73 protein-coding genes and 1 other RNA gene are annotated in these 53,183 nt (G+C 50.3%); 6 read left to right on the top strand and 68 right to left on the bottom strand.

The genetic code is table 11. From position 1 onward, the window contains the following. Positions 1-405 precede the first annotated feature (405 nt). The 3 genes from ABC395_RS26735 (at position 406) to ABC395_RS26725 (ending at position 1,980) form a co-directional block, all read left to right on the top strand. The gene (locus ABC395_RS26735; RefSeq protein ID WP_413006882.1) at positions 406-858 is read left to right on the top strand and encodes a hypothetical protein; all 453 of its coding nucleotides are present in this window, start codon (positions 406-408) and stop codon (positions 856-858) included. Between the two features lie 462 nt (positions 859-1,320). After that, positions 1,321-1,584 carry a hypothetical protein gene (locus ABC395_RS26730; RefSeq protein WP_413006881.1) on the top strand — a complete coding sequence of 88 codons (264 nt, stop codon included), beginning with the start codon at positions 1,321-1,323 and terminating at the stop codon, positions 1,582-1,584. A gap of 66 nt (positions 1,585-1,650) precedes the next feature. Then, complete coding sequence (locus ABC395_RS26725) at positions 1,651-1,980, top strand: hypothetical protein (RefSeq protein WP_413006880.1); 330 nt, start codon at positions 1,651-1,653, stop codon at positions 1,978-1,980. A gap of 43 nt (positions 1,981-2,023) precedes the next feature. On the opposite strand, the gene ABC395_RS26720 is transcribed toward ABC395_RS26725, so the two are convergent. The 7 genes from ABC395_RS26720 to ABC395_RS26690 all read right to left on the bottom strand — a co-directional run bounded on the left by ABC395_RS26720 (position 2,024) and on the right by ABC395_RS26690 (position 4,466). Continuing rightward, positions 2,024-2,155, bottom strand: a complete 132-nt coding sequence (locus ABC395_RS26720; RefSeq protein WP_413006879.1) for a hypothetical protein — start codon at positions 2,153-2,155, stop codon at positions 2,024-2,026. Then, positions 2,152-2,544, bottom strand: a complete 393-nt coding sequence (locus tag ABC395_RS26715) for a hypothetical protein (protein WP_413006878.1) — start codon at positions 2,542-2,544, stop codon at positions 2,152-2,154. Before ABC395_RS26715 ends, ABC395_RS26720 begins: the two co-directional genes overlap by 4 nt. Next, entirely contained in the window at positions 2,532-2,906 is a 375-nt protein-coding gene (locus tag ABC395_RS26710; RefSeq protein WP_413006877.1) for a helix-turn-helix domain-containing protein, read from the bottom strand. The genes ABC395_RS26715 and ABC395_RS26710 overlap by 13 nt, the downstream gene beginning before the upstream one ends. Next, on the bottom strand, positions 2,893-3,465 hold the full coding sequence (locus ABC395_RS26705; RefSeq protein ID WP_413006876.1) for an AAA family ATPase: 573 nt from the start codon (positions 3,463-3,465) through the stop codon (positions 2,893-2,895). Before ABC395_RS26705 ends, ABC395_RS26710 begins: the two co-directional genes overlap by 14 nt. 300 nt (positions 3,466-3,765) lie before the next feature. Beyond that, positions 3,766-3,948, bottom strand: a complete 183-nt coding sequence (locus ABC395_RS26700) for a hypothetical protein (RefSeq protein WP_413006875.1) — start codon at positions 3,946-3,948, stop codon at positions 3,766-3,768. Positions 3,949-4,007: 59 nt separating this feature from the next. Next, positions 4,008-4,169, bottom strand: a complete 162-nt coding sequence (locus ABC395_RS26695) for a hypothetical protein (protein WP_413006874.1) — start codon at positions 4,167-4,169, stop codon at positions 4,008-4,010. An 87-nt stretch (positions 4,170-4,256) separates the two neighbouring features. After that, a complete protein-coding gene (locus tag ABC395_RS26690) occupies positions 4,257-4,466 on the bottom strand; it encodes a hypothetical protein (RefSeq protein ID WP_413006873.1) in 210 nt (69 codons plus the stop codon). A gap of 177 nt (positions 4,467-4,643) precedes the next feature. Between ABC395_RS26690 and ABC395_RS26685 the strand changes: the two genes are divergently transcribed. Further along, complete coding sequence (locus ABC395_RS26685; RefSeq protein ID WP_413006872.1) at positions 4,644-5,402, top strand: hypothetical protein; 759 nt, start codon at positions 4,644-4,646, stop codon at positions 5,400-5,402. A gap of 318 nt (positions 5,403-5,720) precedes the next feature. On the opposite strand, the gene ABC395_RS26680 is transcribed toward ABC395_RS26685, so the two are convergent. The 4 genes from ABC395_RS26680 to ABC395_RS26665 form a co-directional block, all read right to left on the bottom strand. After that, positions 5,721-5,960, bottom strand: coding sequence for a hypothetical protein (locus ABC395_RS26680; protein ID WP_413006871.1), 240 nt, complete (start codon positions 5,958-5,960; stop codon positions 5,721-5,723). A 191-nt stretch (positions 5,961-6,151) separates the two neighbouring features. Continuing rightward, positions 6,152-6,217, bottom strand: an RNA gene (locus ABC395_RS26675) — hammerhead ribozyme type II. Further along, a complete protein-coding gene (locus tag ABC395_RS26670; RefSeq protein ID WP_413006870.1) occupies positions 6,217-6,870 on the bottom strand; it encodes a hypothetical protein in 654 nt (217 codons plus the stop codon). The genes ABC395_RS26675 and ABC395_RS26670 overlap by 1 nt, the downstream gene beginning before the upstream one ends. Before the next feature lie 411 nt (positions 6,871-7,281). Then, a complete protein-coding gene (locus tag ABC395_RS26665) occupies positions 7,282-8,163 on the bottom strand; it encodes a S1 domain-containing protein (RefSeq protein WP_413006869.1) in 882 nt (293 codons plus the stop codon). Positions 8,164-8,345: 182 nt separating this feature from the next. Between ABC395_RS26665 and ABC395_RS26660 the strand changes: the two genes are divergently transcribed. Continuing rightward, positions 8,346-8,678: a helix-turn-helix domain-containing protein gene (locus tag ABC395_RS26660; RefSeq protein WP_413006868.1), complete on the top strand. Its 333-nt coding sequence runs from the start codon at positions 8,346-8,348 to the stop codon at positions 8,676-8,678. Between the two features lie 34 nt (positions 8,679-8,712). Here the strand turns inward: ABC395_RS26660 and ABC395_RS26655 are convergent, their stop codons facing one another. From ABC395_RS26655 to nrdI, 9 genes are all read right to left on the bottom strand, one after another. Then, positions 8,713-9,123, bottom strand: a complete 411-nt coding sequence (locus tag ABC395_RS26655; RefSeq protein WP_413006904.1) for a 3D domain-containing protein — start codon at positions 9,121-9,123, stop codon at positions 8,713-8,715. Between the two features lie 58 nt (positions 9,124-9,181). Then, positions 9,182-11,269, bottom strand: coding sequence for a hypothetical protein (locus ABC395_RS26650; RefSeq protein WP_413006867.1), 2,088 nt, complete (start codon positions 11,267-11,269; stop codon positions 9,182-9,184). 33 nt (positions 11,270-11,302) lie between these two features. Beyond that, complete coding sequence (gene thyX / locus ABC395_RS26645) at positions 11,303-12,100, bottom strand: FAD-dependent thymidylate synthase (RefSeq protein ID WP_413006866.1); 798 nt, start codon at positions 12,098-12,100, stop codon at positions 11,303-11,305. Next, positions 12,090-12,716 (bottom strand): hypothetical protein, encoded by a 627-nt coding sequence (locus ABC395_RS26640; RefSeq protein WP_413006865.1) that lies wholly within the window; start codon positions 12,714-12,716, stop codon positions 12,090-12,092. Before ABC395_RS26640 ends, thyX begins: the two co-directional genes overlap by 11 nt. Positions 12,717-12,911: 195 nt before the next feature. Continuing rightward, positions 12,912-13,448: a dUTP diphosphatase gene (locus tag ABC395_RS26635; protein ID WP_413006864.1), complete on the bottom strand. Its 537-nt coding sequence runs from the start codon at positions 13,446-13,448 to the stop codon at positions 12,912-12,914. Beyond that, positions 13,445-13,618 (bottom strand): hypothetical protein, encoded by a 174-nt coding sequence (locus tag ABC395_RS26630; RefSeq protein WP_413006863.1) that lies wholly within the window; start codon positions 13,616-13,618, stop codon positions 13,445-13,447. The genes ABC395_RS26635 and ABC395_RS26630 overlap by 4 nt, the downstream gene beginning before the upstream one ends. A 117-nt stretch (positions 13,619-13,735) precedes the next feature. Then, positions 13,736-14,707 (bottom strand): class 1b ribonucleoside-diphosphate reductase subunit beta, encoded by a 972-nt coding sequence (gene nrdF, locus ABC395_RS26625; RefSeq protein WP_413006862.1) that lies wholly within the window; start codon positions 14,705-14,707, stop codon positions 13,736-13,738. A 29-nt stretch (positions 14,708-14,736) separates the two neighbouring features. Continuing rightward, positions 14,737-16,785 carry a class 1b ribonucleoside-diphosphate reductase subunit alpha gene (nrdE, locus tag ABC395_RS26620; RefSeq protein WP_413006903.1) on the bottom strand — a complete coding sequence of 683 codons (2,049 nt, stop codon included), beginning with the start codon at positions 16,783-16,785 and terminating at the stop codon, positions 14,737-14,739. A gap of 10 nt (positions 16,786-16,795) precedes the next feature. Then, positions 16,796-17,164, bottom strand: coding sequence for a class Ib ribonucleoside-diphosphate reductase assembly flavoprotein NrdI (gene nrdI, locus ABC395_RS26615; protein WP_413006861.1), 369 nt, complete (start codon positions 17,162-17,164; stop codon positions 16,796-16,798). 217 nt (positions 17,165-17,381) lie between these two features. Between nrdI and ABC395_RS26610 the strand changes: the two genes are divergently transcribed. Next, on the top strand, positions 17,382-18,089 hold the full coding sequence (locus ABC395_RS26610) for a hypothetical protein (protein ID WP_413006860.1): 708 nt from the start codon (positions 17,382-17,384) through the stop codon (positions 18,087-18,089). A gap of 58 nt (positions 18,090-18,147) precedes the next feature. Here ABC395_RS26610 and ABC395_RS26605 read toward each other — a convergent pair whose 3' ends face one another. From ABC395_RS26605 to ABC395_RS26370, 48 genes are all read right to left on the bottom strand, one after another. Further along, positions 18,148-18,315: a hypothetical protein gene (locus ABC395_RS26605; protein WP_413006859.1), complete on the bottom strand. Its 168-nt coding sequence runs from the start codon at positions 18,313-18,315 to the stop codon at positions 18,148-18,150. 35 nt (positions 18,316-18,350) lie between these two features. Continuing rightward, complete coding sequence (locus ABC395_RS26600) at positions 18,351-18,563, bottom strand: hypothetical protein (RefSeq protein WP_413006858.1); 213 nt, start codon at positions 18,561-18,563, stop codon at positions 18,351-18,353. Between the two features lie 28 nt (positions 18,564-18,591). Further along, the gene (locus ABC395_RS26595; RefSeq protein ID WP_413006857.1) at positions 18,592-18,747 is read right to left on the bottom strand and encodes a hypothetical protein; all 156 of its coding nucleotides are present in this window, start codon (positions 18,745-18,747) and stop codon (positions 18,592-18,594) included. A gap of 593 nt (positions 18,748-19,340) precedes the next feature. Continuing rightward, a complete protein-coding gene (locus ABC395_RS26590) occupies positions 19,341-19,508 on the bottom strand; it encodes a hypothetical protein (protein ID WP_413006856.1) in 168 nt (55 codons plus the stop codon). 16 nt (positions 19,509-19,524) lie between these two features. Next, complete coding sequence (locus ABC395_RS26585; RefSeq protein ID WP_413006855.1) at positions 19,525-19,830, bottom strand: hypothetical protein; 306 nt, start codon at positions 19,828-19,830, stop codon at positions 19,525-19,527. A gap of 223 nt (positions 19,831-20,053) precedes the next feature. Continuing rightward, on the bottom strand, positions 20,054-20,413 hold the full coding sequence (locus ABC395_RS26580) for a hypothetical protein (RefSeq protein ID WP_413006854.1): 360 nt from the start codon (positions 20,411-20,413) through the stop codon (positions 20,054-20,056). A gap of 237 nt (positions 20,414-20,650) precedes the next feature. Then, positions 20,651-20,953, bottom strand: coding sequence for a hypothetical protein (locus ABC395_RS26575; RefSeq protein WP_413006853.1), 303 nt, complete (start codon positions 20,951-20,953; stop codon positions 20,651-20,653). Between the two features lie 251 nt (positions 20,954-21,204). After that, positions 21,205-21,423: a hypothetical protein gene (locus tag ABC395_RS26570; RefSeq protein ID WP_413006852.1), complete on the bottom strand. Its 219-nt coding sequence runs from the start codon at positions 21,421-21,423 to the stop codon at positions 21,205-21,207. Positions 21,424-21,436: 13 nt separating this feature from the next. Next, positions 21,437-22,465: a ParM/StbA family protein gene (locus tag ABC395_RS26565; RefSeq protein WP_413006851.1), complete on the bottom strand. Its 1,029-nt coding sequence runs from the start codon at positions 22,463-22,465 to the stop codon at positions 21,437-21,439. 215 nt (positions 22,466-22,680) lie between these two features. Further along, positions 22,681-23,202: a crossover junction endodeoxyribonuclease RuvC gene (locus ABC395_RS26560; RefSeq protein ID WP_413006850.1), complete on the bottom strand. Its 522-nt coding sequence runs from the start codon at positions 23,200-23,202 to the stop codon at positions 22,681-22,683. Further along, entirely contained in the window at positions 23,199-23,426 is a 228-nt protein-coding gene (locus tag ABC395_RS26555; RefSeq protein WP_413006849.1) for a hypothetical protein, read from the bottom strand. The genes ABC395_RS26560 and ABC395_RS26555 overlap by 4 nt, the downstream gene beginning before the upstream one ends. After that, positions 23,426-24,349 (bottom strand): PD-(D/E)XK nuclease family protein, encoded by a 924-nt coding sequence (locus ABC395_RS26550; RefSeq protein WP_413006848.1) that lies wholly within the window; start codon positions 24,347-24,349, stop codon positions 23,426-23,428. The genes ABC395_RS26555 and ABC395_RS26550 overlap by 1 nt, the downstream gene beginning before the upstream one ends. Continuing rightward, positions 24,349-24,702 (bottom strand): BC1872 family protein, encoded by a 354-nt coding sequence (locus ABC395_RS26545; protein ID WP_413006902.1) that lies wholly within the window; start codon positions 24,700-24,702, stop codon positions 24,349-24,351. The genes ABC395_RS26550 and ABC395_RS26545 overlap by 1 nt, the downstream gene beginning before the upstream one ends. A 32-nt stretch (positions 24,703-24,734) precedes the next feature. Then, the gene (locus ABC395_RS26540) at positions 24,735-24,947 is read right to left on the bottom strand and encodes a hypothetical protein (RefSeq protein ID WP_413006847.1); all 213 of its coding nucleotides are present in this window, start codon (positions 24,945-24,947) and stop codon (positions 24,735-24,737) included. A gap of 329 nt (positions 24,948-25,276) precedes the next feature. Beyond that, complete coding sequence (locus tag ABC395_RS26535; protein WP_413006846.1) at positions 25,277-25,756, bottom strand: hypothetical protein; 480 nt, start codon at positions 25,754-25,756, stop codon at positions 25,277-25,279. Then, positions 25,753-26,106 carry a BC1872 family protein gene (locus tag ABC395_RS26530; RefSeq protein WP_413006845.1) on the bottom strand — a complete coding sequence of 118 codons (354 nt, stop codon included), beginning with the start codon at positions 26,104-26,106 and terminating at the stop codon, positions 25,753-25,755. Before ABC395_RS26530 ends, ABC395_RS26535 begins: the two co-directional genes overlap by 4 nt. Further along, positions 26,107-26,628, bottom strand: coding sequence for an SLOG family protein (locus ABC395_RS26525; RefSeq protein ID WP_413006844.1), 522 nt, complete (start codon positions 26,626-26,628; stop codon positions 26,107-26,109). It abuts the gene before it with no gap. Continuing rightward, complete coding sequence (locus ABC395_RS26520; RefSeq protein WP_413006843.1) at positions 26,629-28,983, bottom strand: DNA polymerase; 2,355 nt, start codon at positions 28,981-28,983, stop codon at positions 26,629-26,631. 117 nt (positions 28,984-29,100) lie between these two features. After that, a complete protein-coding gene (locus ABC395_RS26515) occupies positions 29,101-29,820 on the bottom strand; it encodes a hypothetical protein (protein WP_413006842.1) in 720 nt (239 codons plus the stop codon). A gap of 43 nt (positions 29,821-29,863) precedes the next feature. Beyond that, positions 29,864-30,532, bottom strand: a complete 669-nt coding sequence (locus ABC395_RS26510) for an RNA polymerase sigma factor (RefSeq protein WP_413006841.1) — start codon at positions 30,530-30,532, stop codon at positions 29,864-29,866. Positions 30,533-30,677: 145 nt separating this feature from the next. Next, on the bottom strand, positions 30,678-31,643 hold the full coding sequence (locus ABC395_RS26505; RefSeq protein ID WP_413006840.1) for a toprim domain-containing protein: 966 nt from the start codon (positions 31,641-31,643) through the stop codon (positions 30,678-30,680). 104 nt (positions 31,644-31,747) lie between these two features. Further along, complete coding sequence (locus ABC395_RS26500) at positions 31,748-33,004, bottom strand: DnaB-like helicase C-terminal domain-containing protein (RefSeq protein ID WP_413006839.1); 1,257 nt, start codon at positions 33,002-33,004, stop codon at positions 31,748-31,750. Continuing rightward, positions 33,001-33,774, bottom strand: coding sequence for a P-loop NTPase family protein (locus ABC395_RS26495; RefSeq protein WP_413006838.1), 774 nt, complete (start codon positions 33,772-33,774; stop codon positions 33,001-33,003). The genes ABC395_RS26500 and ABC395_RS26495 overlap by 4 nt, the downstream gene beginning before the upstream one ends. Continuing rightward, entirely contained in the window at positions 33,771-34,577 is an 807-nt protein-coding gene (locus tag ABC395_RS26490) for a helix-turn-helix domain-containing protein (RefSeq protein ID WP_413006837.1), read from the bottom strand. The genes ABC395_RS26495 and ABC395_RS26490 overlap by 4 nt, the downstream gene beginning before the upstream one ends. Positions 34,578-34,749: 172 nt before the next feature. Further along, the gene (locus tag ABC395_RS26485; protein WP_413006836.1) at positions 34,750-35,832 is read right to left on the bottom strand and encodes a hypothetical protein; all 1,083 of its coding nucleotides are present in this window, start codon (positions 35,830-35,832) and stop codon (positions 34,750-34,752) included. A 162-nt stretch (positions 35,833-35,994) separates the two neighbouring features. Next, a complete protein-coding gene (locus ABC395_RS26480; RefSeq protein WP_413006835.1) occupies positions 35,995-36,249 on the bottom strand; it encodes a phage holin family protein in 255 nt (84 codons plus the stop codon). A gap of 13 nt (positions 36,250-36,262) precedes the next feature. Beyond that, positions 36,263-37,060, bottom strand: coding sequence for a M15 family metallopeptidase (locus ABC395_RS26475; protein ID WP_413006834.1), 798 nt, complete (start codon positions 37,058-37,060; stop codon positions 36,263-36,265). Next, on the bottom strand, positions 37,060-37,305 hold the full coding sequence (locus ABC395_RS26470; protein WP_413006833.1) for a BhlA/UviB family holin-like peptide: 246 nt from the start codon (positions 37,303-37,305) through the stop codon (positions 37,060-37,062). The genes ABC395_RS26475 and ABC395_RS26470 overlap by 1 nt, the downstream gene beginning before the upstream one ends. A 67-nt stretch (positions 37,306-37,372) precedes the next feature. Continuing rightward, positions 37,373-37,582, bottom strand: a complete 210-nt coding sequence (locus ABC395_RS26465) for a hypothetical protein (protein WP_413006832.1) — start codon at positions 37,580-37,582, stop codon at positions 37,373-37,375. A gap of 48 nt (positions 37,583-37,630) precedes the next feature. Beyond that, positions 37,631-38,062, bottom strand: a complete 432-nt coding sequence (locus ABC395_RS26460; RefSeq protein WP_413006831.1) for a hypothetical protein — start codon at positions 38,060-38,062, stop codon at positions 37,631-37,633. 12 nt (positions 38,063-38,074) lie between these two features. Beyond that, a complete protein-coding gene (locus tag ABC395_RS26455; protein ID WP_413006830.1) occupies positions 38,075-40,702 on the bottom strand; it encodes a hypothetical protein in 2,628 nt (875 codons plus the stop codon). A gap of 16 nt (positions 40,703-40,718) precedes the next feature. Next, complete coding sequence (locus ABC395_RS26450; RefSeq protein ID WP_413006829.1) at positions 40,719-41,276, bottom strand: YmfQ family protein; 558 nt, start codon at positions 41,274-41,276, stop codon at positions 40,719-40,721. After that, a complete protein-coding gene (locus ABC395_RS26445; RefSeq protein WP_413006828.1) occupies positions 41,273-42,325 on the bottom strand; it encodes a baseplate J/gp47 family protein in 1,053 nt (350 codons plus the stop codon). Before ABC395_RS26445 ends, ABC395_RS26450 begins: the two co-directional genes overlap by 4 nt. Further along, a complete protein-coding gene (locus ABC395_RS26440) occupies positions 42,325-42,747 on the bottom strand; it encodes a DUF2634 domain-containing protein (RefSeq protein ID WP_413006827.1) in 423 nt (140 codons plus the stop codon). The genes ABC395_RS26445 and ABC395_RS26440 overlap by 1 nt, the downstream gene beginning before the upstream one ends. Further along, positions 42,747-43,091 (bottom strand): DUF2577 domain-containing protein, encoded by a 345-nt coding sequence (locus ABC395_RS26435; RefSeq protein WP_413006826.1) that lies wholly within the window; start codon positions 43,089-43,091, stop codon positions 42,747-42,749. Before ABC395_RS26435 ends, ABC395_RS26440 begins: the two co-directional genes overlap by 1 nt. Position 43,092: 1 nt before the next feature. Further along, entirely contained in the window at positions 43,093-44,208 is a 1,116-nt protein-coding gene (locus ABC395_RS26430) for an XkdQ/YqbQ family protein (RefSeq protein WP_413006825.1), read from the bottom strand. A 62-nt stretch (positions 44,209-44,270) separates the two neighbouring features. Then, positions 44,271-44,927: a LysM peptidoglycan-binding domain-containing protein gene (locus ABC395_RS26425; RefSeq protein WP_413006824.1), complete on the bottom strand. Its 657-nt coding sequence runs from the start codon at positions 44,925-44,927 to the stop codon at positions 44,271-44,273. Positions 44,928-45,039: 112 nt separating this feature from the next. Further along, on the bottom strand, positions 45,040-47,343 hold the full coding sequence (locus tag ABC395_RS26420) for a phage tail tape measure protein (RefSeq protein ID WP_413006823.1): 2,304 nt from the start codon (positions 47,341-47,343) through the stop codon (positions 45,040-45,042). A gap of 4 nt (positions 47,344-47,347) precedes the next feature. Further along, positions 47,348-47,503 (bottom strand): hypothetical protein, encoded by a 156-nt coding sequence (locus ABC395_RS26415; protein WP_413006822.1) that lies wholly within the window; start codon positions 47,501-47,503, stop codon positions 47,348-47,350. 17 nt (positions 47,504-47,520) lie between these two features. Next, positions 47,521-47,916, bottom strand: coding sequence for a phage tail assembly chaperone (locus ABC395_RS26410; protein WP_413006821.1), 396 nt, complete (start codon positions 47,914-47,916; stop codon positions 47,521-47,523). 84 nt (positions 47,917-48,000) lie between these two features. Then, positions 48,001-48,444 carry a phage tail tube protein gene (locus ABC395_RS26405; protein WP_413006820.1) on the bottom strand — a complete coding sequence of 148 codons (444 nt, stop codon included), beginning with the start codon at positions 48,442-48,444 and terminating at the stop codon, positions 48,001-48,003. Between the two features lie 18 nt (positions 48,445-48,462). Next, positions 48,463-49,533 carry a phage tail sheath subtilisin-like domain-containing protein gene (locus ABC395_RS26400; RefSeq protein ID WP_413006819.1) on the bottom strand — a complete coding sequence of 357 codons (1,071 nt, stop codon included), beginning with the start codon at positions 49,531-49,533 and terminating at the stop codon, positions 48,463-48,465. A gap of 32 nt (positions 49,534-49,565) precedes the next feature. Beyond that, positions 49,566-50,012, bottom strand: a complete 447-nt coding sequence (locus ABC395_RS26395; RefSeq protein ID WP_413006818.1) for a hypothetical protein — start codon at positions 50,010-50,012, stop codon at positions 49,566-49,568. A 10-nt stretch (positions 50,013-50,022) separates the two neighbouring features. Beyond that, positions 50,023-50,454, bottom strand: a complete 432-nt coding sequence (locus ABC395_RS26390; RefSeq protein WP_413006817.1) for an HK97 gp10 family phage protein — start codon at positions 50,452-50,454, stop codon at positions 50,023-50,025. A 16-nt stretch (positions 50,455-50,470) separates the two neighbouring features. Then, complete coding sequence (locus tag ABC395_RS26385; RefSeq protein ID WP_413006816.1) at positions 50,471-50,806, bottom strand: hypothetical protein; 336 nt, start codon at positions 50,804-50,806, stop codon at positions 50,471-50,473. Position 50,807: 1 nt separating this feature from the next. Continuing rightward, positions 50,808-51,188, bottom strand: a complete 381-nt coding sequence (locus ABC395_RS26380; protein ID WP_413006815.1) for a hypothetical protein — start codon at positions 51,186-51,188, stop codon at positions 50,808-50,810. Positions 51,189-51,460: 272 nt separating this feature from the next. Then, positions 51,461-52,549 carry an SU10 major capsid protein gene (locus ABC395_RS26375; protein ID WP_413006814.1) on the bottom strand — a complete coding sequence of 363 codons (1,089 nt, stop codon included), beginning with the start codon at positions 52,547-52,549 and terminating at the stop codon, positions 51,461-51,463. A gap of 58 nt (positions 52,550-52,607) precedes the next feature. After that, a partial coding sequence (locus ABC395_RS26370) for a hypothetical protein (RefSeq protein WP_413006813.1) occupies positions 52,608-53,183 on the bottom strand: 576 nt, incomplete at its 5' end.

The following is a 53,183-nucleotide window of genomic DNA, read 5'->3' as shown; positions in this document are numbered from 1 at the left end:
TCTTTATGGTCGCTCATGCCCGCAATTACAGGCTGGGTATCGTATCATTGAGGTATAATTACGTGGGTAGAATGTCGTTTTGTGTCGAAATCGTTTGAAAGGTAAATTTAACCATGCTATAATATAGAAGGTTGACGGCGGATATACTGCGAGTATGTCCCTCGCCGCCGATAGTTTAGGGAAAGGCTATCGGCGGTTTTACTATGCCTATTTACACGTTTTTGAGATCGTGATATGATAAACCGGAATTACATAGCTCGTCGCCTTCTCTTTACTCGAAAGTAGGCGATGTAAGGCCGCACCTGTCGCTAGGTACGGCCTTTTTAGTACATAGAAAATATTTGTAAAAATCGGAATAACGATATATAATTATTTTTGTAAGCGAAATTACTGGAGGGTGACTCTATGACTGTGGATGAGAGAAAATGGAAGGTCGAGCGTGCGTTACATTTACGGCAGCGCGTCGAGTTGGCGAAAGAACACCAGGACGAGGCTTCCGCGTATCACTTCACGACGTTGCTTCGGGAACTGCTGGAGATCGAAAGAGAGCTGAAAGAGGATAGCGCTCGCGAACGAAGGGTACGGCATCAACGGAGAATGATGCTCTTGTACGGGCTTCTTTGCAGCGTGGTGGCTGTCATTTTGATGCGGGTGATTTCCGTTATATACTTTCCAGAGTACGTAAAGGTTACAGGCTGGCTTCTGACGGCTATCAACGTATTTTTTGCGACCTATGGGGCAAAAGGCGCGCATAGGAATTTCCGGCGCGGAAGGAATTGGAGGAATTTGGCGTGGATGAACGTCGGCCTTTTTGTTTTGGGCCTGGCGTTCGCTGTCACAACTTTATCGACCATCTAGGGTAAAACAAAAGGGATCTATCCCCCGGAGAGAGGATAAATCCCTTTTTCGCTCGCCCACGTAAGCGAAACGGAGGACGATTAAACATCCTTATGGCGAGCTACTAAGGCACATAATAGCATACTCCCCGAGAAAATGCAAAATAATCGTTGACAAAATAACGGAAAAACGATATTCTGTTATTTGTAAGCGAAACATTTTCCGGAGGAGGAAAAAAGTTGGTAGAGAAGTATTATGTTATCGGGGTTAAGTACGGCAGGAAGGTTTCCTATGTCGCATCTTACCGGAGCATGATTTTTGAGTACACGGAGGACGTGCTAAATGCAGGTCGCTACTCGAAATCCGCAGCAATCGAGGTTATCCGAAATTACCCCAGAACGTTCAAAGCGTGGTACGTACATGTCGAGAACGGCAAGTTACTACGTCGTTACCCCGTCACCCTATATTAAAGGAGAAATCGATATGAAAAAAGAGTATATTGTGGGCGTCTTTGCATCAGCAGATTCGAAGGTTCGGTATTTCTCGGGGTTTGGAAATCTGGATGAGGCGTTTTATACTACGAATTTTTCGGAGGCAGCTGAATTCCCCTTCGAGCAGGCTGTGGAAATGGTAGCGAAAGGCGAGGGATTTATCAAGGCGTGGGAGGTTACACGCTCTGCTGACGGGCTTACTCCTACGGGCGTCGAAATATCTTTCAATAATGAAAAATTACCAATATTTGATTGAACTTTATTCGTCCCCATGATGTAATGACTAATATAGGAATAATATTACGAGAGGGTTGACTACCTAATGCGAGAATTCAGAGTCATGTCGGGTTCCGGTTCGTTTTTCACTATCCAGGGAAGTACACTTATTGAGGCTATAGAAAAAAACTTCAATCGACTTCATAGAGAGTTCAACTTTGGGAATGCGGCAGGCTATGTATTACGCAGCGTTAAGGCTGAGTATAGAGAACATGCTCTCGGAGGTAAAGGCGGTGTTCTTCTTGAGGTTAGACATACGGGCATGGATTTAGCCCATACTAAAGCTTCTCCGGACGTGAAAACAACAAATATTCTGATTTATGCAGCTCCTGAGGACTTGCCTACGGAACCAGTTTTTACTATCGCAAGTCTATAGAAAACGAAAAAGTCGTCCTAATTGGACGGCTTTTCTTTATGCGCTAGATTACGTTCAAGAATAGCAGAAGAAAAATCATAATGAGCGTGTAGTCGATGGGGAAGTATCCCTTATAGATGTCCGACAATATGCCGAAAGCGACTACTCCGACGAGAATCCACGCAAACGTAATCAAGCCGTCACCTCCCTACGCGCTCTCCGGCCGTTCATACGGTAGGTTACGTCTGCTGTCGTGTTTGTCATATCCGACGCAACTTCGCGCTCCCTGCGCGTCCTGGACTGGTTTTCAGATAGGAACGGGAAAGGCGTGTTCGTAACCTTATCCGGCGCTTTATCGCTCAACTCGTCCCGAAGGATGAAATCTGCTAGAAGCTCCAACTCGTTCGTTCCCGGCTGCCTCCCTGTTTGCTGAAAATACGACTCGGTCAATACCTCCACAGCCGAGATACGAAACTGAACGGGCATGTCCGTCACTGCGGTAAGCTCGCCCACAGCCGCATAAAACGCTGCTCTATAATCCCCCGTTGTAAATCTTCCTGCGTAGATCGATGTCAATTTCCCCACGTCGCTGTTCCCTCTTCTCTCTTTTCGTTGATTGCTGCAATTTTCCGAATAGCAGCGTTTAAATGATTGCTTACTCCCTGCTGGCTCATACCTAGCATGCCAGCGATTTCGCTCTGAGGGAGATCTCGTTCATACGCGTAGTAAATTACCTGTTGCTGGCGCTCGGTGAGACACGCGTCTTTGATAGACTGCTCGAAGTCGACCAGCATAACGACGGCGTCATAATCCCCGCGGGTAATTCGCTCGGATCTCACATGATGGACCTGCTCCAGCAGCTTCCGAACGCCTTCCTCCGAGGATAACGGGTATAACGACTCCAGGCGTTTTCCTCCCTTAGATAGATCGACTTTAACGGCTCCCATCGACGGCACCCCCTTGAGAAACGATATACGCAAGCATCTTTCGGACCTCGTCCTCTAGCTGGGACAGATCGCCGTCGTTAACGATTACGTAGTCGACGTCAAAGCCGTTGTAGTGGCTCTCTGTGTCATGCAGCATGTCTTCCGGACGGAATATATCCCCGGCCGCCTCTGCACGTTTCTGACGGACTTCTACGGGCGCGTGGACGCGTACTATCGCGAATCCTTCCCGCCGCAGCGCATCGTACTCGTTGGGCTGCCGCAAATCAGTGATTACGGGACGGAATGGCTGGCGAGCACAATGCTCTTTGATGGCGATGCCTTCGAAGCACTTACGTACCCAGATGTTCGGATCGCGCTCCCGCATCGTTTGGCCGAACCATTGGTATAGCTCGCGCTGCTTTGCGCCAGTATCGCCGAACAGATCGTGCGCGTAACGTTTAAGCTCGTCGCCGAACGCGAAACGTGTAAACCCCTGTTCAAATACTAGCTGCTCCGCGACGGTGTCCTTCCCGGACCGCATACCGCCGCATAACGCCAATTTAATACCGGGAACGAACATGGTCGACAACCTCCCACTCACGGAGTTTCGTTACATGGCGCTGGAGTTGCGCGTAATTACGGGATTCTAAAGGGGTTAGAACGGCAGTTTTTGCGTCCTCGTACGTAATTTGGAGTTCTGCTGCTGCCTGCGTGAGACGAATTCGCATTTGGGTGAACAGGTCCTCAGCGCGTATGAGCTTGTCTTTATAGAGGTAAACTTGAGGCACGAAAAGCCCCTCCTTCCTAATGATTCATTCGAGGTACAATATAGGAAGGCGACGCCCCGTGTGACGTTTAAACCACAAAAAAAAAGAGCGCCTTAGCGCCCCGGATAAGTAGGTATTCGTTTTGTAATATCCAGCGTGTGCGAACGTTGTCCGTCGTCCGTCCAAACTTCGACGGTAAACATGTCGCCGTCTTTAATGTCGGTCCTTTCAACAATGTTAAGAAGGTCGATAGTGACGATCTCCGCGCCGTTTTCGAGTTTCGTTTTGTATATCATAGTAAATTCGCTCCTCTAGTTTATTTTTCGAAGGAGACGCCTTTCGGCGCCCTACTTATTCAGATGCCGTAGTAATCTTTCAATGCTTTAGTTAGTTGCTTCTTGAAAATCTTTGCTTTAACCAAATCCCCCTTGGACAGTGCTTCATTTAATTGATTTTGCAATCCCGTAGCCGTTATCAATGCTACATCGGAAATCATTTTGCCAACTGCAATCGTCATACCGATCTTTCCTCCGTTGCTATCGTATATTTTTTTTTCGAAGGAGACGCCTTTCGGCGCCCCTCCGTCTTTCTCGCCTTGTCCGTTTTAGAAGCCTAAAATTCGGATCATTGCGAATGTGAACATGGTCCCGAGAATTGCGCCGACTAGGAGCATAAACACCCCATACTCGTCGTCACGCTCTTGCTTCTCTTCGGGCGTTTCTTGGACGATCTCCGGTTCGTCCTGTTCAGCTACCCGTCGGCTGCCGTCGTTCACGAAGGTGAACACCTGCTCGATTTGGTCGTCTTGCTTCATTTACTCGTCCTCCTTGATATTGTTTCGCCTTACAATTAACAGTATAACGATATTCCGATATTAAGTCAACAGTGAAAACAAGCTTTTTTTTTTCGATAAAATTAGTTGACGCAATCGCGACAGCATGGTAATATCAGGTTAGTTAAGTCGCAATCGCGACAGATAAGGAGGTCCCCAGTGTCTTCTCTAAGCAGAGTTACAACAGTACGCGGTTATGCTATATTTCTGGGCCTCGACCCGTCAGATCGCTCCGTACTGCGAAAAATTCAACGACAGTGCGAGCGCGGCGACCTCAACGCTAAACTCGACCAGGGCGCCTGGATAATTGAACTACCACAAAAAGACGAAGGAGAAATTATTATGAGAAACTGGAGAAGTGTAGACGAAGTCCATTACGACGGCATGACGCTTGTACACGCAGGTTATAGCGGCAGCGGAGGCAAATACAAAGATAAGAACAAGATTACTCTTTTCTACGTCAATCAAGTTCCTAAGAATAAATTATCGAATCATTATGGCATAACATGGGATTTTAGCGAATTCTATGCGGATGAGGCTGCCGGAACTTTCGTATGGCCTGCCCCACACGCAATTTTTAAAATAGGGCACAGTGATCGGGATAGCACACGTGAGTACTTCGGACGTGCCCAGTTTACGCCGTATGGTCGTGAAGTTACCTTTAACGGAGAGACGCTAACGATCATTAACCGACCAGTCGTTTACTCCTCTGTTGCAGGGGAACTCCAGTACTATGCGGGGGCGACCGACGACGAGGGAAACGTTTATAAGGTCTTCTGGAACGTGTTTAATATGTTTGAGCCGTGGGAAATTGAGCTGAGGGTAGACAAGTCCCGGTACTGTAAGCACTGCCTTACGGATTGGACCGTCAACGCGAATAACGCGAAATGTCAACACGAATGGGTACCTAATGTATAAAGTAAAGGCCGCGAGGTTTATACCTCCGGCCCTTTTTGTCGTGTATGTAACTCGCGTGTGTCTGCTCCTATCCAGGGGAATGCGTCCTCCCGGCCAATAGCCAGAATCTCCAGAATAGAACGAACATCGATCTCTGTACGTCGGGAATTTTGAAACGAAACCGACTCCCCCGCGTATTGAAGACTATCAGAAAGTATACCACACATTATATCGGCCTCACTTTTCTTTTTTAAAATAACTTTAATAACAGAATAACGATAAACGGATATTATGTCAAGCGAAAATAAAACATTACTTCACACACAAAAAACCGGAGGATTACTCCCCCGGCATTTCTTTTATATACACCCACGTTACCCCTTCTAACTCCGGCGCAAATAGTTCGTCCCTGAGCGTGCAGTACCATTCCCCGTCTATCTCGGCATCCGGCGCTAGGCCATTAGTGACTCGATATGAAATTACACGGTCGATTAGTTGGTAAACGCCTTTCGTCGTCAAGGACAGCATAGACCCTTCGCTGCCCCGGAGGAAGGCGAGCCATTGATTCGTATTTTTCATCGGTTTGCCCTCCTCGGCTTTAACGGCTTTAGCTCACGATGGGAAACGTAGGTATACGGCCGGATCTTCCCCCGGATCTCTTCCTCGCTGCTGACGTTATAAACATTGAGGAATAGGCGCTCTCCGACGCTGTTTTTACACGCAACTCGATAGTGCATGAATATCGTCTCCGTTTCGCTTATAAATGCTACGATGATCTGCCATCGTCAGGCCGTGGGGATCGTTCCACGACGACCGGGACGCGCCCGGTTTCGGCTCATTTTAAGATTGTGCGGTAATGTAAACGTTGAATGTTGTACCCTCCAGCGAGAATCGTTTCAAGACGTACACTGCCTTTTTGCCCTTGAACCGTACCATCAAGGCCGCCATTAGGATTCCGATACACGTTCATTTGCTCGATAATTCCAGTTTTCTTCGTTACCTTGTCAATAAGCTGATTGTACCGGGTATCGAGATCCCGTCGAAATACGGTTGCAGCTTTCTCCTCATCCATTTCTGCGAACGCCGCGTCTGAGGCCGTGATTGCTTTATCTTGGATGAGCTGCCGAAAGCCTGATGAGCTGATTCCCACCCATTTCTCCCGCAACTCCCGGTGCCATTTAATGTCGGCACGATACATTTCATGCAGCCATTCAATAATTTCTCCGTGACCTAGCTCCGCGCGCTGGGCGTCAACTAGACGATGGTGCGCATCCTTTAGGAATCGTTCGTGCTGCCGGATCGATTTCATTGCCGCGTCGACCATCCAAGTCAGGTGGCCGATTCCGTCGAGCTTATTTTTTGCGAGTCCTTTTTCTACCCCTTTTACTAGATCTTTAGAACGTGCCAGCAGCTCATTTTTATACTTCTCGATGTCATGTTCAATTTCAGTAATTCTTCCTTCGGCCTCTTTAACTGTAAGAATTGTCACAGTAGTCACTCCGTTTCGCTTGTTTATTTACCTTTCAATAACAGAATAACGATAATCCGATATAAAGTCAAGCGATAATTGTAGTCTTTTCATAAAAAAGAGCCGAGGTCCTATCCGGACTCCAGCTCATATCGTCTAATTATTCTGTCTAATCTCGGTATGACCCACTCTTTTTTAAGCGCAGTTAGAACGTTATAATGCCGGGTATCCCAGCCCTTGCACGAACGATAGGGCTGTCTACATGGGAAAACGAAATCTCCCATCTTCACGAGCCTTGCGCGTTGTCCAAGGTAAATCACCTCGCCGCTTTTCATGAGCAGGTCGATATCACGACGAGGGTCAACTATGATGATCTTCGTCCGCTCTTGTAACCTTTTGAGCAGATGTTTCGTAGATTTATAGGTGACCCCGTCATGAGGGAAATTCGCTTTTCAGCGCTGCCCCCACTCTCTCCGCTAGTAAGAGGCCCAGGTCGACCTCGAACGTTTCGGAAACCTTCGCCATTGCAATAGACGTTTTAAATACGCCGTGTGTGGTGAATAGAGATAGGAACTTATCGACAGCAGCTGCTGAGGGGTCGTATCCTATAACACCTTTTACAAATCCTCGCAGGTCGTTCACGTCAGGAGACGCCAGAGAAACCCCCGTATCAGTCGGAATAGGCGCTTCTTTCGCAGGCTGCGGAGACTCGGCGGTTACAGACGTTCTAATCGTCGTAGTCTCCTGTTCTTTCTTGGCGCTGGAAGGTAGGTTGCGAGTAGATAGCATAATTTGCTTCTTTTGGGCGTCATAATTTTTTACCATTGCCCACGTGGTGTCGCCTGGTTTAAAATACTTGTGAACGTTGTTTACCCACTTTTTTGCGATATCTCCAACGTAAATAAATCCCTCTTGTCGGTTGGCGTCTTTTGTAACTACCACGGCGCCATGCGCGAGAACATGCGTAACCTCGACCTCGATTATCGACTTTTCGGGGTATACGTCAGCAATTGAGTCGTGAGGTTCCTCAGCTTGGTTAATGCCTTCCTCCCTATTTACCAGGACGGCATTATGTACGTTTGGATCTTCGTTTTGCGCAGCTGCTAGAGCCTCTTTTACTTCTGTGGGAATTTCCGTTTGATACTTGTAGTACGTTGTTCGAACAGTTGAGAAATTAGCGTCGTGTTCGTCCGCGAACTCTTTGAGCTTTTCGGTTGTCTCTCCGTCCGGAAATTTGCCCTTTTCGAGAATTAGCGAGGCGAGCGCGAGCTTCCAATAGGGAAAGTTGTTGCGATTGGTTGCGGCGGCAGGCATGGTCCTAATGTCCCCCTTGTTTTCATTTTTAGTTTGTGAGACTAGTCGATTCTAATTACCCATCATCCAGAATTACCCTTTACAGGAATTACATAAACGAATGGCTCGGACACTTGCAATTATACATGATACAGTTTAAAATATCAATATAACGTTTATCCGATATAAGGGGTTGTCTAAAGATGGTAGCAACTGAACAGAACCATAATTTAAAATCGAATCTTAAAGAGATCCTTAATAAATATTACGTACACAAACAGGCGAGTATGGACGTCGACGGTAAACCTTTTGAATTTATTTCGAAAGATGAGTACGATAAGCTCTCTTTATACGCAAAGGATGACTATTCTCCTATGACCCAGACGCAGCTCGCGCAGCTTACAGGACTTCGGCCTAATAGCGTGTCAGAACTGGTGAAGTTACGCCAGATTAACATTAACCTCGGCCATATAACGAAGGTTGCGCAATGCCTGGGAATCAAAAGTATTTCGGAGATAATCGAGTTTAACGAATAAGAGGAGCCGGACGCATTGTCCGACCCCTCTTTTTTTACTTTCTTCTGACTTCGACCTCCAGCCACCTGCGCCCAAACTTGCGTGTATCTGATAATCGTTCAAAATAAACATCCAGATGCCCCGCCGTTATCGCGCCTCCGCGGTCCGTACAAACGTACGTGTTATCGAGGTAAGGTATATAAATCTCCGTACCGAACGGTAATTCACGTGGGCACGCAATTGTACGGCCTTCCTGAACACGCTCGCCACTCGCCGTAACTCCGTGCGTTGGCGTCGATGAGTCCCCCAGGGAGTACGCGGTTACGTTATAAACCTCGCGTCGAACCGTGGACTTCCCGGAGGGCTTCTTCGTCGCCTGCGGTTTTGGACCGCTAGTAACGTTTTCGGGTTGAGCATTCGCGGCCAGCTGGGGAGAAGTCGTTCCGACGGTTACTAAGTCGCCCATACTGCCGTGCAGCATAACAAGCGCCCATATTACCCATTGGATACGCGACCCCTCCTTATTACGCTGATTTCGGGAAGACGGATTCGACAGGCGTCACAAGCTCGATCTGGTGTGCCTTCGTCCACGTTCCGTAAATATTGCGAACGAAAGAGGGCTTGTCCAATTCGTAATAAACATCGGGATCGATCCTAATATCGGTAATCGTAGTGGTCATACCTTTATAGTCGTGCAGACCGTGCATGCCGTCATACCCCAGGAACCTCACGACGTCCCCGACTTTAAACTCGTTGACTTCCCTGCCAAATGCCGCCCATCTCGATGTTTCTTCGGCTTTTTTAACCTCTGCCTGCGCTTCTTCTTCCGTTAGCAGCACGACCTCAGAGATTACCCCGCCCCAATTCGGATGATTCTCGAATTTGATACGCAGGTCATCGCCCGATACTGCGAGAACTTTCCCAACATCCCCGTTACTCACGCCCGCCCAACCGTTTCGCGGACGCTTACCTTCGGAAATTTGCAGCTTAACGTAATCGCCGACCTTGATACGAGGTTTCTGCGCAGCTTCGACTTCTTCCGGAGTGGCGCGGACCACGTCAGCCTCACATAACCATTGCGTCAACCCGTCAGAAACACGTTCAGTAAGGAAAGGACGGCGCGTGTGGTCATCTTTGACGAGTTTGACGATGTCTCCTTTGGAATACTGCGTCCAGTCGAGGTTAACGACTTTAGCGTATTCGCCGACCTTTAATCGTGAGGCAGCCGCGACTTCTTCGGGAGTTGCGCGTCGGATATGAGACTTCTCCGCCCACGCCTTTTTACCTGTCTTGATCGATTCAATTTCGAAAGGGATGGCGGTTCGGTCGTCAGCAGTAACTTTCGCGATCTCACCCGTAGGAACTTCCCCGCCGTTCGTGAGCGTGCCGCTGTTCAGAACCTTCACGAAATCCCCGACTTTCAGACGCGTAATTTCCGCAATCTCTTCGGCAGTCGCGCGTTGCAGGTCGCCTTCCGCGAACCACGGAGCGCGCAACTCGGAGCCGTCCACATTCTCGCAACGGAACGGCTTGCGGTCGCCGGGTCCGTCATCTTCGAGTACTTTAACGAAAGCCCTGATATCGGCCGAGTGCCCCGCACCCTTACGGATAACCTTCGCATACTCTCCGACTTTCAGACGTTGCTCCTCCGCCAGCTTACGCTCCAGCTCGGCGAGTTCAGCGCGTTTTTGTTCGAGCAGTTGCGCCGTCCCAGGCGCTTCGATCGGCTCCAGCACGACATATTCGTCATGCTGCACAGGATAGTCGTCGCGACTCCCCGCCGAAACTCTTACATAATAATCCACTTCGTTGACGACAAACTCGGCGCCGTTCTCATATTCCCTTTCGCCACGGGCACGACTGACAATACAGATACGCTCGCCTTTCTTCGCTTTGCGCTTAACACCAGAGCCTGCTGGGATCGGCTCCAGGACGACGTACTCTCTGTGACATACTGGGTAAGTGTCGCGACCAGCAGCTTTAACACGAACGAGCCAGGAAGAAGCGTCGTTGACGACAAATTCGGCACCGTTTTCGTAGGCTTCTTCTCCTTCGTCGCAAGCAACAATACGAATAAGCTCGCCCTTCTTCGCTTCGCGCTTAACCTCGCGGTATGCCGTGATCGGCTCCAGGACGACGTATTCTTTGCGTTCGACCAGTTTGGAATCACGTCCATCGCAAGTAATGCGCACGTCGTCCGATCCGTCGTCATCGACACTATTTACCGTAAACTCGTCGCCGTTGTTATACGGTTCGTCGGAAGAATCTCGGGCTACGATCCGAATACGTTCGCCCACTTTAGCCGCACGATTGACCTCGCGATATTGGGCCGCTGCCTCGCGACGGTATACAGTAAAATATTGTGGGTCTACTTTAAGCCCCCTCTTACCGCACAATCTACGAATATCCTCGCCGTTGTCCCTGAAATAAACGTCTCCCCCAGATTCTACGACTGCGTAATAAGAGTTAATGCTGACGTCTAGATAAAGTCTCTGATTATTAGAACGGACGATGTCGCCGCCTTTCGCTGCTTCCGTCGTTTTGACGTAACGTACGCCTTCCACAGTGATAACGTCCTCAGATATGGTAATTACGTTTGTCAGTTTAGCCATGATATACTCGCTCCTTTAGATTAATTGGTTTTTTTAATTATCGAAATATGCGCTTGTCCACGGATCGACCGCGACAACGGCCTCGCGAAGTTTTACGGCGAGATCCGCAATCTCCCACTGGGCACCCTTGCCCGGTCGCCGTTTACGGTAAAAGTTGAGAAGGGCGCGGAGATTAACGGTTAAAACAAGATTGCACGCCGCCGCATTCGGCAGGACCATACGTGCGTCTTCGGCGGGGACGCCAGCAGCTCTCAGGTCGTCGTAGGCTTTCTGAGCAGATGTCAGCGCCTCATGGTATATCGTCAAGGCTTTTCCGCGCTTCTCCTCTGAGGAGCCTGTCACGTTCCCAGCTGCGATCTGATCCAGCAGCTCGTCGCGAGCCGTTACACTCGGAGGGACGACATAATCGAAGCCGCCCGACTTGTCTTCGCTGCCGAACCGCACATACCGCTGACTCTGCACCGAATACGAGAACCCGACGCGATGTCGTGTGAGCTGCGCCAGTAGCGCCCGACTGACGCCTTCGACGGCGAACGTGTATGAGATATGCTCCAATGTGGACGTGTGCCCTGAGCGCGTAATGTGCCGGAATAGACGATCCGCATCCGTTCCGCTGCCGCCGTCGGTCGCTGCCTGGCCGAAGTATTTCGGCCCCTCTTCGATTGCGATCCGCGCAGGTTTACCCGGTGAGTAGCACGTTCGGATAGCGGTTAGCGCTACAACTTGCCTATCGTTATAGTTCGATTGGACGTAATTCTCCAATAGTGCGCCCTTTAATTGATGAACGAACTCCTCGCTTAACTGTGTATGTGCGATTAGCTTAACGTCCATTCGTCGAGGCCTCCCGGCTGTCGTCGACCACTTTCGCGCTCCTTGCGTAGTTAGAATTGACGTGTACCGAATTGGGGACGACACGTCCGTCGGTTCCGACTAGAGTTTTTCTAACCTTCTGACCCCAGACATTCGTAAATTCAACGATGTCTCCAGGCTTTCTATTTGTCGGTTGTGGCGCGTTTAAAACATCGTCGTTGATATGAAGTCTCAGCGCTCTTCGGAGGGCGATATACCGTCCTATGGAAGCGTTGAACACGTCTCCAGGGGCGACTCGCGCGATACCCTTACGAACTACCTCGCCTGTGTCCCGTTTTTTCAGCAGTACGGTAACAACGCCCTTTTCAGGGTTGACATGAAACTCAAAACGGCAATAACCAACACCCCGTTTATAAGCATCTCCACGATCTACGAAATACTGGACGGATCTTTCACACGACCTCACTAAGCGTTCTCGCGGAGTTAAGGCTGTGCCCTTTGGGGTGCTTACGTCGACTTTGCGTTCTCTTTCTTTTTTCCGTTGAATACCGTTTGCAAATTCGATAAGTTCGTGAACGCTACCCGTGAAGGAAACTGTTTCTTCATTCTGATTTTTGGAAACTGTGTATGTCGGCATTTTATTTGCGCTCCTTTTCGGATGTGTTTTAACTTTGCTTCGGTCGGATCAGCTCGTTATACTCTGCGAGCCATTCTGGCGGAACCATTATTCCATAATCCAGGTAACGTTTAATTGCGGCCTGTAGGTCGCGCACTCGTGCCTCTTCGTGAATGAATCGTGGGACGACTCCTATCGGGGGTCTTAGGCTAGGCATTAACCGCTCACCCCCGTATGACCGAATCCGCCGTCACCGCGCTCCGTCTCGCTCAACTCCGCTGATTCAACGAAATTTACACGAGCAACCGGGGAAATAACGCCTTGCGCTACTCGGTCGCCTTTACGGATGAGGTACGTCCCTTTCTCGTAGCGAACGCCTGGCGAGCGTTGCGTTTTCCCGGTAATATCGTAGTACCAATCGTTATAAACGTGGCGTAGCTCTAACGGCAGATCTGCGAATTCCTGCGAAATGTTATCGAACATCATCGCCACTTCTCCGCGATAGTCCGAATCGATGACGCCGATTCCGTTCGGCTGCCGGAGCTTCGTTTTTAGCGCGATGCCGGATCGCATGCAGACGTAAAGCACGTAGCCCTCAGGGATTTCAAACGCTAGGCCCAGCGGAACCTTCTCCGTTTCGCCTGGTCCAATAACCACGTCCTCTACCGCTACGAGGTCGAAGCCTGCCGCGCCTGCCGTTGCATACTGCGGAATAACGGCGTCTGGGTGAAGCTTTTGAATACGGACATTCACTCGCGGCCCACCTCCCTAATCGCCTCCGGCACTAGCAGCGCCGATAAAAAGGTCAGATGGACTATAAAGGCGTCTTCCGCTGGTGTTCGTTGCTGTTTATCCAAGATCTCAGATCCCAGGTCCGCGGCGACCTTTAAAAAATTACCAATTTGCTCTGTGACTATGCTCATGCGCTCGTCCTCCTTTTGTCTTTACACAGGTACAATATAGGCGCTCGCCGCCCAATGTGACATTCGAGGCAAAAAAAAAAATAGAGGAGGCTTTCGCCCCCTCCTAAAAACTACCGTTTAAACCGCGTCCCCCAAGTCTTCGAAGACGAAATCGGTATCGTTCAACTTAACGATATTTGTCGCCATAATGTACCCGTTACCCTTTGTGGAGAAGAAATCATGGTTCTTCGTATGCAGCCTGATTCCATTCATGACGACCGGGTTTACGATCTCTTCCGGGAATACCGGATCGAGGCCGAGGTTCATCATCGCGCGGTTAAAGTTGTATCGGAGAAATACGAGAACGTCGTCGGTTAAGCCGATTTCCCCGTAGACCTCCCGAGTATAAGCTGCCTCGTTCTCGTACAGATCGTCTAGGAGCGCCTTAACGGAAATCGACGCCACGAGCTGCTCCTCTGGAGAAAGCTCCGTGTAAACCTCCTGAGCCAGTGTCCCTACATATTGTCCGTGGACGGCCTCGTCTCGAAGGATTAACGATATCACTTCGCCACTGGCGACCATCTGCCCGTGCCCAGAAAGGAGTAACGGATAGTAGAATCCCGAATAAAACAGCCCCGATTCCAGGAACACAGACGCCGTCATCGCGAGGTATAGACCCAACTTGCTATCGATATTCCGGTAATAACCCGCGATACGCTGGCCCTTGTACTGGAGGTACGGGTTGCTCTCGACCCAGGCGAAAACCTCGTCAATCTCTTCGGTTGTCGCGAGAGTCGTAAAGATGCTCGAATAGCTGCGCGCGTGGATATGCTCCATAAAGCCCATAATCGCGAGAACGGCTTTTCGCTGCTCGCTTTCGACATGTAGCGATATAAGAGGCATCCCCTCGGCGCCTTGCTCCGTATCCAGGAACGTTAACCCGCCTAGTACGCGCTTGTACGTCTTCTGCTGCGCCGGGCTTAACGATATCCAACTCATTTTATCGTCGGATAACGGGATCTCTTTTTCGGTCCAAATTTGCATAAAGTTCCGGTCGAAGAATTCAGCCGAGAACGCATCGTCCGGCCTATTCCAGTTCACTGCTCGCATTACCTGTGCCTGCTCCATTAAGCCCTCCCTTAAACTGCACACGACGTACATTCGTCGGCGCTTAACAATTTGTTACGTGTATAGTAAAGACTTTTCAGCCCTTTACGTTTTGCGTACAGATAATAACGTACGAGTCGGTTAGTGGGCGTATTGCTGTCGACGAATAGAATTGTGGAAATCCCTTGGTCGACGTGGCGCTGAATCGTTGCGACCATATCGATTATCCGGTATTGGTCCATGTTAAACGCTGTTGTATAGCTGACCTGGTTATCAGGGGCCAGGAACGGCGCCGGGTAATATGTCGTGCTGTTTGCGTATGTCCGCGTTTCAACGAGATCCACAATCGGCAGGACGGAGCTTGTGGCGTTTTGGACGTAACTAATCGATTGTGTCGGAGCAATTGCCATCCGGTACGAATGCCAGATTCCGTACTGCTGCACGTCGGCCATAAGCCGCGCCCAATCTTCCGGACCAGGAACGTCCATGCCTTCGAATAGCTGGGAGATCCTTTCCGACTTGGGACGAAAATCATTTTCGAGATACTGGGTGAAATACTCTCCGGTCGCGTAGTCGGACTTCTCAAAGCCGTAGAATGTGCCCCCGCGCTCTTTGGCGATCTGCATCGATCTCTCCAGCGAGTAGTAATTCATAGACATGAAGAAAACGTCAGCGAACTCCCGACCAAGAGCGCTTTGGTACGAAATTTTGTTCTTCACGAGGTAACCCTGGAGGTTCATAGCGCCCAGGCCGACGCTGTGCATTAGCTCGTTTGCCTTGCGCACAGAAGGCGCATTCGAGATATTCGTCATATCAGATACCGACGTTAAGCTGTCCATACCTGCGTGTACGACTCGTCGCAGATCCCGCGAGGCCATTGCCGTAACGATATTAATCGACCCCAGATTGCAGCTAATATCGAGGTTGATTTCGTCCGGCTGCCCATAGTCAGAAATAACGCTAGTCGTTTGCAGCTGAAAGATTTCGGTACATAGGTTAGACATTTTTACATTGCCTAGTGCCTTTAACGGATGGACCTTGTTAGCGTTGTCCCGGTTCATAATATACGGGTAACCAGACTCTAGCTGGGATATCGCGATGCGCGTAAGCATGTCGCGCGCGTCGAGCTGCCGTTTCTTTACTCGTGGATCGGCGACGAGGGTATCGTACATTTCGTCAAGGTTCATGTCGTCCAGGTGCTGGCCGTACGCTTTAAACACGCTGTAGGGCGCAAAGACGTAATAGGGCGCATTCTTCTCAGCCAGATCGTAAAACTTGTTAGGGACGATTAGGCCGATAGACAACGTCTGTAAGCGAGATCCAGCATCCGCATTGATCTTTTTCGCGTCCAGCAGCTCCTCGACATCCCAGCCGAACACGTTGTAATAGACGGCCCCTGCGCCTTTACGCTGCCCCTGCTGATCGGCATAGGAGAAGCCGTCTTCCAGCAGTCGCGCAACCGGGATAATACCCTTTGCCGCGTTCTCCTCCTCCTTGATCGGTTCCCCGCGTCCGCGTAGCTTGGACAAATTAAGAGCTACGCCGCCGCCGATTTTGGACAGCTGCATAGCTGTAACGATGTTAAAGCCGATGGAATTGAGAGAATCGTCCAGTTCCAGAAGGAAGCAGCTTACAAACTCTCCCCGTCGCTTTTTGCCCGCGTTTAGTATCGTTGGTGTCGCAGGCTGAAACCCATTCACGTATCCCCAGAGAAGTTCCTTCGCTCTAACGAAGTCTCCCCGCCCGAGGTGCAAAGCCGCAATCGCAAGGCGCTGCGCATAGGACTCCAGGTAGGTCGACTTGTCGCGTGTTTTGAGCGCGTACTCTCGATAAAATTTAGATGCAGCCATGTAAGACGCGAAGGGAGGCGCAGAAACCTCGGCCAGCACGTGAATTTCCTCGATTTGTTCTGGGGAGTATTCGTCAAGGACCTCCGCATAGTAGTATCCCTCGTCCACCATGTATCGGATGCGATCCATGACGCCAGGAAACGTAAGGCTCTTACTCGCGATCTCCTCCAGGTATACAACGACTGCCTCCTGGTCCTTTTCGAGTTGGTAAAACCCGTCCCTCTGTACCATAATTTCGTTATTAAGCCGCACATGTTCGCTCAATCTCTTCCACTCCTTTTTTAAATTTCTCGACATCTGACGATGCCCCCGACAGTTCAAACCTGTGCACGATGGGGACGCCATACTCGGCAGCTATCGTATTCGCCGCACGACCGAAGTCACTTCCGAAATTACGGTTACCACTAGCAGCGACTCCGCGCAAAACACGGCTATGAGCGCGTAGAAATCTCCGTACGCGTTCCGGGACCTCGCCAGCACCGTCTGTATAGGTCACGAGTACAAACGGCTCAGACGGGCTTCTGACGTCGTCTATCGATTGTGACGGTAACCCTGTCTTGGTAACGAACCTTTTCGTGTTTCCCGTCCTGGACGCATAAACAATAAGCACAAAATAGACCTCCCCTCTTCGGCAGATTTATAGTCACTCTCTTATATAGGCAGCTGAACGGCATTGTGACAGGTAGTCCCGCGAAAAAAGTTGCAAAGGAGCGCACCCTGTCCGCTTTTTATTGAAAATCACGTGAAAATGAGCCTTTAGTAATTGCCATATATTTACATACATGTTATGGTTTTAATGTAACGTCCTATATCAAAGGAGTGAGAGTATGAGAAAAAAATTATCCTTAGCCGTCATTGCCGCCCTCTCCGTCGTCACCCTTTCCAGCGCTGCCTCTGCTACGATAAATCCTAACGACAACGCCTTAGCATCCTTTGCAAATACAAACGTAACGCCCAGCACTATTACCGTGGTATCCGACCCGAAAGGTAAGCCAAATGCCTCTGTTACCTTCGTCGACCCAGCTCTGAAAGATTCCGGCAATAAGACAATCGTTCCGAACGGAGACGTTTACGAGGTTTACGACCGCTCTACGTACTCGGACGCTGGCACCACGATAGTTAACTACAACGTCGGGCCTCGCGAGAAAGACGTCTTCCTGACCTCTGTGCCGAAAGGCGGTACGTCTACGATTTCAGGGTCTAGGACAGTCTCGGCCTCGTTGCAAATTTCGGGAAATTATAACGCGAACATAGCAAGCGTCGTTAAGTGGTCAGTTTCGGGAAATGCGACAGGCTCGTTTAGCTACACGTGGACAAATTCAAAAGTATACACAGCTCCGGAGAGCGTGCCATTCCATCGTGATTATTACGGCGCGGTCCAATATGACGAATACTCCACGCGGGTAAACAAAGTCGATATTTACAAGCAATATAACGGCTCCAAGTACGTCGGAGAGGTTCAATATAACCAAGGCGTTGTTAACACGGTCATTTCGAAAAAGCCGAAAGCAATCGAATACTCCATCGATTTCTAATAAAAATAGAGTACCGTTTGTTCATAAAGAACATTCGGTACTCTTTTCGTTTGTGACGCTATTCTTTTTCGGTAATATCGAGTATAGTCTCGCTGATACCCTCTATTTCGTAATCTTTCAAGCAGTCGAAATTCGCGTGTTTTAGGCGCGCTTCCTCTTTCGTGGCTGCTTCGACCTCCATGATATGGACGCATTCTTTCAGGTACTTCACTTTATAAACGGGCATTGAGTCGCCTCCTTGTACTTTGGTGTTAATAAGAATCACAAGTTCTCTAACTCGTAAACTCCTTTGACCCATACAGCAAACTTCTCCCGCTCTGTCCATTGGGTTTTTCCTTCTGAACCGTCTTTCTTGATTCGAGTCCAATTAATGTACTGCGTACCAGAGCTACGTGTCTCGATCACATTGACGCGGCGCTCAACTTCCCGGCTCCCTTCAATTCCCCAGTACGTAACGCCTCTTATAATTTGCATAGCGCACCCCCTCCCATGTATTTCTGTGTTACTCAAATTCCTGATTGACTCCCACCTTCATATTCTCGGAGCCTTCCGCGCCTTCTGGGTACGTTTTTAGTAGAAACTCTGTACATTCCCACTCAGTTCCTTCAAAGTAAGTGGCGTCGTTCCTTTTGTCGTAGACACGGTATCCTTTTTTCATGGCCTTCCCTCCCATGTATTTCTGTGTTTATCCCTGCGTGTCAAACTTCCGGTTGCTCCGGGATAGTAAGTGGAGTCCAGTGCGTGTGATAGCCGGGCCAATCTACGTCAAGCGGAGACCCGCAATACGGCGGTTCATCAATCGGGAACCCCCACCACAGCACAGCGCCGTCATCTTCGTGCCAATCATCAATCGGTCGTGGGGTCGCTGGACCGAAAATTATACGCATTTTTTTCGCAATCTCCGATGCTGGGCAAACTACTTGAAGCCGGACATCACTATCGCTCTCTAACTCAAAATCGTGCGTTAGAGCCAAACTTCCCACCTTAATCCACTTCATATACGAACACCGTCCTATTCATTCTGACTCCCATGTATTTCTGTGTTTATTTTGATACTTTGTTGTATGCACTCCGAGCAGCCGCGAGTTGTTCCTTTGCTGCTCTTAGCAGCCTCTCTTTTTCCGGGTCATCATTTGATAACTCGGTTGCCCACGTAACTAGTTTCTCTCTCCGAGGGAGGTCATTCTCAAGCGCTGCGCAGATTACCGTTTTTTCCAAACTGGTTAATTCCATGCTCCTACACGCTCCCTTTTAAAATTCATCCTCGTGCGCCAGCATGTTTCCGATGCAGCTGCCGCAAATATTCGAGCTTTCGTAATCTGGGTAAGTCTCCGGGGATTCCGCGAACTCCTGGACAACGAGTTGTACGCAATCCTTCTGTTTCCCGCAACGATCACAATCCGCAATCACGAGTTCCATAGCTGACCCTCCTATATTAAGTGTTACGCAAAGCTTCGAGATCCCCGTCTAATACCGCGATAGCAGCCTTTGCTTTTTCGGGGTCCTCGATAAAAGCGCCAATTACCAGTAAAGCGCGGTCCCTCGCCTGCCTCGCGGAACCTTCGTAATCTGCCGCTTTAGCCACTTTGTAATGAGTAGCAGCACCGTAAGCAAGTAAAATCGAAAACAGGTTGTTTTGCGTCTCCTGCTCCCATCCACTCAGCCATGTGATTGTTTTCTCTTCTTGAGGAGACACGTTTCTTTCGATCATGCTTTCGATTAACGGAACTGTAAATTTCATAGTAATACACGCCTCCCATTCATTTTTTATCGATAAATAATTCTCGGTATGCTTGACTAAGATTCTTTGCATAGCCCACGATAATTTTCGGACTCTTCGGTAAATCAAGTACCCCGCTCATAATTCCAATAAAGGCCCCGTCTGGAGATTTAGCCTCGCAAAGATGGCGCTTAAAATAGTTTACGGACCCAAAGTCGTCCATTTTATAACACGCTCCTGGGCGTCACAACGCCATAATTTTTTCTTTAGCCGCGCGAGCCTGCGCCAGATCGTTGAGGGTTCTATCATAGCCAATATCGCTGGGTTTTAATTTTTTCAGATCGTTTTCGAGGTGCTGGACATGGTGATAAGTAGCGATCTGCATTTGAGCTAACTCCGCCTTGTCGAAAATAGAAACGTTTTGACACGTACCCTCTTTCATTTGCTCATTCCCTGCGAGCTTGCTCATCAGATCCACTCGGCAGTCATGACACAGAGAGATTGACGACGTTTGATTTTCATCTAAGCCGACGCTAATTAGAAAGTTTCCCTCCTCGTTTAAACACGAGTTGCACCATTTTTTTGTTCCCTCGTACTTAATCATCTTGCACACCGTCCTATTCATTTTGGGCCTTTTTCAAGCACGTTTTGCACATATGCTTTCTGTCAGTATCATCGGGCATGTCTGTTTCGAAAAAATCTGTATCCTGCATGTACTTGCCGCACAGACTCACGTAGTTTTTAAATGCGTGAAAATTAGCGCGGGGATGAACCCAGTCATGATTCGCTCTGTTACTTTGCTTAACGGGGAGCTGCCAAACTATCGGAGTCCTGATCATACTCACCCCTCATCGCCGTCATCCAAAAATTCCTCGTCAAAAATCTCTTTGCATTTCAAACATTTCCTCTTTGTTAGGCTTATTTCGATTAGCGACTCTTCTTCGCAGTCCGGGCATTCCCGATCTCCCGCGAACTCGTCGCCTATGCCGTTTTCAGCGACCTCCGGAGGCTTTGCCTTAACTATCTTGTCGTATATCTGGCTTCGGAGTTTGTCACCGTCTTCATCCTCTAGGGCATTGCAGGGATCAGTGAGAGCTGTTAGGAAAACGAGCTGCTCGTCAGTCAAATAGATCTTTTTGCCCATCAAAAGTCCTCCCCCGGCGCTGGCTGCACGTCTAGCACGCAGCTAAATGCTATATGTTCGATTCCTATTTCAAAAGCCCCGTACGATTCGAAAATATTCGTAACGGGGCCGTGTGTGTGAACGATCTCATTGTTGTATAGCCATACTGACGCCACTATGACGTTTCTGCCCGTTTCCAGCGATTCGCGTAATAGCTGCATGATCCGCGCCCATTCGCGCTCATCTTGTAGTAGCCAGCTGTTACGCATACGTTATAGGCCGCCCAGGAACGCCTTCCCCGTTGGCTCTGAGTCGTCGGGTTGGGGCGCAGCCTGCGGTTTATCCTTATTGTCCCGGTAAAACCGGAGCGCCGTCTTCACGAGCCACGTTTTAGGCATGCCCTCGATGTATTCGATGAGATCCGGGTCCTCGTCGAGATAGATTCTAACGTTTAGTGGCGTATACTCTCTGCCTTTTGGATCTGTCGCCATTGTTTAACGCCTCCTATTTCATCGCTACGCCGTAGTTATAGCAGCCGCGGGCATTAGCGCCCTGTGGGTCGTCAGCCTTTAACGCGTTTACGCCGTCTGTGAATTTTTTTATGTCGTTGGACAGTGGGATAACGCCTCCGCCCGTATAAATAACTGCGTCGGCCTCGCGGAGTTTAACGCCATTGCCGACGCCTGTCATGATCTCCCCCGCGATCCATTCGAAAGCTTCCGCCTTAATATCCGTGCAATCATACTCCTTGCCGCCAAAACTAAAGGTATCGCCATCCCGCAAAAAGCTCTCGATATCCAATTCTCTATAGCTCATGGTGCGCAGCTCAGAGTTATCTCGTTTCAGCTTCTCGTCAATGCGCGTGTAGGCGTCCACCATGCTTCTACCTATCGTAAACGCCCGGACAACGGTCAGCCCTTCCATTACAGCGACATCGGTCGTTCCCCATCCGATATCGACGACAATCTTATAGTTTCGCGTGAGGTGTTCGAAGCCTTTACGGACGTTTCCGCGCTCATCAAGGGCGATTCCGACTACCGTCGCCGCAGGCTGGAGCAACGTCTTCACCTTACGTATCCCGAAAGACATCGGTTCCCCGTTGACTTCCATACGGATAATTCCCGTGTCTCCGCGAAGGGTTTCGGTAATCACGGCCTCCACCTGTTCCCGGTCCTGGTAGTGATCGGCAGGGATCGCTGTAACAACGCTTAGAGCTTCGTTGCCGTTAACTGCGTGAGCTAACGCGATGAGCGACTCACGACGGTACTCGGCCGACGCATAACGCTCTATTCCCCGGCTGCTGGACGTTGTGTAGCCCCTGCGACGTGTGCCTGCAAGGAAGTTTTCGCCGTCCAGAGTGAATATATTGACGGGTACATCGTTGGTAGGAGCGCCCATTAATGTTTCCTCGCCCTCCGGGATGCGGTAGAGACTGTTAAAGTAGATGTCGTGGGCATCGGTAGTGTGCCACTTTACATATGAATTGGCAGCTTCGTAACCTATAACCCTATTAACCATTCTATTAATTGCCATGATTCCGTTTCGCTCCTTATGCTGCAAGATGATTTTATATTACACATAATAAAGGAAAATAACACCTTTTGCAAGCATGAATAACGTCGAAACCGTGAGTTAATTTGTAGAACGTAGGAGTATAGTGTGTGAATTAGTGTATTTATGTGTTGAAATATGTAATTATGAGTTAAAAGGTGTTATACACTTTATTAAGGAGTAAAAGAGGGCAGCCGCTATGCAGCGACAAGCCCTTGGTTTAGTAGATGCGAGACTACCACGGCAATAGCGTCGGCCTCGTCACCCTCTTTATTTAGCTTTAGATCCGGCATACCGAAGTAGATTCGCACGGCTTCGGCTATCATGTCTTTATCGTTGCGCTTACCTGGGGAGCCTGTAATGCGCCGCGCCCACGCCTTGACCGTTTGGATATTGACGTCATGTATACGCCAGTCCGATAGAGCAAACTCGGTTACGCCGTGCGCTTTAAAAATCTGTTTAGTCGGCAGATTGAATCGTACAATCCCGGCCTCACGTGAGATGTCGCGCTCCAGCTGAGGGTAACGTTCCAGGACTTCCGTAATGCCCGCATAGATCTGTCGCAGACGTTCTCCGTCGGATAACTTGGGCGTGGACTTGATAAGCCCGTAGTCGACGATTTCAGGCGTTAGGCAGCCGTCGTATACTTTGACGACCGCCCATCCTGTTTTAGTCAGCGACGTATCCAGCCCGAGATAGTATCGATAAGGGGCCGTCATAGCTCGTCCGCCAGCTGCTTGATAACGTGTTTAACGAGTTCTGCCGGATCTGTCCCGAGGTTTTCCGGAGGTACTTCGACCACGATACCCATAGTCAATCCCGACGAAGCAACAAGGCTTGCCGACACAGTCACCGAAACCAGGCGACGACGCACGTACAACTCTCCAAAAGTCGCCGTTTTCTCATGGTTAAACTGCACAGATTCAATGTGAATAGCTGCCATTACGCTGTCGCCTCCTTGCAGCGCGTTTTATAGGGGCAGAAGATGCACTTCGAGAAATCCGGGTCCGGAATCTCACCGTTGTAGAAGTTCTCCGCAACGAACGCGAATTTATCCAGCAGCGCGTTTCGATCGTCGTCCGTAACCCGGATATAAAACGACTTCATGTCGGCCCGAGCGTCGGCGCCTTTCATCCACCCGTCTTTAGCTACTGACTCGTACGTAATCAAGTACTCGTCAATACCGAAGAGTAGGGAATAGGCTGTACATTGCGTAACATGGTCCTGCGAAGGCTCACGCATTTTAAAATCGCCAACGGCCGCGATGGTCGTCGATTTCGTTTTGAACTCGAAGCCTATACGAGATCCGTCGGGCGTATACCGGAGAATACCGTCCATCATGCCGTACATCTGGAACCGTACGCCATTATGCTCAAACTGTACGACATGCGCGATATTACGCTCCCAGGCAGGGCGCCCATCTTCCGTGCGCTCGACGGTGAATAGGGGATTGGTCAGCACCTTTTCGGCGTAAAGTAGATCCTTTTGCACGGCTCGATGGACTGCGGTAGAGTTACGAGTCCAACGTTTTTGATAGGGAAACATCGTAATGTCGTCTTTTTTGGCTTTTGTGGCTTTAAAAAATAGCTCTCTCGGGCATTTTGACGCTGAGGACGGGGAGAACATTACCACGCCCTCTGTTAGCCCTATATCGCCGTCTAGGGCGTCTACATCCTTCTGCTCGTCATCGAGGAGTTGCTGCTCGATTTCCCGATCCGGCCAGAACGAAAGAGAGTGTAGCGCGTTGAAGTGCGCCACGATACCCTCTCGAAGATCCTGCTCGCGTCCAGACGTTACGAGAGAAAACCTCTGCGCTTGAACTTCCTTGCGAAGCCTTTCAGCTCCGGCTTTACTAACTAAACCCATCAGTCTACCTCCGTTAATTTTGAGAATAGGGCAGCGAGACATATCGCCTCGGGCGCCGTCCGGCCACGGGCTACACAGGAGTCGTCATACATCACCTTCCACGATAGGCCCTCGCTACCGTTCCCGACAGGGCATAGGGAGGTACGATTAGGGTCCAGGAACTGCTCAAAGACGGGCCATGCAGCTTGAACACTCAACGATGGTCTGAACCACATGTCGTCCGAGTCAATTGCAGCCAGGTTCCCGTCAGAGTCCTCCCAGCCGACAAAGCCGCCCCCGCCGCCAGGACGTGAAATACGCCTCCAGCCCATGATGTCTCTAGCGATCCAAGCATCCCGATGCTGCGGAGCCATGTCGTTCCATCGTGCGATAATTTCTTCCTTCGTCATATAACGTCACCTTCCTCGTCGATTATCCCGCGTTCAGCGATGTAGTAGCTCTCAATAGCCATGCGTTCGCAACGCTCATGCACGACAAACTCCCGTGTAGGGTCGGCGATAGCCGTGACTGGCTCGCTAACCAGGATATCCCTGCTGCAATAGTCGCATTTAGCAGCGACGGGCGCGTAGGCTTCGTATGGTGGGATAAATCGATCCATATCAGGCGCCCTCCTCGGATACAAACGTCCACGCATGAGCAGATCCCTTTTTGACCTCTTCAAGCGTTTGATTCGAAAATTGCGTTCCCTGGAGCAGTCGGAAAAGATCTGACATGTACACGTAATACCGTTCGCCGTCAGTAGCCTCAAGAACCAGGCCCGCACTCGCCGCAGTCGTGAACCAATCCACAACGGTAAAACTGCCAGATACCCGACGTTTATCTCGGAGAGTTTTGACGCTGTATACCAATTTCCGTCCTTCCTCGTAACTACATTTTCGGCACCAGTAACTCTCCGTCTCCGCCTTGCATAGGGGACACGTCATTTCTTTAATCTGGCTTGATTTCGCCATCTTGGACAACCTCCTTGTATAAATGTTTAGCGAGCAAGGTTAGCCGTAATTTCAAATCGTCAGGCGATGAGGTATCGATATTTCTCTCGCAAAAATCCGTCAGAAAGGAACGTTGTTCGCGTGTAAAAGTATCATTCTGGTCCAGGTGTACCATGAGAAACTCGTCTATCGTGCTGATGATTAGAGCCTTGTCAAGGCGATTCAGCTGCGTGAGTGTGCGAGAATACGGCAAAACGGAATACTGCCCTTTAATTTCCTTGAACGTTTGCTCCCGATCAAAGGGCCTCCCATCAACCCAAGCGTTATGTTCTAAACGATTCGTTTCAGCACGAGCAATATGGCTAATAGCGCGGTTCGCCCCGCCCAGGGAGTCATACGCATTTTGCCCATTAAATCCAGTAAATGCGGGCGTACCTTCGTGATAAACAACGAACAACTCGTGAGCTTGCGTACTCATTCGGACACCTCCGTGTATTTAGCGATAAGAGCTGCGAGGCAGATCGCCTCTGTCGCAGATGGGTGATATACCCTGTAGGCTGTCGGATCTTTCATAAAATTACAGTGGTAATCGCCCGCCGATGCGTTCCCATGCACAACTCCGGCGCTCCTTTCGGTTGCTTCGTTGAGGAGAAAACTAAACCCCTTCTCCTGCATCTTCGTGACCACGTCCCAAGCCGCAGAAATATCCGTTGTATAGCGTGGACAGTGTGGGTAAGTATGTGTTAAGGCTGACGCGACCCACGCGTCCCTTTCTACGTTGGATAACTTGCCCCAATCGGCAATTATTCGTTCTTTTGAAAGTTTCATTTACGCTGTCTCCTTTGGGTTAATAGTCGTTATGGTAGGGCGGTGGATTGCCTTCCGGGCGTATTTAACACAATTTCCTGTACCTCCGGAAGTTCCGTCCCATACCGCAATTACCAGTGAGGATCTATCCACCATCCACTCGTTGCGAGTCTGCATTTTCCACGCTGCGTAACCAGGCGCATTTACGTAAAATACGCCATCAGCTGCTTGGACAATGTTGGCCCAATGTACCCGAGACTCTTCATTCCACCTATTTTCCTGTCCCGAAAAGGGGATAGCGGCGATTAAACGAATAGATGAGCCAGTCGATCTTCGCGCTAAGACGATTTCCGCAGCGACCGTATCAACGCCTAACGCCATGCCAGAAATGAAAGTCTTGTGCCCATTGGCAATTGCCGCGTCGATCTTCGCAGCCAGCTCTCGTTTAACGTACTGCATGACTGGATTATTTTCGTTATACCCGCCGAGCTTACTTGGCCTGTGGCCTGTAAAACAAACTGTTTCGGATATGTTAAAATCCATTTACGCTGCCTCCTTAAACCATTCTCTTTTACTGATTCCTTCGCCCCAGCGTTTGAAAATTTCCGTATCGCATTTTAGGGGCACGTCCAACTCCGCGACGCCCGTCATCAGCGATTCCATTTCCTCAACTTCGGCGAGAGTAATCGTTTCGGGCACCTCGGAAAGTGCTTCGTCATGCACCGTACCAGCGACTCTCCAGCCTTTAGCCTCCGTATATTTGTGCAGCTCGATAAGCGCTAATTTCATGATGTCGGCAGCCGTGCCCTGAATGACCGCGTTTACGGCCATTCGGCGAACGCGTTCGACATCGCCCTTAACGTCCTGAAAGCGTCGTTTCAGCTTATATGGGAGTAGAGGATCGAGGCCCTCGTTCTTGCGTTGGATATCGCCCTCCCACACGCTGAGAGGCAGCTCGTCCACGCCTAAACGTTGACATATCTCTGCTGCGCACTGGTCGTAGATGATCGCTTTCTCTTTATGTCCTGGAAATCTCCGCTTACGGCCGTACATCGTTTCAACGTACTCCTGGTTCTTGACCAGCGCGTAAACGGATTTAACCCAGCGGTAAACATCCGGATACGTGGCGTAAAAATCGTTAATAAACTGTTGAGCTTCTTCGACGGAATTCATGCCCAACGATTCCTTGAGGGAGTACATTGAAATGCCATACATAACCGCGAGGAGTCCGACTTTCATCATCTTTCGAGGCTCTTTTTTCCAGCCAGGAGGTTTACAGCCGTCGAGACATTGCTCGATAGGCAGCTTGAAAACGTCTGAGGCCAGCTGCGCGTACAAGTCTTTGCCGTCCTTGTAGATCTGCTGGAGCTTCTTATCGCCGGAAATATGCGCCAATACACGAGGCTCGATCTGTGAAAAGTCAGAACCGAGGATGACGTATCTTTTCGGCGCGATAATGAGCTTGCGTCCCTCCGGCGGAAGGTTTTGCAGGTTCGGCTCCCGTGAGCTGAAACGCCCAGTCACCGTCCCGACCTGGTCGAACTCGCCCCGGAGTCGTCCATCCGCGTTAATAAGCTTAGGCAGCGCCTCGACGTACGTGCTGTAGAGCTTCGTCTTCTCACGGTATTCGAGGATTAGGGGAACTCCTTCGTGTTCGTGCTGAATAAACTTCAACGCTCCGGCATCGACCGACCCTTTCTTTTTGTTCGTGAGTTTTAGCTCGTCGTACAGAAGGGCCGATAGCTGCTGTGGTGAATCGAAATTAAATTCTCCGTTAACGCAGAATAACTCGCGCATTTTCGAAAGCAGCTTGCTTATTTGCGCTTGTAGGATTATGCCGAATTCCTTTGCGTAATTCTGGTCAATCAGGAACCCGGTACGCTCCATCGTAATCCGCGCAGGAATTAACGGATTCTCGATTTTATCGTAGATGTACCGTAGGCCCGGGAGGCGGTCGAAATGGGTTCGCTGCCACTTGTACAGGAGCCATGTAAGGTGGGTATCCTTGGCCGCATAAATGCCGCCGACGACGTAATCAACCTCGTCGAAAGGCGTGTTCTTGCCGAACAGCTCTTCATACTTATATGAGTCATCTTCGTACCCGAACAGGTAACCGTACTTATTAGCCAGGTTCTTGAGGGCGACGGATTCCTCGTTCTCGTTGAGGATTTTCTGCGCGAACTGCGTATCCGCGTGAATTCCTTGCAGCGCAATGCCGTGTTGACTCAGCATGTGAGCGTCAAAGGGCGAATTGTGCAGCACCTTTCGCGCTCTCCAATCCTCAAACCACGGACGCATTGTCTCCAGCACATACTTGCGGTTAAGCTGAGGCTTGTCGGTTTTGTGCGCTACCGGAACGTAATAGTGCAGATCGGCGATAGGCAGCGTCACCGAGATTCCAACAATTTCGCTTTTGCCGTGCTTGTCGAGGCCATTCGTCTCTGTATCGAGAGCTGTGACAGCCTCAGTCGGCAGAAGACGCATGAACTCCCGGAACTGCTCATCTGTCGTAACAATGATGTAGTTGTCTGGCTTCTTCGCGACCATTTCGGCAAGTAAGCGAACTCTTTTCGCCTCCACCAACGTAGGGTAGAGGGCGAGCGCCTCCGACTTGGAGATAGGTTTCGCTGCCTTTTCGGGTAGCCGAGATAAATCACCGCCTTCGAGAGCAGCCTTCACCTCACGCAATCGCTCGCGGTCTGTGTCAGATAGCGACATCTGAAATATGCCGTTTTTGTGCTTTCCTTGATTGTCCCAACCAGTCGTCCAGATTTCTTCCCATGACGGAAAATACTTGGCCGCTGCTTTTTTCCTTTGCGCTTTGCGAACGGATTCGATAATATAGTCATTGGGTAAAGAGAAGTTAGGAACTAGCGACAATTCCTCACTGGTAGCCATAAAAAATCACCTCACGCTCGAATATCGAGGAATGAGGTGATCTGTGACGAGATTCGTATTTATTTATGAGTGCTTATTAAAGCTGTCTAGGCAGTTAAAGCGCTACTTACTCCAAGATCAAAAACCTTTCGAGGGGTCTTCTTCTTCGATAGGCTTCGACTCATCCTCGTTAGCGCCGCCGTACAGCGTCTGGATTACGTCAGCAGGCAGGCCGACTCGTCTGAGTTCGTCGACTTGTTGCTCGTACGTTCTAGGCATGAGCGCCTCCTCATAAAGATTCTCGTCAATAACTCCGTCGAATGCCGCAAACTTCTCCTTGTCCGCATCATTCATTTTGAGAATGGGGGAGAGTGTATAGGACGTAGCCGATTTGTCCCCGGTACGTTTGAACGTAAACGCAAGCTCCGAAAGGCTTTCCTTGTACTCCTCGATGGAGGCGATTAGCGCCTTTCCTTGCTCCAGCGTTGCGTCGAAAAATCGGAGCATCTGCTCGTCAAGATCATAAAGGGCGAATAAGTAACGTTTTTTCGCGTATAAACTGCGGAAAGAATGGAGAGGATGGTCTTCATCATCCTTTGTCACGCCTAGATCGTCGTTGATGTATCGAACCAGCTCGTCGAACGCGCATGGTCCGCCAGCAGGGAGTAGGCAAGGCTGGGTATAAACGCCCAGATCGAAACTACCGTGTGCCATATACTCCACGTAATCTTCGTCAGATGGAATACGGACACGGCGCGATTCACCGTCTTTTAGCTTGATGAAAAGTTTTTTATAGTCGACTTTCTTTTTACTAGCAGATTCTTTGGCAGCTTTGCCTCGGTTAGTAATGATACTCATAGTTTTAAGTCTCCTTTAGTTTTATTTACTGCTGAGTGGGGACTCATGCAGATAGGGGATTTTGGGAATTAACGTATTTTTGAAAGCTCTTTTTTGCTCGGCTTACGAATTGACGTGTGCTTTCGTCGTAGGTTGGGGAACCGAGGGCGTTAGCAATTTCAATATTAGTACAGCCGAATATGGTAAGTTCGATAACCTTACATTGACGCTCGTGGGATGTGCGAAATCCTGCGAGCGTTTCGTTTATCCACTCATCTAGCAGCACCTCTTCCTCTACGACATTTTCCTGCGATGGAACTGTCCCGTGCCCACTCCACTGGGGGGTAAAGGAGCCTTCGTCGGTATCGATCTGGTAACACGTTTCGAAAGCACGGTCGAGTGAGTAAGTAGGGATGTCTCTTTTCGCCGCTTTACGATACCGAAGGTGATTAACCAGGGACCGCTTGAAAAACGTATGAAAGCGCTGAGTGAAGTTGCTCGATCCGTCGAAATTCGCTGCGGCTTCGCCTCGTACCGCCTCCCAAATATCCTGCGTGAATTCCGAAACCATGTCCTCCCGGGGAATGTCGTACTTTCGTTCAGCTCGGACAGCCTCGTTATAGATCATGGGGCGAACCTCATCGAGTAGTTGGGCAAGGATCTCGTCCGAACCTGTGCTAGCGTACCTCACTGAAAGCTCGTTGATTAGTTCGTTATTTAATTGTTTTGTCACGTTTCTATTCCGCCTCTCTGCTACTTGTCCTGTTCTCACGGATCAAATAGCGAGAGGCGTATTCGTTTGTGACACGGTGACGAATAAATTTTAAAAACTTTTTTCGCCAGCCTGGGGAGGGATCGTTTTCCGTAACGCCACCGCCTTACACGAATGAATAAGGGAAAGGTTTAATTCGTTCGGTGACGGCGATTAATTCCTGCGGTGACAGCTCGTTTACGTCCTTTCGGCCGTGGGGGATAACGAGCTTGTACAGATCGATCCATCCAGATAGCTTCGAGGAGATTCGCTCTCCGGCTTCTACTCCGGCCGGATCGTTGTCGGTCGCTATGACCAAGTCGCGAATACCTGCTCGGAGAATGTGCTGCCGTTGTACGTCGGACATATTCGACCCACCCACAGCAACGGCGGGGAAGCCGTTAGCCCATAGGTACATACAATCGATTTCCGCCTCTGTTACGTACACTCGGTCTATACCTCGGGAAACGATGAGGTCCAAACCATAGACGTGGTTACTTATCTTTTCGCCTCCGGAATGGTACCAAAATTTTTTTTCTATCACGCTCCTATACTTAATATTCACCACGACGCCCGCACAATTGGCCCACGGAATCGTTATCGCCTTGGAGTTACGGTCGTATCCGATGCGGAAAAGACGCTGAGTTTCCTCGTTAATGCCACGTCTTTCCAAGTAGGGATGTCGGAATTTAAAAGGGTCGAGAACGATGGGGGATCGTTCAATTCCTTTATATGACTCGTCTGATTTTAATTTTAGGTCCAGGGATAACTTTTCCACGTCCGCGTGCTGGGTATCGTAGAGGGTTAGAAGGTACTCCTCGACCTCCGACTCTTCTTCGCCACGTAAAGCCGCCAGAAGGCGTATGAACGATCCTTGTCTCCATTGGGTATCTGAGGACCCGGAATCGATCCAGACGCCGTTATCCAGGCGCACAGCGAACGAGGGATGTCGCTCTTTGCCATCTTTTCGGAATGGGGAACAGGCCAGCAGCTTTCCCCCTCGTACCGATTTCCGGTTCCACTCGAAAGCGTCTAGCTCCCTCTCGATATCCACCTGAACAGGACGACCACGGATCATAATATTACTCGGCAAAAAGTTCACCCTCTAACAGACTTATATTATTATAAATTCAGTTTAATAAAATAGGAACATGCGTTTGCGTTTTTTGGAGTTATTTTTCGCTTTTCCATATTCTGTTAGAACATGTCCGTTACGTCCTGCTCCCGGATAATGCCATGATTGAAGGAGCACGTTAAATCGATAACAGTTCCGACGGACGGCTCCCGCGCTTTTTCGACGGATATGCGGCCAATGCCCTGCGCCTGGTCAAACGTAAGAACGTTTGCAGCGTCCTGAATAACCGCAACTGTTTCGGAATAGTCCGTCAGTTTCGGAGGAGAGATAAGGCGTTCTCCGTCTTCCTCCTTGCCTTTGTCGCGCTCGGCTGCGGTTGGCGTTTGATGGACGACGATCCCTGCGACTTTGCGACGCCCAAACAACTGCCGCAGGTTCCGGCTTGTCTGCGTCATGGCGTCCCGGCCGCCGCGTCCGTGGTTCATCAAGTTAAACCCGTCAATGATAACCATCGCGACATTATCGTACATGTGCAGATCCGCCTCTATAACATCCAGCGACAGCCCGTTCGGGAGATCCTCCATCGTCTTAACGATATAGGGCATATGTCCCTGATCCGGTGCAAAGCTTTGCAAGTACGAAAAGTATTCCTGCTCATTCCCTAGCTGGCCCCGTCGCAATTGCACGTTATCGAAATGGCCGTCAACGGTATCAATCCGGAACGACTGCTGCCGCTGCGACAATTCGGGGGAGTAGTGAAGAACTCCGAATCCGGACCGCCATGCACAACGCCCGATATCCGTCGAGATCCACGATTTACCCCGGTTGGTATACGCCATAAGGAGAGTTCCGTCGCCCCGCTCGAATCCGCCGCCGAGGGCCTTCGTGAGGGACGGGTAGGGAGTGGGGATATACGAAAACGAACGTTTTTCCTTCGACTCCATATACCATTCCTTACGTTGGTCGCCGTTGGTGGCGTAGTTGACGCCTAAATCTGTAGATAGCTCAGTTTGGCGACGGATTCTCTCGGCATTGTCGTACAGCCATTGGGCGAACTTGCCGCCGTCAAGCTCCCGAAACTTCGTAGGTGCCTCGTGTTGCAGCAGCTCAAACGACTTGCGCTTGGCCGTAGCATCCTTGAGTCGCGAGGACAGGTATCGGAACCCGTCCGACACTTCGGGCATGTATTCGAAATCCGGAAACTTTGCGACCACAGTACGGTAATCAGGTACGTCTCCGCGGCTTTCTCTTACGTATTCTTCGATAAAGGTGTACACAGGGGCGTAGGTCGGAAAGTCTCCGGTCCCGATGTTGTATCGCGCCAGCTCAAAGAATTTATTTTCGTCCAGTACTTTAGATAGCAGCTGTGCCTCAATCATGCGAAATTCCCTCCTTTACGGTGATCCCGGCCAACAAACGAAACTTGAGCCGTCATACCCTCGATTCTGGAGGCTATGCGATCATCCAACAGGCGCGGAAGGTCTTTCAAATGGACGTTCGAGCTGAAAATCGTCGCACGACGTTCGGCGGATCGCTCGTCGATGATTTCGAACATTTCCGTAAGAAAGGAGGGTGTAGCTTCGCGCAGGCCGATATCGTCCAACGCCAGGAGATACGTAGAGAGCATTGCCTCTTTTAAGTCGTAATATCTGCGACTGGCCTCGTGCTGCATTTCCGGCGCTCCTCGAAATTGGGCGTTAAACACGTTTTGAAACATGCTGGCCTTAACGAACAGTGCAGGCCGATTCGTTAGGGGTCGAATCTGCTTCATCTGCTGCACAACCCGGGTAGTAACGTACTCGTTAATGATCGCCGCCGTCGCTGTTGTCTTCCCGGTCCCGGTACCCTTCGGATTATCCTTGTTGGGAATCGAGTAAAAGTAAAACCCTACGCCCCTGTCGACATTGTCGGCTATGTTACTGCAATAAGCCGAAACAACTGCGAATGCTTCCGGGTTGTCCGTCTTAAAGGGAAGAGAGGCGACATCCTGCCGAGCATAAGCAGACGGAAGATTCGCAAGCCCTTGAAGTCCTCCGGAACCGCTATCGCCGTGCATTTTGAGATAGGGGAAGCATAGGGGAGTACAGAACTCTGGGTCTCCCGCCTTTTTACAATGCTTTGCCAGCATACAAGATCCTTCCAGCGTCATAATGCCACACCTCCGGAAAGCATCCTAACGAGGTCCTCAGCGCTCTTTCCTCCGTGGAGGGCTTCCTCGTACCGAGAAACCTGTTGAGCGCGTTCTGAGGCAATCTGGTCCGCCTGAGCGCCTAACCACGTCGCAGCCTGTCCCAAAGATGGTCGAGGATACGGTCCCGACGCCCATCGTTCGTCGTACTCCTCAAAAATCACGTCCAGTATTTGTTTAGCTTCTTCGAGCGTGCGATCTGCGAGTATGCGCCGGGCATGCCCCATATCACGCCCCCAGTTAACGCTAAACGTGGACGAGTAGGTTTCTCGGTACTTATCGATGAAATAGGTGACCAGCTGCTTACGGTCGTCAGCAACGCTTTTACGCTGCTTCTCGACCTCACCGTCTGCGCTTGCGTCTACCGCCTCAACTTCCCCGCTGAATATCGCCAGCTGGGAGAGAGGGAGGACGGTATAAACGCTGTTCTCGTTCGGGGACGACTTGAAACGTACTTTCTGGCGCTCGATAATGGGTCGACCGTTCCAACGAAATTCGAGCAGCGCGTTGATACGTTTGTTCGCCGTCGTTCGTGAGATCCCGAGAACATCCGCGATTTGCTCCTGGGTCGGATAACACTTGCCGGACTCGTCCATGAACGACGCAATCGCCAGCAGCACGGCGAAGCGATCCGATCCAAGGTCCCGTACAAGGCCAGACTTGAACATCGAAAGGTAAATCTTGAAATAAATCTCCGACTGCCATTCTTGATTTAACACGTTGAAAGATTTGTTCACTTCCACGGAAAAAATTTCATCGCCCATTTGTTTTTTATCCCTCCTTTTACACCGATACAATATTGGGAGGAAGAACGCTTTGTGACGTTCTGAAAACAAAAAAAAGAGGCGCCTCCCAGGTTGTATCTAGGAAACGCCCTTATATATAGCTATACAGATTGGCCGAGAAATCACACGCTTGTACCCAAAACTCCATAATTTAGGCAGAGAGCAGGGGCCTCCGGGTCCCCTCGTCAGCGTTTTCTACTGACTCGATGTGTTTGTTTTCGAGTGCGGATAGAATCTGTACATTGTGTGCCAGAGCTGCATATCCGCTCAACGATGCCGGAGCTTTAGTCGTTCTGAATTCGGTATCGAGCAACTTACCGTACTTGCGCCCCGAGAGCCATGTCGATGAATCTGCTGAGAACCAGTCAAAGTCCGTTATCAAGGAAGAAGATCCGCCCAGCCAGTGAAAACGCCCGTCCGGAAATGCAGTGAAAATTTTAGCGAATAGGTCGCTCTTTGCTCTCTCACTCATACCTACCGTCGCTCCGATAGCCACGAACTCATGATCCTCTTCGATGAGCCTCGCCAGATTCGCAAGGTCCCCCATAGCCGGGAAAACCGGAACGGGAGAGAGGTCGAGGCCGCGGAGATACGCATAATTCGAGGCTGTAGCCGCGTCGTCACCAATTACATCAAGCGTTATGTAAGAATGTAGTTCGTCTTTGTGCGCTATGAGGAACGCTGCGTATTCTACGACGCTTATCGTTGCCCCCTTGTTATGCGCTGTGAATGCGCCTGAGTCGAGCATAACTTTCAGGCCGAGGCGATTAACATGTTTGAACGGATCTTTCTTTCCTTTCAGCCACCAGTAAGACATTAGGACAAACTCCGCGCCGTTAGCTTTCGCAACTTCCAGATCACGAACAGCTTTATCACACCCAGAAAAGAAAAAACGAACGCCGATGAGTGTGAGACGGAACCCCTTCATGCCTTTCGTCAATTTTGCCATCCCTCGGAGGATCGTCGTCATAAGTCCGAGAAGGGCAGAGGAGAATTTCGAGAACGATTCGAGCTGCTTCCGAGTTATCGTCCGGCGCGTGAATAACTCGCGTATCGCAGCCTTTAGTTTATATAATTCAATTGTGTTAATCATCCCGCTAGACTCGCTTTTAAAGTAGACACGCCGCGAATCATGTTCTACGATATGATTAATCGCGCCTTTACCTGTGCGGAAAAAGCTGTTCTTTTGAAACCAGTTTTTCATACGACGAACTGCCATTTTTTCGAATCTCATAATAGAAAGTCCTCCGTTTCGCTTATCTCTGTCAATATCATTATATCGTTTTTCCGTTATTTTAACAACCGTTTTACTAGGACTTTTTCATAAAAGCCGTATTTTGTACATATGTGCGTTAAAGCGATAAATCGTATTTGTAAAAGAAAAAAAACGCCGAAATTAATCGGCGTCCTTTTCCTTCCCCGCGGTAATAACCCCTTTACCCAAGCTGTACACGCCGTTCGACGTCAAACCTGCGATAATACCGTTCATGATCCCCTCAGCAATCGTAGTATGCGGGATGTACACAATACCCGCGACAATGCCTACCGCCATCGTGAACAACGGGATATACTTTGCACTCACATACTGATTTCGTTTAATCAACTCGCTGAGAGCGATAATTACGGCCACGACGGTTCCCATTTCAAACATTGACGAATCCCCCTTAATTTTTAATGAATCCTGCACGATGAATGATCGTTAGCAGACGATAAACGTCGTAGCTGGCGCCTTCGGGCGAATCCAGAAGCTTATGCGTAACGGCTGCTGTAACGGCTTCCTTCGCCCATTCAGGGCACTTCATCGATGCTTTCGCCTCAAGCGCTTGGATACGTTCCGACTGACAACTTACGGCCTCCTGGAGCGCTGCGAATGCTTGTTTCTCTGCTGCGGTCATAGCTTGTTCCTCCTCTTTTACAAGTCCTGCGTTGATTCGTGCGATTGCTGCTTTCACGGCTGCCGCGCTAGGCTGCTTACCCACCTTGTACTGCGCACACGTAAGGCCGAACGTCATTTCGAAATGTGGATTATCGACGAAGGTAGCCCAGTCCCCGCCCCATTCGAACCCGAGATCCTTCGCCACCTCGACAACCTCCATCCAGTCAGACATTCCGTCGCCGTCAAGATCCGCGCGCATATCGTACCCGGACTTGATGAGAACGAAATCTATCGCCATCCCGAAGTTGTGAAAACTTGTACCGCCTTTAGCGTTAGTGACTTTCGGCTCGCTTGGCCGGGCCTTAACGCTAGATAAACCTGCCGCGTTTAACTGCGCTTGCGTACGTCCCTGCGCGTAAAGCGCGTTCTGCTCGGCAATAGTCCGAAGACCCTGCGTAATTCGGATCTGCACGCCTCGACGGTAACAACGTTCCACCAGCTGCTCCGCAGCAAGCTTTACGGCCTCGTGCAGGCCGACCAGCATAGGCGCAGATTTCGCTTTTACCTCGGCTAATGTCAGCGACATTATAGGTCCTCCTTTCGGTTCTGCTCTCGGCGCGACTTGATATCGTCTTTAATCGTGCGCACATCCTCAGATAGACGCTCGTACTGCTTCGCCAGCGCCTCGAATTGCTTTGATATCTCGTCAATAAAATTCATGAGCTTATTTTCACGGGTTTTTGACTCTTTGAGGTTGTAGAGAAAGAGCGAAACGAACAGCACCGCCCATAACCCGTCTTTTAACGCTGCATCGATAATCGTTTGATCCAATAATTTTCACCGCCAGAAAAGAATAAGGACGCCCGAAAGCGTCCCCACGTACCGTTGCATTGCTTGTCTACACTTCCGACGGCGTGTCTTGACTAGTCTCGGCAACCTCGGGATTGATGTCCGGACGCTTAGAGTATACGTATGCGAGAACACCCTCCCGGTCCTCATTGGCGAGGTTGTAGCTGTCCACGACTACCATAATTCCGCCCTCGCCATTGTTGTAACGAGTGATACAGGCGTTCGCGATGATGCGAATTTTAAAATCTGCCAGTGCCATGATGTAGCCTCCTTTTAGATATAAAAAGGACCCTTATAAGGTCCTTATTTAAACTGCGAATATTTCGGCCATTGCAAGCTCAATGTCCGCCAATCGTTTAGAAAGCTCTTTGTTTTCCGCCTCTAAGTCCGCTACCTTCGTATCTGTAGGCGTTGGCTCGACGGGTCGCGGCTTGGTCAACTCGGCGATATCCTCGGAGCTTAATGCCTCAATCCACGATTCCGACTCAAAATCCCACTTAGGTAGGTACAGCCCTGGCGTTATAGGTACCGCAATTCGATAACCGACAAGTATAGGTTCTTGCATTGTTTTCTCGCGGCTTTCTTCTGGCGTAGGGGACGCTAGTTCCCGTCGATCCTCCGGTTCGGCTTCTGGCTCCGGCGGCGAGGCGTAAATAGGAAGGACGCCTACCACATCGTCAGTGACAAGCGTCGTTTCTTGAAACACGCCCAGCGTGTCCGTTATGACTGCTTCTTTCACGGTTATGCCTCCTCAAACTGTCGAAAAAGTTATGCCGTCTAGGAACAATCCCGCGTTACCAACGTTGTGATAAAGGGTTACACGGCCGTCCTCGGAAATAGCCAACGTGCCGTAAACCGTGGTCGTTCCATTGTCGGATTTTAACGTGTACTGTCCGTAGCTCTTTGCTCGGTACTCTGGTGTCAGCACAAACAGCACAGTTCCCGATGCAACCGCGCCACTTTTCGCGCTGCCTCTAAGGTGAACGTTGCCGAACCCGTCCCGCATATACGCTGGAGCTACTCCATTCGCAATCCACCCGTTCAGTAGGGTGGCAGTAATCCACTGCGGTTGCACTTTATTCGGAGCTGATCGCTCTATAACGCTCACTCGCGTTTCGAGGTCCGTACTGACGTCGGCCAATGTGTCCAGAACCGTTTTAAGGTTGGTGTCGGTGATGGCCGTTAGGCTTGTTACAGGCGTAGAGATTGGGTCAATCGCTTGATAGGTAACCTCGTAGACGGCGGCCGGATCAAGGTACTTTGACTGTGCTAAGACGCCACTAGCGGTAGCCATATCCGTACTACGTACCCAAGTCCCGTCCTCAGTGCGGTCACGATAAACGTTAAGAATTTTCCCGGTACGCCTCGTTAAATTGCTTGACGGATAGTTTCCGTTATTGATGTTGTAGGCGCCGTTGCCGTCCCGGTAAGGATTGGCACGCTCCCGCACAATTAACCCTACGCCTGTCTCGATCTGGTTAGGGCCTTCGTTAAGAGTAATCGCGCCTTCCGGCTTGATTTCGGTGACATACGGCTGCGTGAGTCGGTAGCTAAGACGATACGGAGTGTACCCCGATGCCTGCGACGTCGGTAACGTGGATACAGCTGGCTCATTTACCACTATAGCACCACTCGGCTGAGTCATCGGGGCGCCTACCCCACAGTATATTCTGCTCCAATACTTGGTCCCGGTCGTGTATAAGTTGCCGTTAACATCCCCCATTGTCCAGCCGTTAAAGTATGCCTTAATCTCGTCAGCCGTAGGAGTGTAGCTGTCGCCCCATCCGCTGTCCTTATTGGCGATGGTGATAAATAATTTTATGCCCTCTTCAAACGTGTAACGGTCAGGACCATCCGTATATATCCCCGGCAACAAAACTTTGCCGTCGAAACGTTGAAAATCCGCATAAAAATTTGAGACATAGCCAGCTATGGATTCGGTCCAAACTCTTTTTAAGCCGGGTACCGCGATGTTATATACCCACGATAGGCTGCCGTCAACGGCAAGCTGTCGATAAGTATTTAACTTGTAGTACTTGCCGTTCTCCTCGTAAATCTCGTCCGCCACGTCCCCCGCGATGCTTGACGCCAGGGTAACGTCGGGGAAGTACAGGTAATCGTATACGCGTGGTTTAAATGGTAGCGCCACCGTGCCGATGTTAAGAGTCGGGTTTTTAAACTCCACCTGCACGCCCGACGGCAAGGAGGCCGGAACGCTCGTTACGATATTTACGGACACTGTATTTGCCGGAGCTTTGAGCGTAACAGACGCCGCGTCTACTAACCCGGTCGATGCAAGGTTAACGTTTTGGGCGTCCCGGAAGTCCATGCCGATCCGGCCGCCATTTGTGCGCGTGGCCGCGAACGTGTACGTCGTGCCAGGTACGGCTTTAAGGTTTGTCGCGCAGTTTTGTTCCGTTCCATTGGCCGTGATTACATGCGTATAGCTGTCGGTAATCGTACCGATGGGGATAAACGTCCACTCCCGGAAGCTCGGAGCTAGATTATCGCCGTAACGCGTAATATGGATACCGTTTGTGCTTGTGCTGCTTAATACAAACGGGAAACGACGGTTCCAATCGGCGTAATTATACGTTTTGAGGCTGTCATAGTCTGCCTGGCTGACCTGATACAGCCGTGCGCTATCAAACCGGGCTGACTCGCCAGATGGAACGAAGCCGATTGATCCGTCACTCTTGTAGACTTGGACACGCACCTCCATGGTCGCCGCCAATGACTTCGTGGTAATCAATAGTCCCGTCGTCGTCCACCCTCCTGCGGGAGTACCTCCTGTGCTTAAATCGTCCACTACGTTTCCGGAAGCATCCCGGAAAATAAAACGGTAGCTCGCGACGCCCTTACTTGTTTGGATGTCGCCAATAAATACCCAATATCTATTTGGTAAAATAGGCAAACGCTCCGTAAACGCGTAGTGCTCGACGGCTGTCGTACCCGTAGCCGTTACTAGCGTAGAACGTGTGCCGGAAGTGGCGCTGGATGTATCGGAGGTGACCGTCACGTTAGAGCTTGTTAGGGCGTTTGGCATGCTGTCGCCGCCGAGCGTACCGAGTAGGTTCGTAAGCGTCCGTCCCTTGATCCGGTCCAGTTTAAGCCGGGATCGCTTGGCCGCGTTTACGACCTGGACGGGCTTGGATAGGTCAAGGCTGGAGACGGCTGTTGCCTGCGACACTTGCGCCTCTAATGCGCCTATGCTGACATCCTGAGTCGCGTTTTTGCTACCCGCAGCGATTAAGCCGTCATTTATCTGCTTCATTTTACCGTCGATCTTATCGGCATTTTCGTTAAGTTCCTCAAACAAAACGAAATCCGTCCCGATCCATTTGTGCAGTTGAAGATAGTTCGTTTTCTCGGAACTCATGTAGTTGGTACCTCCATTACAGGAAAATAGTTTTCAGCTCGTCCCACCGATAGCTGGTTAAATCACCCCAGGTCTTTCCGGCTCGTATTAGCTCGCCCCACGGCAGGTACGTTACTTTAAACGTCACGCCCAGGTGCGCCGGAAGGATGTCGCGTATTGCTTTTTGGATATCTGCCATGTTTGCAGGAACGCCCCGTTTACCTATGAAGGTACAAACGACATGGTAGTTGGCTGTGTCCGACACTACGTCGACCTCCCCGTTCAGGTACGCCTCTGCTACCTCTTTGATAAGGGCAACCTTAACCGTTCCCACTCCGCGTATCCGCGATTTAATCACAGAGCGCCGCTGGTCGTATGGTTTTGAGGTGTCGGGAACAATCCCGCATAGGCGTTCCCATCGTTCCAGCCCCCAGGTCGCCGTATCGATAAAGAATTGGTCAAGCACTTCGCGTATTGCGCCATTAAGAGCCGTAAACTCCTTCGATTCTGGGTCGATAATGGATCGTACTACACGGGAGTCGCCGTAAATTTTCGGGAGATAGTCGAGCATTTCGCGATTAATGTCACGGCTCATACGAGAGTCACCGTCCCGATAACTGCTACGCTGCCATTAGGAATTTCAAGGTTAAACGTCTGCCCATTTACCTTCAATCCGGTGTAATCAATAATGTCGGGGATATCGAGGATTACGCGCTGTACCTGCGTATACCGGACCAGAGGGTCCCGGAAGGCAAGGCTGTTAAGGTACGTTTTGAGTCCTTCCTCAAGTTGCTTTTTCACAGCTGCGATACTGGAGGTACTCGCAATCGTGGCGCTTAACGATACGTTGATCGGAACCTCTACGGCCCCTACGACGGTGACGGTGGCTCCGATGGGTCGGTTATCCTCGATATAAGCTGCCACCTCTGCGACTTTCGCAGGTGTAGGCGTGGTTTTATCCGTATCGAGCAGTACGACCTTCACCGTTCCATTCCCGTTCCAAGTTGGGTATACAATTGCGTCCGATATCCCGGGCACCTCTTTAGCCCATTGTCGGTAATGGGCCGCGTTTCCGGACGTGCTTGGCGTTGATACGCGCTCTTCATAGCGCACTAACAGCTCCTCGTCAGACTCCTCGTCGGCTCCACCGTCGGCTGCTACGTGATTAGTAACGCTCGCCACCCCGGTAATATTGCCTACAGTCAAGCGTATTTGCCCTACTCCGACATTTCCGTTTTTTCCGCCGACCTCGGCGTCAGCGTCAACAGTCGCGGAACCGTTGATAATCGTTACATCTTTTCGAGTAACAAAATAGACCGGGTCGAGAGTATCGGTAGACACCCTCTGCCCGGCCTTAATGACGGTCCCGTCTGCTCCCGTAAGTGTGACAGGAACCGACGCTTTCACTGCGCCCTTTCTGTACACGGCCATTTCCGCACATCTGAGAGTGAGATACTCGCCGTACGTCGTGGCCGCAAACCCTTTATCGAGCACCCCCGACAACTCGATGTAGGCGAGTGCGAACTCGATTGATGCGGGGGACTGCATATCGTACGTAATCGAACCGGGACGCTTGTCCATGTCGGACGGGACTTCGTTAAGCATACGCGCCAAAATCACGTCTTTCGTCTGATCCTCGTACACTAAATAACCAACTCCTCACGTAATTCTGCGCCATCGGCCGTAGACACAGAAAAGGAGACGACTACAGCGTCGCCTCCCGGGTCTTTCGTTATTTCAAATTCGTATACATCGTCGATGCGTTCGTCGTACAACAAAGCATCCTGGATAATTCGAGGAATCTCTGCGTTGAGGAACTCAGGAGTGACGTCCGCACCGATTAAAGTCTCCAGCTCAGATCCATAACTCCTGTCATATATAAGGTACCTATAACGGCTCGTTACAAGTGTTTTTCTTATAAATTGGCGTATTGCATCTTCGTTATCTACAAAGCCTCCAGTAAACTCGCCCCGCTCAAAATCGAATTGATAGGTCTTGCTCGGCTGCGTGTCTTGCGTAGTAAAAATTACCCTTTCTGATACATTAGCTAGTGGAGATAGTGCCATTAGTACATCACCGCCCTATCCAGGATTAGGAATGATTGGCCGTTGTCGGCAGAAGCGACGATAACCTTATCGCCCTGCTTTAGTTCGTCCGAAAACTCCAGCTCCTGCTCGGCACCGCCGTTGATTCTGACCATTCGTTTGTGTCGAGTTAAATGTTCGGAAACTATAACGTCGCCTGCATCAAGCTCGATAGGCGAGTTGTCCACCTGGACGCGAATTCCTGGGGGAGGCGCTAAGATCGTTCCGAGTTCGATGTTCACGTCCTGGTTATATCCATACCGCCGAATTAACTGCACCAGCTGGGAGGCTGCGTTTCCCTCCGGCTGATACGTTTTAATAGTCATCTTACGTCCCCCTCGCATTCAAGATACTGTTGACCTTAATCTCGGCCGCATCCGGCTTTTTCTTCTTCGTGCCCTTACTCTTTTTCTTCTTCTTTTCGGCTGATTTCTTACTGGATTTTTTCTCCGGTTTCTCCTCGTCGGGAGGTTCGTACTCCATGAGAGGCAAATCGTCCGTAGCCGTAATCGTGATGCTCATCGTGTGGTTACCACTTTGCCACGAATGGGAGTCCGCGCTTACGTAGTAGCTTCCCTGTATTCCGGTCAGTGGTTCGTACGCATACACGGCGCCACCCGACACCACGTCATCAACTCCGAGGCAATTTAACGTTGACTGGTCGGTTATAACGGCGAGCTGCTTAAGTAGCTCTTTAGCGCGCTGCTCAATCTGTGACCGTGTCACGTCTCCCGACATGCTTTCAAGATGCTGCATAACTCCGAACCGTTTAATAAGCGCGTCGTTTTTCGCAGAGGCGGAAATCTCTGTTTTCGTCTCTTTTCCTTTGCTGTCCTTACCTTTCAGCTCGCCGACGACCTTAACTTGGGTTCGCATTTCCTCGATGGAAGCCGAAAAAGACGCGTCCACGATGTTCAACCCTGTTTCAAGGTTGATTTTCGCGACCACGTCTTTTCTGGCGGATAAATTTAATTTTCCTTCTCGGGCATAAATAAAATATTTTCGTCCCGTTTGGTGATACGTAACCGTTAGAGCTGTAACCATTATCTCCCACAGCGTTTTATCCCGCAGGATGAGTTTCGGAATTATGTATCCCGTGTCTTCGACTACGCCTGTGGGAATCCCGAATTCCGAGCAGAGTGATTTAATAATAGCGCTTGCCGTCTTTTTGACGAATTTTTTCGAGTCCTTATTTTTTGCCAAATAAATATTTTCGTCGTAGGCCGTCAGGGACATTTGTCCGCTGCTGTCTATCTTATGAGAAAAAATTATGCCCCGAAAAAGTTCCTCGCTATCTGAGTAGAAACGGATCTCGGCGCCGAGCTGTATATCGAGCGCCCGGGTACGTCCGTCAAGAGTGTTTGATAATTGTACCTCCAACTTCCGGGAAGCCTGCTTGGTGTCGCCGGACCACGTTACCGACTTGACGATGTCGTCTACCATGACTAGCTGGCCTCCAATTGCAACGTACACATTAATCAACATAGCCGAGGTTTTTGCCCATGTCACGGAATGACCAGCTCCATTCCTGCGTAAATCTTCCCAGGGTCTTTACCGATCTTCCCTTTATTCGCATCGTAGATCTTTTTATACTTGGACCCGTCACCATAGATTCGCTGGGCAATCTTCCAGAGATTATCCCCGCTTTTGACTTTATATGACTTTGGTTTTTGGGCCGGGTCGGGTCTCTTAGCCGCTGTACTCACTTGCACGGTGTTACCTGTCTCACTCTTTACCAATTGGCGTGAGAAATCGATGAACACGTACTCTTTGAGCGATAACTCATAGTAAATATCCCCTACAGACCCGTTTCGATCTGCCTCTACATTGAACGACCTTACCGTTACTGCCATGTTTACAGGAGTCCCGGTTATGACGAGGCGAATCGGTCTGCGCGTAGCAACCCACTTCTGTATTGTCTCAACGTAAAACCACGGGTCTTGTATATTGGAATGCTCGCAGTAAACAGGATTGTAGTCGCGAGGAAAAAACGAAGAGATCGAAACCTCTTTCAACTTGCCGTCACCGATAATGGTGTATTCGCCTAGTCCGTCCACCTCGATATCCTGAAAACCGTGAGATCCTGAAATTTTGATAGATGGAGGGTTTACAGGGAGTTGAAAACTTTCCTCAAGGTTGTTGTAAGATAGCCAAAATTCCAATACGATCCACCGCCCACAAAAAATTAAATCCGAACGATCCAAAAGCCGGCACCTGCGTAATGTACGTGTTTAGTACACCTGGTTCCTAGCGTATGGTTCGTTCGGATTCGAGTTACATTTGCCCGCCTGCCTCGGAAACTCTTCGAGCGATTTCGGCCATCAGCTCGTCAGCCATTTGACGCACATCCCCGGACGCGCCGTTAATGACGATGTTTCCGAAGCTATAGGAGCCGCCGCCCTTTCGATAGGAGGCGTTTTCCTCCGGAGTTAAGACACGTTCGTCCTTGTGCAGACGAGCGAGGTACCCGTTATAAGGGACGTTGGACAGTCCAGACGCGTGCGAGCTTGCCTGCCCTGGAGCATGCGGTAATGGGCCTTTTAGTGCTGGTCCGGACGATGCGACCACTTTTAAGTCATTATCGCCCCCAGTCAATCCGAAAAAGCTCGCGATTTTTCCGGCTACGCCCTGCATGGTTTTCCACGCCTCCGCCAACCAATTAATGGTATCGATTACGGCCGTAATCCCTGCGGTAATCCCATCCAACACAGGTTTTAAAACGTAATCCCATACGCCTTTAAAGATTTCGCCCATCACCGGGATTAACGGTTTAACAACGTTGTCGACTAGCCAGGTTATCATTTCGGATATGTTCCCAATCATCTTAGATAACGGCGGTGCCACCTTCTGAACGATTTCCACGAGGCTCGGCCAGATATATGCGAACACGTTTCCGACCATTTTAACGACGTCTATCACGACCCCTATCGCGGAGCCGATAAACCCGAAGACAGGCTGCAAGTTTGTCCAAACGGTTTGCATGATGGAAACTATGGTTGGCCATTGAGTCATAAAGGCACCGACGACAGTCATGATAAATCCGAGTACTGCGTCCTTAACAGGCAGAAGCAGAGGCGCAAGTTTAAGGATAACGTCGCCGACCGCTTTGATTGCGGCCCCGATGGGAGGGAAAAGAGGCTGTATTAGCGTCCAAAAGTCGCTAAAAAATTTTCCCCACGACTCCATCTGTGCTTTAAAAATGGGGGATAGTTTGTTTATGAAGTCCATTACTCCGGCAAGGGCGGACTTGATCGTATTTACAATCCTGATTACCGTTTTAATCTGACCTGCGTCCATTCCTGCGCCGAATAAAGTATTAATTCCGCCCATCTTGTCCCCGCTGAATAGCTGAAACATACCTGTAAAGACGCCTTTTACAGTGTTAATCGTGCCACTAATCGCAGCTCCCCAGGCTTTCGCCTGGTCGCCTGAAAGCCAAGTTGTAAGCTTGCCCGCGAAATTAGCAGCTGCTAACGCAAGATTTTTGATTAGAGGCATTGTCGGCAGGAGTGCCGATATTTGCAGCGTCTCCATCGCGCCTTTAAACTGCTCGACGGCGCCTTGAGCGTTATCCATCTTCGCAGTGGCGACTTGCAGCGCTGTCGGGGCTTCTTTCAGCTTCGTACTAAACTCTGCTACGCCTTTGGCGCCTTCCTTATAAAGGATGTTACCTGCGCGTACTGCGTCAGACCCGAACAAAGTTTCAAGCGCTGCCGCCCGTTGCTGGTTAGTTAGGTTCTTCATGGAGTCTTGCAAAGTTCCGGCGATGCTTTCGAGATCCTTCAAGTTACCCGCCGCATCGAAAAACTTATTAGCTCCGTCGGCGGTCATGATGCCGAGTTTTTGCATGAGCAAAGTCTGCGTTTTTGTGCCGGGCTGTAAGTTGGATAGCATCGTTTTCAGGGAGGTACCCGCGTCCGAACCCTTGATACCGTTGTTCGCGAACAACCCGAGAGCAATATTCGTATCCCGGAACGTCATGCCCACCCCATTAGCCACAGCCGAAACCTGCGCTAAGGAATATTTAAGATCCCGAACGTCGGTGGCCGAGGCGTTGGCCGTTCCTGCGAGAATATTCGCTGCGTCGGCGGCCTTGAGGTTATTATCCTTGAAGGCATTTAGAGACGTGGACATTACCTCCGCTGCCTCTGCAAGATCCAGACCGCCTGCCGTCGCAAGGTTGAGCGCTGCCTCCAGCCCGCCGCCTTTATCGATCTGCTCGACGCTTAGACCTGCCTTGACCAGTTCCTCCATACCCTTCGCTGCTTCCAACGCGGAGTACTTCGTTTTAGCGCCCATTTCCAGGGCGAGCGCCTGCATCCTGGCGTACCCCGCTGTCCCCTTCTTCATGCTCTCGTCTAGGGACGCGATAGAGTCCATTTGCCCCTCGAAACTCATCGCCTTATCGACCGAGGAGGTTAGGGCACTCACGGCACCAATTGCAGCACCAATCCCGGCTATCGCAGTACTGACGCCTAGCGCCATCTTGCCGACGCCTTTTAGTCCGCCAGTCGCTTTATCTAACGGACCTGTCATATTATCGATAAGCCGCAATCGGGCGACTAAATCGTAAGCCATTTACCTACCTCCTCTCCTGGGCGAGCTTGCGCTCCTTTTCTTCCTGCTCAAGCACAAGCAGCATTGACGCGTACATCAGGTGCCGGGAGACGTCCGGAGCGTTAGTAACTAAGTGAGGCATGATTCCGTGACGCTGAAAAATAGCGTGGAGGAGAGCCATTTCGCCCCCCTCCTGGATTAGTTTTTTAGTTCACGAATCCGCTCGTCTTGATTAAATCCGGATACGCTCATGATCTCGCCCGAGAGATAGGCGATCTCGCCCGAGAGGAGGCGTTTCTGTACGACCTCGGCTGCGTCGAGAACATCGTATTTCTGGAGCAGCTGCGGATTTTTCCAATCCATGTTTACGGAGGCTTCCACGATAAGCAACGCCATGAAATACTCGTCGTCGAGGACGTCAGTTTTGCCGACAGTATGCGTCGCCTGCATCTTCAATCGGTTAATCTGCTTGATACTGACTGCCTTAACGCGAAAATTCACGTCGAACCGCTGCATATAGACGTCTCTTTCAGGGCTGTCCTCTACGCTCAATAGGGCCGCTAAAACATCGTCTTGGGTAACCTGGGTTTTCATAATCAAATCCTCCATTTGTGGGTTCGTATAAATGCACAAAAAAATGGGAGCGAATCTTCGCCCCCACGTTTAAAATCGTATTATTTACTGCGCCTTAACCTTATCCATCAGCTCATATTCCGCGAAGGTAAATGGCAGCTCCTCCTCCACGAGGGAATTAAGCTCGTATTTCATCAACGGGATTTGGTCGAACTGGACCCCTTTCAGACGTACCGACATCGCGCCGAACGCCTCCGGGTCATCCAGTTTCATTCGAATCTCAGTCACGTATGCGCCTTTTTTGTCGTTCGCGATGGAACCAATCGCCTCGATTAGCTCAGTTGTTACTCGGTATCCGGTTACGGTTCCAGAACCTTTAAGGCTGGTAACCTTATGCCCGACCCACCGAGTGCCTGCACGGTTTACCTCTTCCTTGTTGATTTCAACCGTTGCCTCAGCCGATTTAACGTTTGTCAGCCAATTACCGTTAGCATCGATGACGGTCCCGAAGGAGCCGTTCATGATGCGACTTGCGTCTAAAACTCCCATATATCACATGCTCCTTTGTTAGCCGACATTAATCGTCAGGTAAATTTCTTCCATCGAATCGATTTCTACGAAGGCAATCCTGAGGAAGACCTGATCCCCTTTGGATTCCCGATCCGGGTCCAGTTCGACGACAATAGATTCCGCGACGAGAACGTTGTTGGTCGCGAGCTTTTCGAGGTATGCCTTAATAGCGCCGATTAGGGCCTTTTGCCCGTCGTCGCTGTTGTCCAGCTTGCCTACGTAAGAATCGGAACCTGTTCGGGTAATGTCCGTGGCGATCGACTGCTCCGCCCGCACTTTCCGGATTTTGCTCAGATCCGTCGTAATGCCACGCTCAACCTTCACCTTCTCGCCGTCGTGCATAAGGATGAACGAGCCTTTTTTAAGGGAGGCTTTAATCTCGCTCGGACGCATACGGTAAGTGACGTCATCGACCGGGATCGCTGCGTACGTGGTCGACTTATTAATGGCCGTGCCTGCGACCAAACCTGCGATGTAGGGTGCAAACTCCGCCGAGTTGATCGAAACCCCGCCAAGGATAACGCCGTTAATTAGGTTAAGCGCGTACTTGTCCGTTAATTTCACGGAACGAGCATCCCCGATGGAAGGCGTTAGGTCGTCCGCTGCCGAAGTACATCCGAAAACGATTACGTAGTGTTTGCCTTCTTCTCGATTTCGTTTTGTCCACGAAAGACCCGCGAGCTGCTCTGCTTCGGAAACGATTCCGTCATAGACGAACACATTAAAGGGCCTCGCTTCGAACGCGTCGCGAGCCGCAGCGTACACGATTTCCTCCGTATTGGTAGCGTCGATCTTTGGGAGCGTGTAGACGAGGCAATCTTTCGCCCCAGCCTGTAACGCCCGAGTCAGCGACTTAACGTTGTCCGCGCCGAATAAGTCCTGCGCCTGCTTCTCCGAGTCCACCGTGAAGAACTTTCCGGGCATTGCTAACCCGGTGTATTTTTTCAAGGGAATAGCTACCGTTCCCCGAGCGCCACCCTTAATCTGCTGCGTTGCTGCCGTCAAGAAATTGATATAAAGCCCGGCGCGTTCGGGTAGGGCGGTAGGGTCCCAGCTTCCTCCTGCCATTGATGTTCCTCCTCAAACAAAAATCGCGCCGATCATGGATTGATCCGCGCGTTCAATTTCGTTATTTTCACAAAAGTTTCTCGGTCCCGTGCCTGCCGGATACTGGTCGGCATTGTAGCAATAACCGCAGCCAGTCCGGACTCTGTTTCTACAGGGTCAGAAAACGAAAAAGACTCAATCCGGATGTACCGGAAAGAGCCGTCTTCTACGGGTATGAGAGTCGTTCCAAACATTAATTTACGAGATAGTCTATCCATGGCGGATATTGCGGCTGCCGGATCATTTGAAAAGTAAATAATCTGGTACAGGCGCTCAATCCGCGTTGTGAAATGGCTTTCGGTGACTAGCTCGTTTCTTTGGGCGCGGATAATAAGCTGTCCAGACGCAGGTTCTTTCGGTACATCATACTTTATGTCTGTACCGGGGACTTCCGCAGACAGCACGGCCGCGACCGAGTCTAGTTCCGTTATAAAGTCCACAACATACCTCCTAAAATCCCCTCGCGCGCGCCTTTGCTTTTAGATCTTCTTCGATCTTTAAAAGCCACTTCTTTTCGTTTTCCTCAGCTGGTACGTCTAAGAAACGCCCAATCGTACCCGACGTGCGTCCTTTGAAGCTATCGCCCTTGACCTCATGTATCCAATAGGCGTAGTCAAAGCGCCCGCCCGACGCGCCTGTTTCGATTGCGCTCGCCTTTATCTCTCCAGTGACGTCTACACCCGTCGTGCCCCTTTTTTGAGTCCTGTAATGGATTGAGCGCCGTAATGTAGTTGTGTCTACTGGAGCGAGATCAACGGACTCACGCTTCCAATCGTCCATAATGTCCTGTACCGTTTCCCGGACAGCTGCTCCCGCGTCAACTCCCCATTTCTGGAGATCGTCCAGTAATCCACTTACGTTAATATCGACTTCCTTCGCCATGCTTTCCGATCCCTCCTTACACGTAAACGACGGTCAGCAGCGCCTTACCGTTCAGCCCTCTTTTTACCTCAATGGTTAGTGGCTGGTATTTGCGCTCATTTCCGGCCTCGTCGGTGTATTTAATTTCGTCATCCATCGATACCGCGACAAATTTATCGAGCATGATTTGCGCCGATGATACGGCTTCCGCTCCTGTCGTGTACCCGAGAGATTTCGTCCGAACCAGAGTAGACTTCTCTACGATCCGGCATTTATACGAAACTGGAGGACCATATTCAACCCGGTTAAATCGATCTGTTGTACCTAATTTGGGTCTGATCGTAACCAGCTGTTTTAGTGGGATGATCGCCATGTTAAAGGACCGCCTTTCCTATCCGGCGAAGACGGAGACGCACCCCGTTTTCCTCTCCGATAAGGTCGATAACGCTTTGCGGAATCATTCGGTCGAGATCTTTTACGACGTCCTGAAACTGGAACGAGATCCCCGCGACGGAGAATCCTGTTGCGCCATTCTGTGCGTTTTTAAAGGTATCGTTAAACTTGACCGACAGAACGTTTGCAAACTCATATACCGCGTTATCAGGAATTCGATATTTCGGATATTTCCGCGTAAGAGTGCGCCCAGCTACGTTCATTAAGCGTGTTTTTCGCTCGTCGTCGCTGTCGATCCAGTCCTCCGTATCGATGCAGTTAAAACGGATGTAGACGTCTGCCTCCTGGATATTGACCGCCATTATCACCAATCCCCCTATTTCTCGGAGGTTTTGCGTGCAGGCTTATCCTCCGTTTTAATTACCTTCGTGCCTTCAATGGCAGTGGCGTCCGGCAGCTTGTCCAAAACTTCCTTTTCCTTTGCACTGGCCGCGGTGTAACGGCCGTTGCTAAATTTTCGCAGCTCACCGTCAACGTAAAAACCTAGCTCGGGGTATCGGGACGTATATTCCATTTCGAAGCACCTCACAAAATTTAAAAGCCCGAGAGATACGCCCCCGGGCATTATATTTGATTACGCCAAACCTTTGATGCGTGCATGAGCTTTTTCCTGTTTCAGCTCAAACGTATATTCGCCGACTAGGATACCGCGAGTGTAGTCGCCCTGTTCGCCCAGGTACTTGTGGAAAAAGTCCCGTTCGTTGAGTGGGCGGATCTTGGCTCGGTTTTTGTCAACGATAAACAGCTCGTCCGGAGCAAGGTTGTTATTCAGAGCGATTTCGAACGCGCCAAAATCGGTGATAAACTTATCCACCACTTGACCACGAGTGTTTTCTTCTCTCGTCAGCTGAATTTTGTTTACATCCAGCGCGGAGAGTGCGCGTTTTTGTTTGGCACCAACCATGATCGCGTAATCGCCACCAGTCGCGAAGCCGCCTTTTTCGTAGATTGCCTGAGCTGCGTCATTGATATGATTACCAGTCAACGCACCCACAGCATTCGAGACGTTAGTCGTAATGAAGTTCCGCAAGCCGCGCATTTGACGTACTTGACCATTTTGATAAGCAACACCGCCGATTAGCGCTTTTTCGAGTTGCAGGACAAGCTCAAGCTGCTTCTTCTGCTTCTCGTATTCGTACAGATCGGAAATGCCGTATTGCGTTACAGCCTCAGCAGTACCGGAAATCTCGATAGAGTCGTCGAAAATTTGAGTATTGTTGGATCTCGGAACGCGCGCCTTGTAACGAGCAGAACGTGCGTCCGCGCCCTCGGTGCCCTCCACGAACATAACTTCCACTTTCGCGCCATCCGTGACAGCCGCGGCAGTAGTGCCCGCGTAACCGCGAGTAACCGTTAACGTTTTAGTGCCAGCATTTACAGCAGAAACGTACATCAGCTCATCGCCGATTTTGATAACATGTCCGCTACGGAAAGGCTCGGCGTCCGCGACCACAATCGCCGTGTCGGATACCAATTTCGCGCCGTTCACAGTGGTTTCGTCGCTAAACATTTCGTCCTCAAACCATTGGTGCGTTGTTTGAGTTACGGCAGGACCGATGCCCAACATACTAATTAGCGGTGTTTGATGCGGATTTAAAAGCAGGATCTCGTCGATGACGGATTGCTTTTTACCAATTAAGGAATTATCGTAAATCTTTGTCATGAAGCATTATTCCCCCTGTAGTTAAAATAAAAAATAAAAAAAAGACGCTGTTTGCGTCTTAATCTCGGTTCTGTTCAAGCTCTCTTTTCAGTTGGGCGTAATGCACCCGGTCTTCGGAGCGTCCACTTTTACGTGCGCGTTCCGCTGCCTCCTGGAGTGCTTGCTGTGGCGACTTCCTATTCGAATCTTGCGGCGGATTTGTCGGACCGCCGACAGGCTTTTCGGGAGTTTTACCGGGACCGAAAACGCCTTTAGAGGCCGCCTTATCGATCCAAGCTAGTTTTTGCTCGGAGGTTAAGTTATCCGGAATAAGATCGCGCATAGATTCCGGAATTGCCGCGAGCCGCGTCTCAAGAATTCCGTTGAGAATGCCCTCCAATTCCTGCACACGTGCCGTAGATTTGTCGGCAGTCTCCTTGTGCTTCCCGGCCTCTTGCTGTGCAGCCGTGTAAAGCTGCTCGTACTCGCCGCGCTGCTTGGCCGCATCCTCCTCGGCTTGTCGCTGGGCGTCGAGGAATTTATCGAGCTGCTCTTTAGCAGCCTTGTAATTCTGATTCACCTCATCAAAACGTGCCTTGGGAATCATAATATCCTTTGGCTCATCTGGGGATGGTGGAACCTCTTTATTAGGGCC

Origin of the sequence: Paenibacillus canaveralius, assembly GCF_047238265.1 — a bacterium.
In the GTDB taxonomy this organism is placed as follows: Bacteria; Bacillota; Bacilli; order Paenibacillales; family NBRC-103111; genus Paenibacillus_F.
This window is presented reverse-complemented; position numbering and strand designations above follow the sequence as displayed.

Bases quoted from the DNA above. Each gene is read 5' to 3' on its own strand.
- ABC395_RS26735 (WP_413006882.1), top strand. From the start codon at position 406: ATGACTGTGGATGAGAGAAAATGGAAGGTCGAGCGTGCGTTACATTTA.
- ABC395_RS26730 (WP_413006881.1), top strand. From the start codon at position 1,321: ATGAAAAAAGAGTATATTGTGGGCGTCTTTGCATCAGCAGATTCGAAG.
- ABC395_RS26725 (WP_413006880.1), top strand. From the start codon at position 1,651: ATGCGAGAATTCAGAGTCATGTCGGGTTCCGGTTCGTTTTTCACTATC.
- ABC395_RS26710 (WP_413006877.1), bottom strand. From the start codon at position 2,906: ATGGGAGCCGTTAAAGTCGATCTATCTAAGGGAGGAAAACGCCTGGAG.
- ABC395_RS26705 (WP_413006876.1), bottom strand. From the start codon at position 3,465: ATGTTCGTTCCCGGTATTAAATTGGCGTTATGCGGCGGTATGCGGTCC.
- ABC395_RS26700 (WP_413006875.1), bottom strand. From the start codon at position 3,948: ATGATATACAAAACGAAACTCGAAAACGGCGCGGAGATCGTCACTATC.
- ABC395_RS26695 (WP_413006874.1), bottom strand. From the start codon at position 4,169: ATGACGATTGCAGTTGGCAAAATGATTTCCGATGTAGCATTGATAACG.
- ABC395_RS26690 (WP_413006873.1), bottom strand. From the start codon at position 4,466: ATGAAGCAAGACGACCAAATCGAGCAGGTGTTCACCTTCGTGAACGAC.
- ABC395_RS26680 (WP_413006871.1), bottom strand. From the start codon at position 5,960: ATGAAAAATACGAATCAATGGCTCGCCTTCCTCCGGGGCAGCGAAGGG.
- ABC395_RS26665 (WP_413006869.1), bottom strand. From the start codon at position 8,163: ATGCCTGCCGCCGCAACCAATCGCAACAACTTTCCCTATTGGAAGCTC.
- ABC395_RS26660 (WP_413006868.1), top strand. From the start codon at position 8,346: ATGGTAGCAACTGAACAGAACCATAATTTAAAATCGAATCTTAAAGAG.
- ABC395_RS26655 (WP_413006904.1), bottom strand. From the start codon at position 9,123: ATGGGCGACTTAGTAACCGTCGGAACGACTTCTCCCCAGCTGGCCGCG.
- ABC395_RS26650 (WP_413006867.1), bottom strand. From the start codon at position 11,269: ATGGCTAAACTGACAAACGTAATTACCATATCTGAGGACGTTATCACT.
- thyX (WP_413006866.1), bottom strand. From the start codon at position 12,100: ATGGACGTTAAGCTAATCGCACATACACAGTTAAGCGAGGAGTTCGTT.
- ABC395_RS26640 (WP_413006865.1), bottom strand. From the start codon at position 12,716: ATGCCGACATACACAGTTTCCAAAAATCAGAATGAAGAAACAGTTTCC.
- ABC395_RS26630 (WP_413006863.1), bottom strand. From the start codon at position 13,618: ATGAGCATAGTCACAGAGCAAATTGGTAATTTTTTAAAGGTCGCCGCG.
- nrdF (WP_413006862.1), bottom strand. From the start codon at position 14,707: ATGCGAGCAGTGAACTGGAATAGGCCGGACGATGCGTTCTCGGCTGAA.
- nrdE (WP_413006903.1), bottom strand. From the start codon at position 16,785: ATGGTACAGAGGGACGGGTTTTACCAACTCGAAAAGGACCAGGAGGCA.
- ABC395_RS26610 (WP_413006860.1), top strand. From the start codon at position 17,382: ATGAGAAAAAAATTATCCTTAGCCGTCATTGCCGCCCTCTCCGTCGTC.
- ABC395_RS26605 (WP_413006859.1), bottom strand. From the start codon at position 18,315: ATGCCCGTTTATAAAGTGAAGTACCTGAAAGAATGCGTCCATATCATG.
- ABC395_RS26600 (WP_413006858.1), bottom strand. From the start codon at position 18,563: ATGCAAATTATAAGAGGCGTTACGTACTGGGGAATTGAAGGGAGCCGG.
- ABC395_RS26595 (WP_413006857.1), bottom strand. From the start codon at position 18,747: ATGAAAAAAGGATACCGTGTCTACGACAAAAGGAACGACGCCACTTAC.
- ABC395_RS26590 (WP_413006856.1), bottom strand. From the start codon at position 19,508: ATGGAACTCGTGATTGCGGATTGTGATCGTTGCGGGAAACAGAAGGAT.
- ABC395_RS26585 (WP_413006855.1), bottom strand. From the start codon at position 19,830: ATGAAATTTACAGTTCCGTTAATCGAAAGCATGATCGAAAGAAACGTG.
- ABC395_RS26580 (WP_413006854.1), bottom strand. From the start codon at position 20,413: ATGATTAAGTACGAGGGAACAAAAAAATGGTGCAACTCGTGTTTAAAC.
- ABC395_RS26575 (WP_413006853.1), bottom strand. From the start codon at position 20,953: ATGGGCAAAAAGATCTATTTGACTGACGAGCAGCTCGTTTTCCTAACA.
- ABC395_RS26570 (WP_413006852.1), bottom strand. From the start codon at position 21,423: ATGGCGACAGATCCAAAAGGCAGAGAGTATACGCCACTAAACGTTAGA.
- ABC395_RS26565 (WP_413006851.1), bottom strand. From the start codon at position 22,465: ATGGCAATTAATAGAATGGTTAATAGGGTTATAGGTTACGAAGCTGCC.
- ABC395_RS26560 (WP_413006850.1), bottom strand. From the start codon at position 23,202: ATGACGGCCCCTTATCGATACTATCTCGGGCTGGATACGTCGCTGACT.
- ABC395_RS26555 (WP_413006849.1), bottom strand. From the start codon at position 23,426: ATGGCAGCTATTCACATTGAATCTGTGCAGTTTAACCATGAGAAAACG.
- ABC395_RS26550 (WP_413006848.1), bottom strand. From the start codon at position 24,349: ATGGGTTTAGTTAGTAAAGCCGGAGCTGAAAGGCTTCGCAAGGAAGTT.
- ABC395_RS26545 (WP_413006902.1), bottom strand. From the start codon at position 24,702: ATGGCTCCGCAGCATCGGGATGCTTGGATCGCTAGAGACATCATGGGC.
- ABC395_RS26540 (WP_413006847.1), bottom strand. From the start codon at position 24,947: ATGGATCGATTTATCCCACCATACGAAGCCTACGCGCCCGTCGCTGCT.
- ABC395_RS26535 (WP_413006846.1), bottom strand. From the start codon at position 25,756: ATGAGTACGCAAGCTCACGAGTTGTTCGTTGTTTATCACGAAGGTACG.
- ABC395_RS26530 (WP_413006845.1), bottom strand. From the start codon at position 26,106: ATGAAACTTTCAAAAGAACGAATAATTGCCGATTGGGGCAAGTTATCC.
- ABC395_RS26525 (WP_413006844.1), bottom strand. From the start codon at position 26,628: ATGGATTTTAACATATCCGAAACAGTTTGTTTTACAGGCCACAGGCCA.
- ABC395_RS26520 (WP_413006843.1), bottom strand. From the start codon at position 28,983: ATGGCTACCAGTGAGGAATTGTCGCTAGTTCCTAACTTCTCTTTACCC.
- ABC395_RS26515 (WP_413006842.1), bottom strand. From the start codon at position 29,820: ATGAGTATCATTACTAACCGAGGCAAAGCTGCCAAAGAATCTGCTAGT.
- ABC395_RS26500 (WP_413006839.1), bottom strand. From the start codon at position 33,004: ATGATTGAGGCACAGCTGCTATCTAAAGTACTGGACGAAAATAAATTC.
- ABC395_RS26495 (WP_413006838.1), bottom strand. From the start codon at position 33,774: ATGACGCTGGAAGGATCTTGTATGCTGGCAAAGCATTGTAAAAAGGCG.
- ABC395_RS26490 (WP_413006837.1), bottom strand. From the start codon at position 34,577: ATGGGCGATGAAATTTTTTCCGTGGAAGTGAACAAATCTTTCAACGTG.
- ABC395_RS26485 (WP_413006836.1), bottom strand. From the start codon at position 35,832: ATGAGATTCGAAAAAATGGCAGTTCGTCGTATGAAAAACTGGTTTCAA.
- ABC395_RS26480 (WP_413006835.1), bottom strand. From the start codon at position 36,249: ATGTTTGAAATGGGAACCGTCGTGGCCGTAATTATCGCTCTCAGCGAG.
- ABC395_RS26475 (WP_413006834.1), bottom strand. From the start codon at position 37,060: ATGTCGCTGACATTAGCCGAGGTAAAAGCGAAATCTGCGCCTATGCTG.
- ABC395_RS26465 (WP_413006832.1), bottom strand. From the start codon at position 37,582: ATGGCACTGGCAGATTTTAAAATTCGCATCATCGCGAACGCCTGTATC.
- ABC395_RS26455 (WP_413006830.1), bottom strand. From the start codon at position 40,702: ATGAGTTCCGAGAAAACGAACTATCTTCAACTGCACAAATGGATCGGG.
- ABC395_RS26450 (WP_413006829.1), bottom strand. From the start codon at position 41,276: ATGAGCCGTGACATTAATCGCGAAATGCTCGACTATCTCCCGAAAATT.
- ABC395_RS26440 (WP_413006827.1), bottom strand. From the start codon at position 42,747: ATGGCACTATCTCCACTAGCTAATGTATCAGAAAGGGTAATTTTTACT.
- ABC395_RS26435 (WP_413006826.1), bottom strand. From the start codon at position 43,091: ATGACTATTAAAACGTATCAGCCGGAGGGAAACGCAGCCTCCCAGCTG.
- ABC395_RS26430 (WP_413006825.1), bottom strand. From the start codon at position 44,208: ATGGTAGACGACATCGTCAAGTCGGTAACGTGGTCCGGCGACACCAAG.
- ABC395_RS26420 (WP_413006823.1), bottom strand. From the start codon at position 47,343: ATGGCTTACGATTTAGTCGCCCGATTGCGGCTTATCGATAATATGACA.
- ABC395_RS26415 (WP_413006822.1), bottom strand. From the start codon at position 47,503: ATGGCTCTCCTCCACGCTATTTTTCAGCGTCACGGAATCATGCCTCAC.
- ABC395_RS26410 (WP_413006821.1), bottom strand. From the start codon at position 47,916: ATGAAAACCCAGGTTACCCAAGACGATGTTTTAGCGGCCCTATTGAGC.
- ABC395_RS26405 (WP_413006820.1), bottom strand. From the start codon at position 48,444: ATGGGAGTTTTAGACGCAAGTCGCATCATGAACGGCTCCTTCGGGACC.
- ABC395_RS26400 (WP_413006819.1), bottom strand. From the start codon at position 49,533: ATGGCAGGAGGAAGCTGGGACCCTACCGCCCTACCCGAACGCGCCGGG.
- ABC395_RS26390 (WP_413006817.1), bottom strand. From the start codon at position 50,454: ATGGCGAAGGAAGTCGATATTAACGTAAGTGGATTACTGGACGATCTC.
- ABC395_RS26385 (WP_413006816.1), bottom strand. From the start codon at position 50,806: ATGGCGATCATCCCACTAAAACAGCTGGTTACGATCAGACCCAAATTA.
- ABC395_RS26380 (WP_413006815.1), bottom strand. From the start codon at position 51,188: ATGGCGGTCAATATCCAGGAGGCAGACGTCTACATCCGTTTTAACTGC.
- ABC395_RS26375 (WP_413006814.1), bottom strand. From the start codon at position 52,549: ATGACAAAGATTTACGATAATTCCTTAATTGGTAAAAAGCAATCCGTC.